The organism is Variovorax sp. EL159, assembly GCF_900100965.1.
Lineage (GTDB): Bacteria > Pseudomonadota > Gammaproteobacteria > Burkholderiales > Burkholderiaceae_C > Variovorax.
In genome coordinates, this window is sequence record NZ_FMUJ01000013.1 from 1 (window position 1) to 49,826 (window position 49,826).

The 49,826-nt window shown below is 68.6% G+C and carries 44 protein-coding genes and 3 tRNA genes; 33 read left to right on the forward strand and 14 right to left on the reverse strand.

Going from position 1 to position 49,826, the window contains the following annotated elements; genetic code table 11:
- Window positions 1-522: 522 nt before the first annotated feature.
- From BLQ28_RS32180 to BLQ28_RS32265, 18 genes are all read left to right on the forward strand, one after another.
- Window positions 523-2,532, forward strand: a complete 2,010-nt coding sequence (locus BLQ28_RS32180; RefSeq protein WP_093247404.1) for a serine/threonine-protein kinase — start codon at window positions 523-525, stop codon at window positions 2,530-2,532.
- 55 nt (window positions 2,533-2,587) lie between these two features.
- On the forward strand, window positions 2,588-4,177 hold the full coding sequence (locus BLQ28_RS32185) for a murein transglycosylase A (protein ID WP_093247405.1): 1,590 nt from the start codon (window positions 2,588-2,590) through the stop codon (window positions 4,175-4,177).
- Window positions 4,178-4,284: 107 nt separating this feature from the next.
- Window positions 4,285-5,034 (forward strand): hypothetical protein, encoded by a 750-nt coding sequence (locus tag BLQ28_RS32190; RefSeq protein ID WP_093247406.1) that lies wholly within the window; start codon window positions 4,285-4,287, stop codon window positions 5,032-5,034.
- Window positions 5,035-5,061: 27 nt separating this feature from the next.
- Window positions 5,062-6,234, forward strand: coding sequence for a hypothetical protein (locus BLQ28_RS32195; protein ID WP_093247407.1), 1,173 nt, complete (start codon window positions 5,062-5,064; stop codon window positions 6,232-6,234).
- A gap of 125 nt (window positions 6,235-6,359) precedes the next feature.
- Window positions 6,360-8,345, forward strand: a complete 1,986-nt coding sequence (locus BLQ28_RS32200; RefSeq protein ID WP_256327539.1) for a caspase family protein — start codon at window positions 6,360-6,362, stop codon at window positions 8,343-8,345.
- A gap of 18 nt (window positions 8,346-8,363) precedes the next feature.
- On the forward strand, window positions 8,364-8,918 hold the full coding sequence (locus BLQ28_RS32205; protein WP_093247409.1) for a type VI secretion system tube protein Hcp: 555 nt from the start codon (window positions 8,364-8,366) through the stop codon (window positions 8,916-8,918).
- A gap of 22 nt (window positions 8,919-8,940) precedes the next feature.
- Window positions 8,941-9,780: a type VI secretion system accessory protein TagJ gene (locus BLQ28_RS32210; protein ID WP_093247410.1), complete on the forward strand. Its 840-nt coding sequence runs from the start codon at window positions 8,941-8,943 to the stop codon at window positions 9,778-9,780.
- Window positions 9,773-10,288 (forward strand): type VI secretion system baseplate subunit TssE, encoded by a 516-nt coding sequence (gene tssE / locus BLQ28_RS32215; protein ID WP_093247411.1) that lies wholly within the window; start codon window positions 9,773-9,775, stop codon window positions 10,286-10,288. Before BLQ28_RS32210 ends, tssE begins: the two co-directional genes overlap by 8 nt.
- 10 nt (window positions 10,289-10,298) lie before the next feature.
- A complete protein-coding gene (gene tssF, locus BLQ28_RS32220) occupies window positions 10,299-12,191 on the forward strand; it encodes a type VI secretion system baseplate subunit TssF (RefSeq protein ID WP_093247412.1) in 1,893 nt (630 codons plus the stop codon).
- Window positions 12,167-13,270 carry a type VI secretion system baseplate subunit TssG gene (gene tssG, locus BLQ28_RS32225; protein ID WP_256327540.1) on the forward strand — a complete coding sequence of 368 codons (1,104 nt, stop codon included), beginning with the start codon at window positions 12,167-12,169 and terminating at the stop codon, window positions 13,268-13,270. Before tssF ends, tssG begins: the two co-directional genes overlap by 25 nt.
- Window positions 13,271-13,340: 70 nt before the next feature.
- Complete coding sequence (gene tssH, locus BLQ28_RS32230) at window positions 13,341-16,121, forward strand: type VI secretion system ATPase TssH (protein ID WP_093247414.1); 2,781 nt, start codon at window positions 13,341-13,343, stop codon at window positions 16,119-16,121.
- A 30-nt stretch (window positions 16,122-16,151) separates the two neighbouring features.
- The gene (locus BLQ28_RS33470) at window positions 16,152-19,037 is read left to right on the forward strand and encodes a type VI secretion system Vgr family protein (RefSeq protein WP_093247415.1); all 2,886 of its coding nucleotides are present in this window, start codon (window positions 16,152-16,154) and stop codon (window positions 19,035-19,037) included.
- A 12-nt stretch (window positions 19,038-19,049) separates the two neighbouring features.
- Entirely contained in the window at window positions 19,050-21,647 is a 2,598-nt protein-coding gene (locus tag BLQ28_RS32240; protein WP_093247416.1) for a DUF2169 family type VI secretion system accessory protein, read from the forward strand.
- Window positions 21,644-22,705, forward strand: coding sequence for a pentapeptide repeat-containing protein (locus BLQ28_RS32245; protein ID WP_256327541.1), 1,062 nt, complete (start codon window positions 21,644-21,646; stop codon window positions 22,703-22,705). The genes BLQ28_RS32240 and BLQ28_RS32245 overlap by 4 nt, the downstream gene beginning before the upstream one ends.
- Window positions 22,702-23,418 carry a DUF3540 domain-containing protein gene (locus tag BLQ28_RS32250; protein WP_093247417.1) on the forward strand — a complete coding sequence of 239 codons (717 nt, stop codon included), beginning with the start codon at window positions 22,702-22,704 and terminating at the stop codon, window positions 23,416-23,418. Before BLQ28_RS32245 ends, BLQ28_RS32250 begins: the two co-directional genes overlap by 4 nt.
- Window positions 23,419-23,427: 9 nt before the next feature.
- A complete protein-coding gene (locus BLQ28_RS32255; RefSeq protein ID WP_093247418.1) occupies window positions 23,428-23,823 on the forward strand; it encodes a DUF4150 domain-containing protein in 396 nt (131 codons plus the stop codon).
- Between the two features lie 144 nt (window positions 23,824-23,967).
- Window positions 23,968-25,668, forward strand: a complete 1,701-nt coding sequence (tagH, locus tag BLQ28_RS32260; protein WP_093247419.1) for a type VI secretion system-associated FHA domain protein TagH — start codon at window positions 23,968-23,970, stop codon at window positions 25,666-25,668.
- A gap of 61 nt (window positions 25,669-25,729) precedes the next feature.
- Window positions 25,730-26,545 (forward strand): PP2C family protein-serine/threonine phosphatase, encoded by an 816-nt coding sequence (locus BLQ28_RS32265; protein WP_093247420.1) that lies wholly within the window; start codon window positions 25,730-25,732, stop codon window positions 26,543-26,545.
- A 75-nt stretch (window positions 26,546-26,620) separates the two neighbouring features.
- Here BLQ28_RS32265 and BLQ28_RS32270 read toward each other — a convergent pair whose 3' ends face one another.
- The 5 genes from BLQ28_RS32270 to tssA form a co-directional block, all read right to left on the reverse strand.
- On the reverse strand, window positions 26,621-26,992 hold the full coding sequence (locus BLQ28_RS32270) for a hypothetical protein (protein ID WP_093247421.1): 372 nt from the start codon (window positions 26,990-26,992) through the stop codon (window positions 26,621-26,623).
- Between the two features lie 73 nt (window positions 26,993-27,065).
- On the reverse strand, window positions 27,066-27,551 hold the full coding sequence (locus BLQ28_RS32275; RefSeq protein ID WP_093247422.1) for an Hcp family type VI secretion system effector: 486 nt from the start codon (window positions 27,549-27,551) through the stop codon (window positions 27,066-27,068).
- 170 nt (window positions 27,552-27,721) lie between these two features.
- A complete protein-coding gene (gene tssC / locus BLQ28_RS32280; RefSeq protein WP_093247423.1) occupies window positions 27,722-29,215 on the reverse strand; it encodes a type VI secretion system contractile sheath large subunit in 1,494 nt (497 codons plus the stop codon).
- Window positions 29,216-29,246: 31 nt separating this feature from the next.
- Window positions 29,247-29,762, reverse strand: a complete 516-nt coding sequence (tssB, locus tag BLQ28_RS32285; protein ID WP_093247424.1) for a type VI secretion system contractile sheath small subunit — start codon at window positions 29,760-29,762, stop codon at window positions 29,247-29,249.
- 59 nt (window positions 29,763-29,821) lie between these two features.
- Complete coding sequence (gene tssA, locus BLQ28_RS32290; protein ID WP_093247425.1) at window positions 29,822-30,859, reverse strand: type VI secretion system protein TssA; 1,038 nt, start codon at window positions 30,857-30,859, stop codon at window positions 29,822-29,824.
- 71 nt (window positions 30,860-30,930) lie between these two features.
- Here tssA and tssJ point away from each other — a divergent pair, with 71 nt between their 5' ends.
- Window positions 30,931-31,443, forward strand: coding sequence for a type VI secretion system lipoprotein TssJ (gene tssJ / locus BLQ28_RS32295; RefSeq protein WP_093247426.1), 513 nt, complete (start codon window positions 30,931-30,933; stop codon window positions 31,441-31,443).
- A 17-nt stretch (window positions 31,444-31,460) separates the two neighbouring features.
- Here tssJ and BLQ28_RS32300 read toward each other — a convergent pair whose 3' ends face one another.
- Both BLQ28_RS32300 and BLQ28_RS32305 read right to left on the reverse strand, forming a co-directional pair.
- Window positions 31,461-32,621 (reverse strand): type VI secretion system protein, encoded by a 1,161-nt coding sequence (locus tag BLQ28_RS32300; RefSeq protein ID WP_093247427.1) that lies wholly within the window; start codon window positions 32,619-32,621, stop codon window positions 31,461-31,463.
- Window positions 32,618-33,943 carry a DotU family type IV/VI secretion system protein gene (locus tag BLQ28_RS32305; protein WP_093247428.1) on the reverse strand — a complete coding sequence of 442 codons (1,326 nt, stop codon included), beginning with the start codon at window positions 33,941-33,943 and terminating at the stop codon, window positions 32,618-32,620. The genes BLQ28_RS32300 and BLQ28_RS32305 overlap by 4 nt, the downstream gene beginning before the upstream one ends.
- A 248-nt stretch (window positions 33,944-34,191) precedes the next feature.
- On the opposite strand from BLQ28_RS32305, the gene BLQ28_RS32310 reads away from it, so the two are divergent.
- Window positions 34,192-34,878: a response regulator transcription factor gene (locus BLQ28_RS32310; RefSeq protein WP_093247429.1), complete on the forward strand. Its 687-nt coding sequence runs from the start codon at window positions 34,192-34,194 to the stop codon at window positions 34,876-34,878.
- A 9-nt stretch (window positions 34,879-34,887) separates the two neighbouring features.
- Here BLQ28_RS32310 and BLQ28_RS32315 read toward each other — a convergent pair whose 3' ends face one another.
- The 6 genes from BLQ28_RS32315 to BLQ28_RS32340 all read right to left on the reverse strand — a co-directional run bounded on the left by BLQ28_RS32315 (window position 34,888) and on the right by BLQ28_RS32340 (window position 40,353).
- Window positions 34,888-37,236: a TonB-dependent siderophore receptor gene (locus BLQ28_RS32315; RefSeq protein WP_093247430.1), complete on the reverse strand. Its 2,349-nt coding sequence runs from the start codon at window positions 37,234-37,236 to the stop codon at window positions 34,888-34,890.
- A gap of 71 nt (window positions 37,237-37,307) precedes the next feature.
- A complete protein-coding gene (locus tag BLQ28_RS32320) occupies window positions 37,308-38,336 on the reverse strand; it encodes a FecR domain-containing protein (protein WP_093247431.1) in 1,029 nt (342 codons plus the stop codon).
- Complete coding sequence (locus tag BLQ28_RS32325; RefSeq protein WP_093247432.1) at window positions 38,333-38,833, reverse strand: sigma-70 family RNA polymerase sigma factor; 501 nt, start codon at window positions 38,831-38,833, stop codon at window positions 38,333-38,335. Before BLQ28_RS32325 ends, BLQ28_RS32320 begins: the two co-directional genes overlap by 4 nt.
- 74 nt (window positions 38,834-38,907) lie before the next feature.
- Window positions 38,908-39,264, reverse strand: coding sequence for a hypothetical protein (locus BLQ28_RS32330; RefSeq protein WP_143012613.1), 357 nt, complete (start codon window positions 39,262-39,264; stop codon window positions 38,908-38,910).
- Between the two features lie 20 nt (window positions 39,265-39,284).
- Entirely contained in the window at window positions 39,285-39,890 is a 606-nt protein-coding gene (locus BLQ28_RS32335; protein WP_093247434.1) for a sensor histidine kinase, read from the reverse strand.
- A gap of 142 nt (window positions 39,891-40,032) precedes the next feature.
- Window positions 40,033-40,353 (reverse strand): hypothetical protein, encoded by a 321-nt coding sequence (locus BLQ28_RS32340; RefSeq protein WP_093247435.1) that lies wholly within the window; start codon window positions 40,351-40,353, stop codon window positions 40,033-40,035.
- Between the two features lie 210 nt (window positions 40,354-40,563).
- Between BLQ28_RS32340 and BLQ28_RS32345 the strand changes: the two genes are divergently transcribed.
- Window positions 40,564-41,229, forward strand: a complete 666-nt coding sequence (locus BLQ28_RS32345) for an HAD-IA family hydrolase (RefSeq protein ID WP_371126731.1) — start codon at window positions 40,564-40,566, stop codon at window positions 41,227-41,229.
- A gap of 24 nt (window positions 41,230-41,253) precedes the next feature.
- On the opposite strand, the gene BLQ28_RS32350 is transcribed toward BLQ28_RS32345, so the two are convergent.
- Window positions 41,254-41,871 carry a chalcone isomerase family protein gene (locus BLQ28_RS32350; protein WP_093247437.1) on the reverse strand — a complete coding sequence of 206 codons (618 nt, stop codon included), beginning with the start codon at window positions 41,869-41,871 and terminating at the stop codon, window positions 41,254-41,256.
- 345 nt (window positions 41,872-42,216) lie between these two features.
- Between BLQ28_RS32350 and trpE the strand changes: the two genes are divergently transcribed.
- The 12 genes from trpE to BLQ28_RS32410 form a co-directional block, all read left to right on the forward strand.
- Window positions 42,217-43,719, forward strand: a complete 1,503-nt coding sequence (gene trpE / locus BLQ28_RS32355; RefSeq protein ID WP_093247438.1) for an anthranilate synthase component I — start codon at window positions 42,217-42,219, stop codon at window positions 43,717-43,719.
- Window positions 43,716-44,108: a GxxExxY protein gene (locus BLQ28_RS32360; protein ID WP_093247439.1), complete on the forward strand. Its 393-nt coding sequence runs from the start codon at window positions 43,716-43,718 to the stop codon at window positions 44,106-44,108. The genes trpE and BLQ28_RS32360 overlap by 4 nt, the downstream gene beginning before the upstream one ends.
- On the forward strand, window positions 44,105-44,689 hold the full coding sequence (locus BLQ28_RS32365; protein ID WP_093247440.1) for an aminodeoxychorismate/anthranilate synthase component II: 585 nt from the start codon (window positions 44,105-44,107) through the stop codon (window positions 44,687-44,689). Before BLQ28_RS32360 ends, BLQ28_RS32365 begins: the two co-directional genes overlap by 4 nt.
- 6 nt (window positions 44,690-44,695) lie before the next feature.
- Window positions 44,696-45,754 carry a low-specificity L-threonine aldolase gene (gene ltaE / locus BLQ28_RS32370; RefSeq protein ID WP_093247441.1) on the forward strand — a complete coding sequence of 353 codons (1,059 nt, stop codon included), beginning with the start codon at window positions 44,696-44,698 and terminating at the stop codon, window positions 45,752-45,754.
- Window positions 45,755-45,770: 16 nt separating this feature from the next.
- Window positions 45,771-46,433, forward strand: coding sequence for a LysE family translocator (locus tag BLQ28_RS32375; protein ID WP_093247442.1), 663 nt, complete (start codon window positions 45,771-45,773; stop codon window positions 46,431-46,433).
- A 21-nt stretch (window positions 46,434-46,454) separates the two neighbouring features.
- Window positions 46,455-47,477, forward strand: coding sequence for an anthranilate phosphoribosyltransferase (gene trpD / locus BLQ28_RS32380; protein WP_093247443.1), 1,023 nt, complete (start codon window positions 46,455-46,457; stop codon window positions 47,475-47,477).
- A 32-nt stretch (window positions 47,478-47,509) separates the two neighbouring features.
- On the forward strand, window positions 47,510-48,310 hold the full coding sequence (gene trpC, locus BLQ28_RS32385; RefSeq protein WP_093247444.1) for an indole-3-glycerol phosphate synthase TrpC: 801 nt from the start codon (window positions 47,510-47,512) through the stop codon (window positions 48,308-48,310).
- On the forward strand, window positions 48,307-49,014 hold the full coding sequence (locus BLQ28_RS32390) for a uracil-DNA glycosylase (RefSeq protein ID WP_093247445.1): 708 nt from the start codon (window positions 48,307-48,309) through the stop codon (window positions 49,012-49,014). Before trpC ends, BLQ28_RS32390 begins: the two co-directional genes overlap by 4 nt.
- 106 nt (window positions 49,015-49,120) lie before the next feature.
- A tRNA-Tyr gene (locus BLQ28_RS32395) sits at window positions 49,121-49,206 on the forward strand.
- Window positions 49,207-49,271: 65 nt separating this feature from the next.
- Window positions 49,272-49,345 (forward strand) — tRNA-Gly (locus BLQ28_RS32400).
- A 41-nt stretch (window positions 49,346-49,386) separates the two neighbouring features.
- Window positions 49,387-49,461, forward strand: a tRNA-Thr gene (locus tag BLQ28_RS32405).
- Between the two features lie 73 nt (window positions 49,462-49,534).
- Window positions 49,535-49,826, forward strand: a 292-nt coding sequence (locus BLQ28_RS32410; protein ID WP_256327542.1) for a GTP-binding protein, incomplete at its 3' end; no start/stop codon positions are given.

Here is a 49,826-nt window from a genome sequence, read left to right on the forward strand (position 1 = left end):
CTTGGGTGTTGCGCCCTCTCTCCTTGGGGAGAGGGCGGGGGGGAGGGTATCGGCTTTCATCCAGGCGAGGCGGTGTTCCTGCGCCGTCGACCCTCACCCCAACCCTCTCCTCAAGGGGAGAGGGAGTCAGAGCCAGAGCCCAAGTCGAGCGAAGCAAAGGCCCGGCCCCAAGCCGAGCGAAGCGATGGCGCGTTCGGTATCCAAGCCCCTCTGGCTGCGCCGAGGAGCGGAGCGTTTCGCGGATCAGGGCTCGCCCTTGTTTGAGCGAAGCGAGTTTGGGCGAGACCCCGCGAAACGTGAGCACCGCAGGTTGCCCCGTAGCGAAGCGCAGGGGTCGCAGACAGTGGGGTCGCCTTTCTTTTGCCTACGTTTCTTTGGCGAAGCAAAGAAAAGTAGGTCGCCCGCCGGGGCGAGACCCGGCCTCTGCCCTTCGCAAGAAGCGCGAACCCCCGGCCTCGCGAAGCAACCCCTCAGCCTCAGCAAAAACAACCCCGAAGGCATTCAACAACCAGGAGCCAGTCAATGACCGACTCCCCCCAAACCCCGCCACCAGAAGACGACCGCACACGCGTCGTCTCAAGACCCGCCCAGCCACCAACAGCCAGCGGCGACTCATCAGCAACCGTCATCACAGCCGGCTCCACCACCAGCCCGTCCGGAACAGGCCCCGCAGTACCAGTCACAAACCCAGCCACAGGCAGCCACGAAGCCGGCCTCCTCCCCGTAGGCAGCCGCCTCGCAGAATTCGAAATCACCAGAGTCATAGGCCAGGGCGGCTTCGGCGTCGTCTACGAAGCCTGGGACCACACCCTCGAACGCGTGGTCGCCATCAAGGAGTACCTGCCAACGTCCCTGTCGACAAGACAGCAGGACGGCACCGTAGTCCCCCTGTCCGAGCGCCACAGGGAAACCTTCGACCTCGGCATGCGCAGCTTCATCAACGAAGCCCGCCTGCTCGCCCAGTTCGACCACCCGTCGCTGCTCAAGGTCTACCGCTTCTGGCAGGAAAAGGGCACCACCTACATGGTCATGCCCTTCTACAAGGGCGACACGCTGAGAGAGGCGCTGGTGGCCATTCCGGCAGGTGTCGACGAGGCCTGGCTCATCCGCATCATGGATGGCGTCACGCAGGCGCTGGCCGTGATGCATCACGCCCATTGCTACCACCGCGACATCGCGCCCGACAACATCATCCTGCTCGAAGGCTCGGGCCGTCCGGTGGTGCTCGACTTCGGCGCGGCGCGGCGCGTGATCACCGACAAGACGCAGGCGATCACCGTCATCCTCAAGCCGGGCTACGCGCCCATCGAGCAGTACGCCGAGATGCCCGACATGTCCCAGGGCGCGTGGACCGACGTGTACGCGCTCGCGGCCGTGATGCACGTGGCGGTGTGCGGCCGCGCGCCGCCGCCGTCGGTGGCGCGGCTGCTGTCCGATAGCTATGTGCCGCTGGCGGGCAACGACATCCTGCGCCAGCGCTACAGCCTGCGGCTGCTGCAGGCGATCGACGCGGGCCTGGGCGTGCGGCCCGAGCAGCGGCCGCAGTCGATGGCCGAGCTGCGTGCGGCGCTCGACCTCGACGTGGGCCACAGCATCGCGCCCACGCCGCGCACGCAGCCGCCTTCGGGGGCGCGCAGCGGCAACGCCGGCAACAACAATGCCGATGCGGCCACGGTCATCGCCAGCGGCGGCACTGGCAACAAGAACAAGACCGGCAGCGGCAAGGCATCGCCACCGGCGCCCATTTCTGAAGACGGCAAGAACAACAACGGCACAGGCAAGAGCAAGACCGTGATCGCACTCGCCTCGGTCGCCATCGCCGCAGTCGTGGCGGGTGGCGGCTGGTGGTGGCTGCAGGGCCGCACACCGGCTGGCGACGTGAGCAGCAACAGTGGTGGTGGCAGCGGCAAGCAGAGCACGACGCCCACGCCACCACCCACCCCCGACGTCAAGGTCGCCGAAGCCCCTCCGGCACCGCCCCCCGCACCGCCTGCGCCACCACCGCCCCCACCCGCACCGCGCACGCCCACCGATTCGCTGCAATCGCTCGCGGCCGGCGCGGCGGCAGGCTTCGACGTTTCGGCCGCGCCGAAGAAGGCCGAGGTCGCCATCGGCAAGGACAGGCTCGCCTTCGAGGTCCGCAGCAAGCGCGAAGGCTTCGTCTATGTGTTCCTGCTGTCCAGCGGCGGCGAGATGTTCCTGCTGTTCCCGAACCTGCTCGACAAGTACAACAAGATCACCGCCGGCGGCACGCTCTCGCTGCCGCGTGCGTCGTGGCCGATGGACGCGGGCGGGCCCGCGGGCACCGACCAGTTCGCGGTGCTCGTGAGCGAGCACGAGCGCGACTTCAGCGCGGCGGGCGTGCAGAACGACGGCGTGTTCCCGGTGTTTCCGCTGCCGGTGCTGGCCGCACTCGAAGCCACGCGCGGCAACGGGCCGTCGCCGTTGCTGGGCAAGCCGGTGTGCCCGACCGGCGGTGCGCCATGCAACGACGTCTATGGCGTCGCGAATTTCAAAATCGTCGAGAAGTAATCGTCTGTAGAGCGTTGGCCCCGCGGGCCGCCGCTTCTCGGACAAGGAGACCTTCATGCACACCACCTCACAGTCGACGCGCTTCACACCCGCACTGCTTCGCTGGGCCGTTGCCGCGGCCGTCGCTTCGCTGGCGGGTTGCGCCGCGCCACCGCCGGCATCGACGACGCCCGACACCGGCGCCACCGCCCCCGACACATCGGCCGCCTCGCGGCCGCCGCCCACGGGGGCCAGCGTGGCGGGGCAGGCGCGCACCTTCTCGACGCAGCTGGCCACCTATACCTCGGTCAGCTTCGACGCGGTGCCGGGCTGGTCGCGCGACGATTTCTCCGAAAGCTGGCCCGCCTTTCTCGGCAGCTGCAAGGTGCTGACCGCGCGCGGCGCCGAATGGAAGGAGGTGTGCGACAGGGCCCAGAAGGTCGACGGCAAGAACAACACCGCGATCCGCGGCTTCTTCGAGAACGGCTTCTCGGCCTACCAGATCCGCGACGACGACCGTCGGCCCGACGGCGTGGTCACCGGCTACTTCGAGCCCGAGATCGCGGGCAGCCGGCAGTACGCCGCGCCGTTCATCTATCCGGTGTACGGCCAGCCCGACGACATGCTGTTCGCTGATGCGCGCAAGCTGCCCGCGGGCAACGGCACGGTGGCGGCCCGGGTCGAAGGGCGCAACGTGGTGGTGCAGACCGGCCTGAGCACGCGCGACATGGGCGCGCCGGGCCTGTATGCGCTCGACCTCTCGGGCATCTCGCGCGACACCATCGACCGCAAGGTGCGCCTGCGGGTCGAGGGCAAGCAGCTGCTGCCGTACTACACGCGCGAAGAGATCGAGACCAAGGGCGCGCCCAACGCCAAGGTGCTGGCCTTCGTGAGCAGCGCCACCGCGCTGTACGAAATGCAGATCCAGGGCTCGGGCCGCATCAAGCTGGCCAGCGGCGAGATCATCCGCGTGGCCTACGCCGAGCAGAACGGCCAGCCCTTCCGCCCCACGCTCGCGCAGGCCGCCAACGGCAAGCCGCGCAGCGCGGTCAAGGTGCGCGGCTCGTCGATTGAGCTGCAGCTGGACGATGGCGATGACGACGACGACACCGGCGCCGTCGCGCCCGGCACCATCCGCACGCGCGGCTTCACGCTGGTGCGGCCGGCGAGCAGTGGCGCGGTCGTGGTGCCGGGGCGGCACGCGGCGGGCGCTGTGTCGGGCTCGGGCATCAAGGACCCGAGCTATGTGTTCTTCAAGGAAGCCGCGTCGCCGGTCGGCGGGCCGGTGGGCGCCTTCGGCGTGCCGCTGTCGGCGGGGCGTTCGATCGCGGTCGATCCGCGCAGCACGCCGCTGGGCTACCCGGTGTTCGTCTCGACCCGCACGCCCGGCAGCGGCGCGCCCATGCAGCGCCTGACCATCGCGCAAGACACCGGCGGTGCCATCCGCGGCGCGGTGCGGGCCGACTACTTCTTCGGCAACGGCCAGCAGGCCGCGACCAATGCGCGCCGTATGAAGGAGCGCGGCCAGCTGTGGATTCTTCTGCCGCGCGGCCTGGCCGTGGCGCAGGCCGCGGCGTCGTCGGCCATCCGCACGCGTGGCGGGCCCGTGGGCGCCAACCTGCCGCAGTGCCTGGTGCCCACCGAAGGCGTGTGCGTGGACGACTGACATCATGTTTGCCCCCCGGCTTTTCACTCGCTGCGCTCGTGTAACTCCACCCCCCGAGGGGGAGGCGCGGCCCGCCTTGGGGCGGCCCGGCGGCGGCCGCTGACGCCATGCAAGAAACCCTGTCGTCCGCGGAAAGCACTGAACTCGTCCGCCTCTGGCGGCGGCGGCAGACGCTGTCCCCGAACGACATGGGCACCATGTACCGCATCGTCGGCAATGCGCTGGTGGCCTGCAATCCGCCCGAGCTGCAGGTGCTGGGCGAAGGGCGGCAGGAGCTGGTGGCGCAGTTCATCTACGTCAAGGTGCTGCGGCTCGACGCCGACCCCGACGAGTCGGAAGAGCGCGCGGGCCACAGCGCGCCGTCGACCGCGTTCGCGTTGTGCGCGTACTTCCGGCGCTACCTGATCGACTGCACGCGCGCCAGCGCGTTTCGCCGCAAGCTCTCGATCGGCGAGCAGATCACCGAGGCCCAGCTCGAAGACGAGATCGGCGCCGGCGAAGACCTCGAAGGCTGCCTGGCCGAACACGGCCTGAGCGCGCAGGCCGTGCAACTGGCCGCGCGCGCCTTCATCGCCGAGCTGCCCGAGCCCGAGCGCCTGCTGCTGTGCGAGGGCTTCGGCAAGGAGGCCGAGGGCGGCCTGTCGGGTATCGCCTCGCGCCATGCCATCGCCTCGTACCACTACCGCGCGGGCCGGCTGGGCCTCGTGCACAAGCGCGAGGGGCTCACGGCGGACTACGCCAAGACCCGGCTCGGCGGCTGGCTCCAGCAGACGCTGGGCATCGCCATCGAGGCCGAGAACATGGCGGCGATCCTGCAGGTTTTCAAAATCCTCGGCGCTGAAGCGTCTTACGCCTGAAGACATAGCCATTCAGGAACAGACGCCATGAACACCGAACTCTGGCCCCCGCTCAGTGTGATCCGCAACGCGTTCGAGACCGCCGCACCCGCGCCCGGCGAGGCGATACCCGCCGTGGCCACGGTGGCCATGCCGGGTTCGACGACGCCCGGAACGGGGTCCGAACCTTCGCCCGCGCCCGCTCCCGCGCTGTCGGACCTGCTCCTGCCGCTCGCCGAACTGGCCCGGCGCCGCGAGGCCGTCGCCCGGCGCGCCTTCACCGCGCGGTGGATGCCGGGCCGCCTCGTCAGCGTCGTGCATGAAGGGCGGCTGCTGGGCGTGCTGCTCGACCGCTGCATCCACGACGACTTGTGGCAAGGCTGGATGGCCGCCGCCGAGGCCGACTGGGCCAGCGCCTTCGACGTGCTGCTGGAGCCCGACGACGAGCCCTTCGAGCCGATGTTCGGCGTGGTCCAGACCTGGAACCTGCTCACGCTCGAAGCCAGTCCGCAGCTGTGCGCGCGCGTGCAGGGCGAAATCTCGGCCACGCGGCTCGCGGCGGTTCGCGCGGTGCACGACGAATGGGCCGCACGGGCCGCACTGGCCATTGCGCCCGAGCCCGGACGCATCGCCTTGCGCAGCGTGGGCGGTGCGTTCTCGGTGCTCACCGGCACGCCGCTCGGCCCGCAGGACCCGCGCGCCGACTACCAGGCGCTGTACCGCGACGTGGGCCTGCGACTGGGCGCGGCGCCGTCGCCGGTGCCATCGTCCGTGCCGTCACCGAACGCGGCGCCCGTGCCGCCCGCGCGCGCCACGCCATTGCCCAAGCCCGAAGACGGCTGGTGGGGCAGCATCCGGCGCTGGTTCGGCGCCGACGGCTGGGTGCGCCCGGCCTTCGCGGTGCTGGCCCTGTGCGTGGTGGTGCAGAACATCGGCCTGCTCGGCGGCGGCGGTGGTGGCACGGAAGACGACGAGGTGCGCTACCGCACCGTGCCGACCGCGCCCGTACCGGTGCGCGCCGATCTGTTCGTGCGATGGAAGGACGGCGTGCGCATGGACGAGGCCGACCGGCTGCTGCAGTCGGTCTCGGCGGAAGTGGTGGGCGGGCCAGGCGCCGGCGGTACGTGGCGCCTGCGCGTGCCGGACCCGGTCGAAGGCCTGTCGGTGCTGGCGGCGTCGCCGCTGGTCGAGTCGGTGGGGCCGGCGTCGGAGCGGCCATGAGAGCGGCTGCGCGTTCGCCTTTCTCCCTCCCCCTCTGGGGGAGGGCGGGGGTGGGGGCACGCGGCGTATCCATCGGGCGCTCTGCCTGCCCCCATCCCAGCCTTCCCCCAAAGGGGGAAGGAGCAATGCGGCTGCTGCTGGTGTGCCTGCTGTTCATTTCAGGCAGCGCCTTCGCCACCCAGCGCGCCTTGCTCGTCGGCGTCTCCGAACTCGTCAACCAGCCGCAGGCCCTCTGGCTGCAGGCCCCGCGCAACGACGTGATGCTCATGCGCGACGCGCTGCTCAAGCAAGGCTTCGCAACCTCCGACATCGTGCTGCTCGCCGACGGCGTGAGCGGCGCCGCGCTGCCCGATGCGCAGGCCATCCACGAGGCGCTGGCGCGGCTGCTCGCGCAGTCGAAAAGCGGCGACTTCGTGCTGCTCTATTTCTCCGGCCACGGCACCCGTTTGCGCGACACCGCCAAGCGCTACCAGGAGCCCGATGGCCTGTCGGAGAACTTCCTTGCGCGCGACGTGCGCGGCACGCTCGGCAGCGACAACGTGCTGACGGGCGACCTGCGCGATGTCGATTTCGACGGCTGGATCCAGGCCTTTCTTGCCCGCAACGTCTTCGTCGCCTCGGTGTTCGACACCTGCTCCGCCAACTCCATGACGCGTGGCACCGTCGATGCGCCGGCCACCGCCGAAGGCCCGGCCGACGACGAAGTGCGCTGGCGCGGCCTGCGTGCGGTGCAACTGGCCAGTGGCGGTGGAGGCAATGCACCGGACCCATCCACGACCGCGCGCGCGGTGACCCCGCCCGTGCCGGCAGAGACCGTGCCGCGTGCCCGCTACGTCGCGCTCTTCGCCTCCGAGAGCCACCAGATCACGCCCGAGCTGCGGTTGCCGCGCAAGAGCCGAAGTGCCCGGCCGCAGGGCCTGCTGACCTGGGCCGTGGTCGAGGCCCTGTCGCGCAAGCCCGCCACCTGGCGCGACCTGTTCGACGGCGTGCTCGCGCTCTACCCGCCAGTCATCGACGAACTCGCGCAGCGCTTTCCCACGCGCGAGCTGCCGTCGCCCGTGGCCGAGGGCAACCTCGACGCGCCGCTGTTCGCCAACCGCGCGCCCGCCGTCTCGACCCGCCCGGTCTGGCGCGCGCAGCGCTCCGGCGACACGCTCACGCTGCAGGCCGGTCAGCTCGACGGCCTGGTGGCGCAGCAGCCGCTGCGCGTGCTGGCCACCATGGACGACGGCACCGTGCGCAGCGCCGAGGGCACGCTCGCGCAGGCCTTCACCGACAAGGCGCGGATGGCGGTGCCGCCCGCGTTGCGCGAGCTCACCGGCGCCGTGCTCTGGAACATCACGCCGCTGGGCGAGCCGGCCGCGGTCGCGCTGCGCGTGCGTGCGGAGCAGGGCCTGCCGACCGGGCTGAGCCTTGAATACCCGGCCTCCGTCGTTACCGTGAACGACGCGGACGGCGCCGACGTCCGCTGGTCCGCCGGCCGGCTCGAAGTGCTCTCGCCGCAGCTCGGCGCGGGCGCGGGTGCGAAGCCGGTGCCCGCCGACGCGGCTGTGGCGCGCCGGCGCCTTGAAGTGCTGGCCCGCCTCAAGTGGCTCAACCAGCTCTACACCATCGCCAAGGACGCGCAGTTCGACGGCTTCGACGCGGTGTTCGAAGTCTGGAACGGCGATCGCCTGGTGCGCAGCGGCTCCGCGCAGCAGATCGACGCGAAGCTCCTGCCGCTGCGCAACGGCGAGCGCGCCGTGCTCAACGTGCGCAACACCAGCGCGCGCTCGGTGGACCTCGTCATCGTCGGCATCGACCCGCAGGGCGGTGCGCGACAGGTCTACCCCGAAGACCCGGGCGAGACCAACCGCTTCAAGCGCGGCACGCGTGAGTCGCCCGCCGCCAAGCGCTTCGAGCTGCCGTGGTTCAACGCCGAAGGCAGCCGGCTGCTCGTGCTGGCCACGCCGGCCGCGCCGTACAGCGCGCCGCGATTGTTCGGCACCGGCGCGGTGGCCATCAACACGGCGCCCGACGTGCGGGTGCGCGGGGCATTGCAGCCCGACAGCGAGCGGCAGGCCTTTGCCGCGGTGGTCCGGTGGGCGGGCGATGCCTCGCCCGCACGGTAGTTTTTTCAGGAGATGGCAATGTCATTCAACAACGGCGGGTACCTGGAGACCGACGACGCGCTGCGCATGCTCGACCTGCTGTCGCAGGCATCGGGCAGCGACTTCTACATGTCGGTCGAGAGCAAGGGCAAGAAGGTCGCGGGCGAGATCCAGACCCTCTTCTCGGACAACATGGAGGTGCTGGAAATTGGCGGCTACTCCTACGTGGCGGAGGTCGCGTCCGCGCCTGGTTCCGGCAAGGGCGTCGCGCGGGGGCTGCCGCTGGCGGTGGTGCGCGATTGCGATGCCGCCACCGCCTCGATCGCCAGCCTGCTGTACAGCCAGGACAGCGACCTGATCGTCAACATCCTGGTCTTCAAGGCCGGCGGCGACAACGCCGACCGGCAGCCCTTCTTCGAGATCGAACTCACCGGCGGCCGCGTCAGCCAGCACGCGATCCTGACGGGCGGCGTGCCCAAGCGGCCTTGCGAGATCGTCGTGTTCAGCTACCGCGCCATCGAGATCAAGAGCGCGCCGCAGCTGGTCAGCGGCATCCGCGGCGCGGTGCGCGCCGCCAAGCTCGTCAACCACTGAGCCCGATCAGGAAAGCCACGCCATGACCGCTGCCGAACTCATCAAGTCCGCCGATCCGGTCGGCGCCCTCAAGGCACTGAGCGACGAGGTGCGCGCCAGGCCCGCCGACAGCAAGTACCGCGTCTTCATGGCGCAGCTGCTGTGCGTGCTGGGGCAGTGGGAGCGCGCGCTCAACCAGCTCACCGTCGCGGCCGAACTCGACGCGCTCGCCGTGCCGATGAAGCAGGTGTACGGCGACGCCGTGCGCTGCGAAGGCCTGCGCGCCGAAGTGTTCGCGGGCACGCGCACGCCCATGATCTTCGGACAGCCCGACGAATGGCTGGCGCTGCTCATCGAATCGCTGCTGCGCCAGGGGCGCGGCGAAGCGGCACTGGCCGAAGACCTGCGCCAGCGTGCCTTCGATGGTGCGCCCGCCATCGGCGGCACCATCGACGGCGCGCCCTTCGAATGGCTGGCCGATGCCGACATGCGGCTGGGCCCGGTGCTCGAAGCTTTCGTCAACGGCAAGTACTACTGGATCCCGTACGCGCGCCTGGCGCACATCAAGATCGAGCCGCCCGAAGACCTGCGCGACTGCGTGTGGATGCCCGCGCACCTGCAGTTCGAGAACGGCGGCGAAACGCTTGCGCTGATTCCCACGCGCTACGAAGGCACCGAGAAGATGGAAGACGGCGAGCTGCGGCTCGCGCGCAAGACCGAGTGGCGCGAGCTGCGGCCCGAGGTCTGGGCCGGCTACGGGCAGCGCGTGCTCGGCAGCGACGCGGGCGAATATGCGCTCATGGACGTGCGCGAGATCCTGTTCACGCACGCGTCTGGCGCTACGGACGGCGCGCACGATGCGAACGAGGCCGGCCATGGTTGACGTTGCCGCGGCCCAGGAGCGCCTGCAGCCTTCGCTGCTCGACCGCCTCGTCGACAACGCCCCCAGCGAGAAGCGCGAGAGCGACGAGAAACGCACGCTGACCCGCCAGGCCTTGCGCGCGGCCGTGCTGCGCGACCTGGGCTGGCTCTTCAACGCCACCGGCTATGGCCTCGCGATGGACGACCGGCAGTTTCCGAACGCGGCGCGCTCGGTCGTCAACTACGGATTGCCTATGCTGTCTGGCCAGTTCACCTCGTCGGTGCAGCGTGTCAGCATGGAACAGGCTTTGAAGAACGCGATCCTGCAGTTCGAGCCGCGCATCCTGTCCCGCACTCTCGAAGTGGAACTCATCATGGAAGGCTCCGCCCTGGACTCCCACAACAGCATCGGCCTGCAGATACGCGGCATGCTCTGGGCGCAGCCCGTGCCGCTGGAGTTCTTGATGCGCAGCCGCGTCGACCTGGAAGAGGGGCGCATCGAGATCCAGGACACGACGCAAAAACCATGAGCCCCATGCCATGGACCCCCGGCTGCTGACCCTGTACGAGCAGGAGCTGCGCTACTTCCGCGAAAGCGCGTCGGAATTCGCGCGCGCCTTTCCGAAGATCGCGCATCGCCTGGGCATCGAAGGCCAGGAGGTCGCCGACCCGTATGTCGAGCGCCTGATCGAGGCCACGGCCTTCCTGTCGGCGCGCGTCAACCTCAAGCTCGATGCCGAGTACCCGCGCTTCACCGGGCACCTGCTCGACGTCGTCTATCCGCACTTCCTAGCGCCCACGCCGTCGATGGCGGTGGTGTCTTTCGCGCCCGACCCGGAAGACGCCAACCTGGCCACCGGCCCGGCGCTGCCGCGCGGCAGCGGCCTGCGCGCGCGGCAGGCCGTGGGCCAGAACACGCATTGCGAATTCCGTACCGCCGCCGCGCTGCGCGTGTGGCCGCTGGAGATCCAGCGCGCCCAGTACTTCACCTATGCGCCCGACCTGCCGCTGAACACGCACCCGCAGGCGCGCAGCATTCGCGGCGGCCTGCGCATCGCGCTGCACACCACCGCCGGCCTCGACTTCAGCCAGATCGCGCTCGACGACCTCGTGCTGCATTTCAGCGGCGGCGAAGACGTGGCCTGGCAACTGCACGAATGCACGCTGGGCCAGCCCATCGGCGTGATGGTGCGGCCGCTGTCGCCCTCGGGCGCCTTGCAGGGCGAGGTGCGCCACCTGCCGCCCGATGCGATCCGCGCCGTGGGCTTCGAGGACGACGAGGCGCTGTTGCCCGTGACCGCCACGGGCTTCTCGGGCTTTCGCCTGCTGCAGGAGTACTTTGCCTTTCCGCAGCGCTTCCAGTTCGCGCGCATTGCCGGCCTGCAGCCGCTGCTGGCGGACATGCCCGTGACCGAGGTCGAGATCGTGCTGCTCTTTTCGCGTGGCGATGCCGCGCTCGAGAAGCTGGTGAGCGCCGACAACGTGCAGCTGCATTGCGTGCCGGCCATCAACCTGTTCAGTCGGCGCCTGGACCGCGTGCCGCTGACCGAAGGCGTGAGCCAGTTCCACCTGCTGCCCGACCGCACGCGGCCGCAGGACTTCGAGGTGCACACCGTCACCGAGGCCATCGGCCATGGCGCGCCGGGCACGGACACGGCCGCCGTCGAGCAGGTCTTCCGGCCGTTCTATTCGGCCTTCCACGGCACGCGACACAGCCACCCGGCCTACTTCACGACCACGCGCGAGCCGCGCATGCTCTCGGTGCGCCAGCGCACCGAAGGCCATCGCAGCAGCCACATCGGCTCCGAGGTCTACATGCAGATCGTCGATCCGCAGCAGGCGCCGTATGCGGCCACGCTGCGGCAGCTGGCCGTGACGGCGCTGTGCACCAACCGCGACCTGCCGCTGCTGCTGCCCGTGGGCCGCGACAACGACTTCGACTGCGTCGACTCCTTCCCCGTGCAGCGCGTGCGCATGGTGCGCGGCCCGTCGCGGCCGGTGTCGCCGGTGGTGAGCCAGGGGCTGGGCTGGCGCGTGCTCGATCACCTCGCGCTCAACTACCTTTCGCTGTCCGACAGCACGCCGCAGCAGGGCGCCGCGGCGCTGCGCGAAACCTTGATGCTCTACGCGGTGCATGCCGACGAAATGCGCCAGGGCCAGGTGCGCGGGCTGCTGTCGGTCAAGAGCAAGCCAGTGGCGCGCCGCCTGCCGATGAAGGGGCCGATCGCATTCGGGCGCGGGCTCGAAGTGACGCTCGAAGTCGACAAGGACGCCTTTCACGGCCACAGCGTGTTCCTGTTCGGTGCCGTGCTGGCGCGCTATCTGGCGCGCCACGTCGAGGTCAATCATTTCGTCGAGACCGTGCTTCGCATCGCGGGCAAGGGCGAGACCATGCGCTGGAGACCGCTGTGCGGGACGCGCCAGATCCTGTAGCCGCCGCACCAGCAACGGCTGCGGCAGCGCCTGCTGGCACTGCGGCGTCGCGCGTTGCCGGCGCGGTGCACGCATGGTCGGCCGAGCCGTGGTCCTTCGACTACTTCGCGGCGCTGCGCCGGCTGGAGTCGGTGGCAAGGACCACGCCGCGCTGGGGCCGCGCGCTGCTGCCGAGCGCCGAGCCGCTGCGCGTGGGGCAGGAGCCTTCGCTGTCGTTCGCGCCGGCCAGCTTCAGCCGCTTCGAGGCGGCGAGCACGTATTCGCCGCCGCGGCTGCGCCAGCATTTCTTCAGCTACATCGGCCCCAACGGTCCGTTGCCGGTGCACCTGAGCGACTTCATCCGCGAGCGCAGCCTGAACCATGGCGACCCGACCTGGCTGGCCTTTCTCGACACCTTCCTGCATCGCTTCTCGCTGCACTTCTACCGGGCCTGGGCGCAGGCGCGTCCGGCGGTGGCGCTCGACCGGCCGGACGAAGACCGGTTTCGGTTGCAGATCGGCGCGCTGGTCGGCATCGGCGCGCCGGGGCGCATCGAGCGCGACGAGGTGCACGACGACGCGCGCCTGCATTTTTCGGGCTGGCTTGCGCGCCGCGTGCACAACGCCGAGAGCGTGGCGTCGGTGCTGTGCTGCTACTTCGGCGTGCCCGTGACGCTGGAGCGTTGGGTCGGCCACTGGATGAGCCTGCCGGCCGGCGAGCTGACGCGGCTGGGGCAGGGCGAGAGTTCGCGTTCGATGGGCATGGGCGCGATGCTCGGCACGCGCGCGTGGGACCGGCAGCACCGCGTGCGCCTGCACCTGGGCCCGCTCACGCTGGACCAGTACCGCATGTTCCTGCCCACGCGCGAGGTCGGCAATGCGCAGCCCGTGCTGCAGCGCTGGATGCTGCAACTGCTGGGCGACGAACTCGAATGGGACGCCGAGCTGGTGCTCGAAAAAGCACAGGTGCCCGTCACGCGCCTGGGCCATGCCAAGGGCAATGCGCCGCGCCTGGGCTGGGTCTCGTGGCTCGGCGAGCGCACGCGCAGCCGCGACGCGGCGGACGTGCGCATCGGCCGTCAACTGGCGGGAGCGCATTGATGCGAGTCCACCTTTCTTCGCCTTTCAATCCTTCCAGCTTCATTCGTCTAGACGAGATACGGAGTCCTTCATGAGTGAAATCAGCCGCACCGCCCTTTTCGGCAAACTCAATTCGCTGGCCTACAAGGCCATCGAAGGCGCGACCGTGTTCTGCAAGATGCGGGGCAATCCGTACGTGGAGCTGGAGCACTGGTTCGCCCAGCTGCTGCAGGTGCAGGACTCCGACCTGCACCGCGTGATCCAGCACTACGGCCTCGATGTGTCGGTGATCGCCAAGGACATGACGGCCGCGCTCGACCGCCTGCCGCGCGGCGCCACCGCCATCAGCGACTTTTCGCCCCACATCGAGAACGCCATCGAACGCGCGTGGACCTACGCCACCCTGCAGTTCGGCGAGGCGCAGGTGCGCACCGGCTACATCCTGGTCGGCATGCTGAAGACGCAGAGCCTGCGCAACCCGCTGTTCGGTTTGTCGAAGCAGTTCGAGAAGGTGAAGGTCGAAGACCTCGCCGACAACTTCGCAAAAATCTGCGACGCCTCGCCCGAATCGCAGATGCGCGCACAGGACGGCACCGGCATGGGCAGCGGCGCGCCGGGCGAAGACTCGGGCGCGATGGCGCCGGCCGCCATGGGCAAGGGCGATGCGCTGAAGAAGTTCGCGGTCGATCTCACCGAGAAGGCCAAGAAGGGCGAGATGGACCCGGTGACCGGGCGCGACGAAGAGATCCGCCAGATCGTCGACATCCTCATGCGCCGCCGGCAGAACAACCCGCTGCTCACCGGCGAGGCCGGTGTCGGCAAGACGGCGGTGGTCGAAGGCTTCGCGCAGCGGCTGGCGCGCGGCGACGTGCCGCCGCAACTGAAAGACGTGAAGCTGCTCACGCTCGACATCGGCCTCTTGCAGGCCGGCGCGAGCATGAAGGGCGAGTTCGAGCAACGCCTGCGCCAGGTGATCGACGAGGTGCAAAGCTCGCCCACGCCCATCATTCTTTTCATCGACGAGATCCACACGCTGGTGGGCGCGGGCGGCGCGGCAGGCACTGGCGATGCAGCCAATCTGCTCAAGCCCGCACTGGCGCGCGGCAACCTGCGCACCATCGGCGCGACCACCTGGGCCGAGTACAAGAAGTACATCGAGAAAGACCCGGCGCTCACGCGGCGCTTCCAGGTCGTGCAGGTGCCCGAGCCCGACGAGACGAAAGCGATCCTGATGCTGCGCGGCGTGGCCAGCGTGCTGGAGAAGCACCACCGCGTGCAGCTGCTCGACGAGGCCATCGAGGCGGCCGTGAAGCTGAGCCACCGCTACATTCCCGCGCGGCAGCTGCCCGACAAGGCAGTGAGCCTGCTCGACACCGCGTGCGCGCGCGTGGCCGTGTCGCAGCATGCGACGCCGCCCGAGGTGGAAGACTGCATGCGCCGCATCGAAGGGCTCACGGTCGAGCAGGAGATCATCGGGCGCGAAGAGGCCATCGGCATCGACGTGACCAAGCGCGCGGCGCAGGTGGCCGCGCTGCTGGCTGAATCGAAGGTGCAGCTCGATGCGTTGAATGCGCGCTGGCAGGAAGAGAAGGGGCTGGTCGATCGGCTGCTTGAGCTGCGCGCGAAGCTGCGGGCGGGGAACAAGCCGGTGGATGCTGCTTCACTCCCTCCTCTTCCGGGGGAGGGCAAGGGTGGGGGCAGCGGCGCATCGAATGCTGATGGTGGTGCGAAGGCCGACGTGCCCCCACCCCAACCCTCCCCCAGCGGGGGAGGGAGCGAAGACCGGGCGGTGCTGCTGGCGGAGCTGCATGAGCTGCAAGCGAAGATTCATGCGGTGCAGGGCGAGTCGCCACTGATCCTGCCCTCCGTCGATGAACAGGCCGTGGCCTCCGTCGTCGCCGACTGGACCGGCATTCCCGTCGGCCGCATGGTCAAGAACGAAGTGGAGGCGGTGCTCAAGCTTGCCGACACGCTGAACATGCGCGTGATCGGCCAGAAGCACGGGCTGGAGATGATCGCGCGGCGCATCCAGACCTCGCGTGCGCGTCTGGACAACCCGCAGAAGCCCATCGGCGTCTTCATGCTCTGCGGCACCTCCGGCGTCGGCAAGACCGAGACCGCGCTCGCACTGGCCGAGGCGCTGTATGGCGGCGAGCAGAACATCATCACCATCAACATGAGCGAGTTCCAGGAGGCACACACCGTCTCCACGCTCAAGGGCGCGCCTCCGGGCTACGTGGGCTATGGCGAAGGCGGCATCCTGACCGAGGCCGTGCGCCGCCGGCCCTACAGCGTGGTGCTGCTCGACGAAGTGGAGAAGGCCCACCCCGACGTGCACGAGATCTTCTTCCAGGTCTTCGACAAGGGCTGGATGGAAGACGGCGAGGGCCGCATGATCGACTTCAAGAACACGATCATCCTGCTGACCACCAACGCCGGCAGCGAGCTGGTGATGAGCATGTGCCGCGACCCCGAGCTGCTGCCCGACTCCAATGCACTGGCCGATGCACTCAAGGCGCCGCTCATGAAGGTGTTCCCGCCCGCGCTGCTGGGCCGCATCGTCACCATTCCCTACTACCCGCTGTCGCCCGACATGATGAAGAAGATCGTGCGGCTGCAGCTGGGCCGCATCAAGAAGCGCGTCGAGACCAACCACGGCGTGCCCTTCGAGTACAGCGAGGCGGTGGTCGAGCAGGTGGTCGCGCGCTGCCAGGACCCGGAGTCGGGCGGCCGCGTGATCGACGCGATCCTGACCAACACCGTGCTGCCCACGATCTCGGTCGAGTACCTGCAGCGTCTGGCGTCGGGCGGCGAGATCCGCCGCGTCGCGCTCGACGTGAAAGACGCCGACTTCACCTACGCCTTCGACTAGGCGCACTCCAATCCCGCAAGAGACACCGACATGGCCGACCACGAGTTCCGCATCGAAAGCGATTCGCCCGCCAACAAGGACCTGATGTTCTGGCGCATCGTGGGCCACGAGGCGTTCTCGCGGCCGTCGAGCTACGAACTCACGGTGCTGTCGACGAACCGCGCCATCGACCCGCGGGCGATTCTCGGGCGTGCGTTCGATGTGGTGATCGAGTTCCTGGATGCCGACGAAGGCAAGCACGAGCGCCATGCCCAGGGCCATGCGGTGCGGTTCGCGCGCGGCGCGCAGATCGGCCGCTTCTTTGAATACCGCATCAGCCTGCGCTCATGGTTCTGGCTGCTCACCAAGCGCACCAACTCGCGCATCCTGCAAGAGAAGCCGGTGCTCGAAGTGCTCGACGCCGTGTTCGAAGACAGCCCGATCAAGGCCGTCAAGAAGATCAAGACCGACGGCGTGACCGGCCCGCACGCGCTGCGCCGCTACTGCGTGCAATACCAGGAGAGCGACTACCGCTTTCTCTCGCGCATCCTCGAAGACGAAGGCATCTACTACTGGTTCGACGCGCATACCGCGCCCGGCACCATGATGCTCGCGGATGTGACCGACATGGCGCACGGCGGCCTGCCGGTGAAGGGCGTGCTCGAGTTCGTGACGGCCGGCGCGAGCGAGGCGCGCTTCAACCAGATCGAGCGCTGGACCACGGCGCGCCAGCTGCAGTCGGGCAAGTACGCCTCGCGCGACGTGGACTACAAGGCCATCAAGCGGCTGCTGAGCACCGGCGCCGACGTGGCCGACAACCACGAGCTGGCCGACTTCGAGGTCTTCGAGTACCCGGGCGGCTACTTCAACTCGGACGACGCCGAAGCCGTGCTGGCGGTGCGCGCCGACGAACTGGACACGCGCCACGAACCGCACTGGGCCGTGACGCACTGGCCCGACGTGGCGGTGGGCCACAGCTTCACCTTCAGCGGCGACCCCGACGGCGCGCGCGACGACGACTACATCATTGCCGGTTGCACCTTCGCGGCCACGCACCCCGGCTACGAAGGCCTGGGCCCCGAGATCGCCGTGCAGCCGATCCGCCGCGTATTGCAGGAAGCGTTGCTCGACGACGCCGTCAACTCCGGCTGCCTCGACGCCTTTCTCGCCATGATCGACACCACGCCCGCGCTCAGCGACAGCACGCGCGGCACCAGCACCTTTTTGATCACCGCGCTGTCGGCCAAGCAGGCCTTCCGCCCGCCGCGCCTCACGCCGCGCGTGACCATGCCCGGCCCGCAGAGCGCGATCGTCGTCGGTGCCAAGGGCAAGGAACTGGACGTGGACGAGATGGGGCGCGTCAAGGTGCACTTTCACTGGGACCGCTACGACGACCGCGAGGAACACGGCGAGAAGTCGACCTGCTGGATCCGCGTGTCGCAGCCCTGGGCCGGCAAGGCGTGGGGCGGCTACTTCATGCCGCGCATCAAGCAGGAGGTGATCGTCGACTTCATGAACGGCGACCCCGACCGGCCGATCATCGTCGGGCGGGTCTACAACGACGACCAGCCGATTCCCTACAAGTCGCCCACCCAGAGCGGCTTCAAGACACGCTCCACGCCGGGCGGCGGGCCCTCGAACTACAACGAGATCATGTTCGAGGACAAGAAGGGGCAGGAGCTGGTCAACGTTCATGCCGAGCGGAACATGTCGACCTCGGTGGAAGTGGACGACTCGCTCTCGGTCGGGCGAGACCAGAGCGAAACGGTGGACCGCGACCGCACCGCGCTGGTCAAGCGCAACGAGAAGAACACGGTGGCGGAGATACAGACCAACGTGGTGGGTATCTCGCAGAGCAACACCATCGGCGCGGGCGGCCAGAAGACGCAGGTGAAGGGCTTCCAGGAAAACATCTTCCATGCGAGCCAGAAGACTTCGGTGGTGGGCTTCCAGGCGCTCACGGTGACGGCCAACCAGAACGTGGCCATCGGCGGCTTCCAGGGCACGGTGGTGGGCGCGAACCAGGACGTGGGCGTGGTCGGCTTCCAGACCACCTCGGTGGGAGCCGACATGGCCTACCTCGTCACCGGCAACACCAAGATGCAAAGCGGCGGCGTGCGCAACGACGTCACGGGCGGCAAGCACGCCATCATGGCCAACCAGATCAAGCTGGTGAGCAACACCTCGGTCGACATCATGGCGGTGGGTGACATCAACTCGACCTCCATTGGCTCCAACACCACCGTGCTGGGCTCCAACTCGAGCGGCTACATCGGATCGAACAGCGAGGCCAACCTGGGCGTCACGCGCTCGACCTTCATGGGGCTGAGCATGAGCAATGCGCTGGCGGTGGACATCGCGAACTTCGCGGGTGTGCAGATCGAGAACACGGCGGCCATCCGGCTCAGCAACGTGGCGACGGTCAACCTGAGCCAGAACGGCATAGACCTCGACCTGCAGACGATGAAGATCATCTCGGGCGGAGGTGGTGGCGGCGCTGCGGCCAGCGGTGGCACGGCGGGCATGGTCGCGGGTTTCGTGATCGGCGGCGCTGCGCTGATCAGGGGGCTCTTCGACGTCAAGGCCACCTTCGACCAGTACCAGAAGGCCAAGACCGACCTCGAAACGGCCGCGCAGGAGGCACGCGACCAGGGCTTGACGAATCTGGCGAGCCGGCTGACGCGGCTGGCCGCCGTCGCAGACCGGCGAGGGACTGAAGGCGGGCTGGCCATGATTCCCATCGTCGGCGGCTTGGCGATGGGGTTCGACGATCAGTTTCTCGGCGGCACCAATGCCAGCAGCACCGCCGATGCCCTGAAAACGGACGAGTCCTCGGCGGGCGCTCGCCCCGCCGCGCCGCCCGCGCCGGTCATCCCGGCCGTGCCGGACATGCCCCCGCTTCCGCCGCCCTACACGCCACCCCATGGCGGCTCCTGAAGCCGTTCGCGCATGCAAGTGACCAAGCCCCAGGCGCTCGGCCTGTCGACCCGGCCGGTGGAGTACCGGAAGCGCTTCGGCCTGTGCGTCACCGCCTGCCTGCACGTGCCCTTTGCGCAGGGCGAGCGCGGCGCGCTGTGGAGCGAGCAGTCGATGTGGGACTTCCTGTCGCAAGAGATGGCGGTGCCGCTGATCGATGAAGGCGTGGCCAAGCTCACGGCCGAGTTCCTGGTGCATGGCCGCGCCTTTCCGCAACCGGGGCAGCCCGCCGCCTGCGCCGTGCGCGCGCGGCTGGGCACGCGAGAAAAAACCTTGCTGGTCTTCGGCGAGCGCCGGTGGGACGGTGCACAGGCCACCGCGCCCGAGCCCTTCGCGCAGATGCCGATCGACTGGGCGCATGCCTACGGCGGCACGGACTTCGCGCTCAACCCCGCGGGCAAGGGCCGCGCGGTGCAGGGCGGGGCGCAGTGGTTGCCCAACATCGAGCGGCCCGACGCCCGCCTGCTGCGGCCCGATCACGCCGTGCCGCCCGCGGGATTCGGCGCGCTCGAGCCCATGCATCCGCAGCGCGCGCAGTACCGGGGCACCTACGACGCCGGCTACCTGCAGGCCCATGCGCCCGGGTTTCCGCCCGACCTGGACTGGCGCCACTTCAACCTCGCGCCGCCGGACCAGTGGTTCGACCAGCCGCTGCGTGGCGACGAGCCCTTTGCCTTCGATCACATGCATGCGGCGCAGGCGCACATCGAAGGCCGCCTGCCGGGCCTTTGCGCGCGCGTGTTCGCGGGCTACCGCACGGGCGAGGGCAGCGAGCCCAAACTGCGCGAGGTGCCGCTGCGGCTGACCACCGCGTGGTTCTTCCCGCATGCGGAACGCGCCATCCTGCTGTTCCAGGGTCTGGCCGAAGTCGCCACCGACGACGGCGCCGATGTCGTGTCGCTGATGGGCGCGGTCGAGCGGCTCGGCGAACGCCGAAGCGACGCGCACTATGCGGACGCGATCGCGCGGCGCGCCGATCCGCGCACGGGCAGCGTCCACATGCTGCACGACGGCGACCTGCTGCCCGATGGGCTCGACATCTTCGATCCCGCTGTCGAAGCCGCGCGCGCGGCCTTCGCCATGGACGGCCTGCAGGGCGAGGCGCAGTTCCTGCGCGCCGAGACCGACGTGGCCCTGGCACGCGAAGAGGTCCGCGGCCAGGGGCGCGACCCCGATGCCCTCGGCATCAAGATGCCGGTGCGCGAGAAGGTGCCCACCGGCGCGGAACTCGCGCCCTACGTGGAACGCCAGATGAAGGAGGCCGAGCGCCAGCAGTGGGCCGCGCTCGAAGACGCCGTGACGCAGGCAGAAAAGGCGCTGGCCTTCGCGGCCGAGCACAAGCTGCCGCTGGCCGCGCTGCAGCATCGCGGGCCGCCGCGCTTCAGCGCCGAGGGGCGGTTCGACGCGATGCGCGCCGACCTCGCGGCGCAGGGCAAGGCGGTGAACGCCGCCGCCGTCTACCCCGCGCTCGTGCAGCAGGAGGCCGCCGAGCGGCTGGCCTACCGGCAATCGGCGCATGCGCAGGCACCGGCCGACCCCATGCCGGCGGCCGAGGCGCAAACGCTGCGCGGCGAGATCGCGCGGGCCGCGGCCAGCGGCATGCGCTACTTCGAGAACATGGACCTCACGGGCGCCGACCTCTCGGGCCTCGATCTGCGCGGCGTGAGCTTCGCGGGCGCGTGGCTGGAGAGCGCCAATCTGTCGAAGTCCAATCTGTCGGGCGCCGACTTCTCGGGTGCGGTGCTCGCGCATGCCGACCTGCGCGGTGCCGTTGGCGTGGGCGCGAAGTTCGCCGAGGCCAACCTCGGCGGCGCGCAACTGGCCGGCGCGGTGTTCGATGAAGCCGACCTGCGCGGCGCGGTGCTGAGCGGCTGCCTGCTCGCCGACACCCAACTGCGTCGCGCACAGCTGGCCGGCGCCCAACTGCTCGACACGAAATGGGGCGCGGCCGACTGGAGCGGCGTGCAGGCGGCACGCCAGGTGTTCTACAAGCTCGACCTCCAGGGCCTGGTGCTGGCCGAGGCCGAACTCAGTGACTGCAGCTTCATCGAGTGCAACCTGAGCGGCTGCGATCTGCGTGCCGCTCGGCTGCAGCGCGGCAACTTCGTCGGCTGCAAGCTCGACGGCGCGCGGCTGGCCGGCGTGCAGGCCGAAGGCGCGGTGTTCGTGCAGGGCTGCAGCCTCGCCGGTGCCGACCTGAGCGGTGCACAACTGATGCGCTGCAATTTCGGCGAGACCCAGCTCGAAGGCGCACGGCTCGTGCAGGCGCGGCTCGATGGCGCGAACCTCACCGGCGCCCGCTTCGCGCGCTGCGACCTGCGACTGGCCAGCGCGGCGGGCGCCATGCTGCGCAAGGCCGTGCTGCGGCAGGCCGTGATGGCGGGCATGAACCTGTCGAACGCCGTGATGCACCACGCCGACCTGCGCGGTGCCGACCTGCGCCGCAGCAATCTCTTCGGTGCCGACCTGTCGCGCGTGCGGCTCGATGGCGACGTGCGTTTTGAAGACGCCATGCTCAAGCGCGCCCGCACCTGGCCGCGCCTGACGCCGGAAGAACAGGCCGCGCCATGATGAGCCCCGAACTGCTGTCGATGGCCGTCGCCATCGGTGAACCGGTCGTCGGCATGGACCTGGGCAAGGGCGCCTATGCGCGCGCCGCGCTCGGCGGTGCCGTGTTCTCGCGCACCCGGCTGGCCGAAGCCGACCTGCGCGGTGCCGACCTGCGCGAAGCCGTGTTCGAGCAGTGCGACCTGCGCGGCGTGCTGCTGGCGGGCGCCAACCTGCGGCGCGCGGTGTTCGACCACTGCACGCTCGACCATGCCGACCTGCGCGGCGCCAACCTGCATGCCGCGCTGTGGACCGAATGCCAGGCGCCGCATGTGCAACTGGCCGACGCGCAACTGAGCATGGCGACGCTGACCCGCTCGCGGCTCGACCACGCCGTGCTGCGCGGCGCGAACCTCGACTCGGCGCTGCTCGACGCCACGGGCCTGCTCGACGTGTGCGCCGACGGTGCCCACTGGCGCCAGACCACCGTGTCGGCCTGCGACCTCACGCTGCTGACCTGGGCCGGCGCCACGCTGCAGCGCGTGGCCTTCATCGGCACCGACCTGCAGGGCAAGTCGTTCGCGCGGTTGCAGGTCGAGGGCTGCCAGTTCCTGAATTCGCAACTCGCGCGCGCCGATTTTTCCGAAGCCGGCATGCGCCAATGCAACTTCCAGGGCGCGACGCTCGACGGCGCCTGCTTCGCCAGGGTGCGGGCCGCGGGCGCGCTGTTCTGCGAAGTGCAGGGCGAGAAGACGGACTTTGCCGGCGCGCAACTGCGCCAGGCGCTCTTTACCGGGGCGCGCCTGCCCGGTGCCAACTTCACCGGCGCCGACCTCTACCAGACGCACTTCGCCGGTGCCCGGTTGCCGCGCGCGCAACTGGCCTCGGCCGAACTCACCTACGCCGACTTCAGCCATGCCGACCTGTCGGGTGCCGACCTGCGCGAAGCCGCGATGTTCCGCACCGTGCTGCACGGCGCGAACACGCAAGAGGCGCGCATGACCGATCGCGCCCGCGCCATCGAAGAAGACCCCGACCTGGCCGCCGCCGAACGCTGGCAACCCATGGAGCAGACCTCATGACCTCACCATCGAACGCCACCCTTTCGTCATCGCCCGCACGCGGCCGCCGCAAGGCCCGAACGGTCACGTCGCCGCAGCCCCAGCCGCAACAGGCGCAGCAGCCTCAACAGCCGCAGGCGATTGCCGCCGGCTGGTGCGTGGGCACCGTCAGCGCCTGCGGGCCCGAGGGCTTCGCCGTGCTGAGCGGCACGCTGCAGCGCAACGGCCGCCGCGCCGCGAGCTGCCTGCTGGAGCCGCGCGTGGGCGACAGCGTCGCCTGCATGGAAGTGGCGCCCAAGGAACTGTGGATTCTTGCGGTGCTGCAGCGCGAAGGCGGCCAGGCCCACGTGCTGCGGCTGTCCGGCGACACGCGCGTGCAGGTCGACGACGGCGCGCTTACCTTCGCGGCGCCGCGGCTCGCGCTGCATGGCGACCAGCTCGAAGTGCGCGCGCGTGAAGGGCGCATGGCGGTGGAGTCGGTCGAACTCGTCGGCCGCCACCTGCGCGTGGTGGGCAGCGTGGTCAAGCTGGTGGGTTCGGTGCTCTCGACGGTGATGGACCGCGTGAGCCACTACAGCAGGCACTACGTGCGCACCACCGACGGCACCGACCGCGTGGCCGCCACGCACGTCGAGTGCGAGGCGCGGCAACTGCTGCGCCTGTCCGGCGAGCACACGCTGGTGAACGGCGAGAAGCTGGTCAAGACGCGCGGCGGCCAGATCCATTTCGGCTAGGAGCGCATCGTGTTCGCCAACTGCCAGCTGATGGGCACCGACATGGGCTTTCCCGATGTGTGCATCACACCGGCCGCGCCCTCGCCGATTCCGGTGCCGTACCCCAACATCGCCATGGGGCCGATGGCCATTCCCAACTGCCCGACCATCCTGGTGATGGGCGCGCCGGCGCACAACCTGGGCACCGTCATCCCGATGACCAACGGCGACAACGCGGGCGTGATGCTGGGCGTGGCGTCGGGCACCGTCATGGGGCCGAGCCGCCACGTCACCGCCGCCTTCACCGTGCTGCTGCAGGGCATGCCGGCCACGCGGCTGACCAGCGTGTCGATACAGAACAGCACCAACTGTCCCGGCGTGCGCGTGGTGCCGAGCCAGGCCCTGCTGCTGCTGCTCTCGCCGTGAGCGGGCGCGGCACGCGGCATGCAATGGCGCAAGGCATACCTCTTACGGCGAGATTGCCAACGTGTCCCCCGGAATGAATACTCCCTGTGAGTCTTTTCGTTCGCGTGTGCGAAGGGTGTATGGGCGTCGCCCGGGGGCCGGTTCATGATCCAAATCGCTGTTATCACCCGGCAAGGCACGCCCGCGGGGCAGCCCATGGTTGCCGAGTTCGGACCGCAGGGCGGCACCATCGGACGCGCCGACACCAACACGCTGGTGCTCGACGACCCCGACCGCACCGTGTCGCGCGTGCATGCGCAGGTGCTGTGCCGCGACGGCCACTACTTCATCATCGACCGGGGCAGCAACCCGATGCAATGCAACGGGCAGTCGCTGGGGGCCGGCAACGAGGCCGCGCTGACGGACGGCGCGCACCTGGTCATCGGCAGCTTCGAACTGGGCGTGCGCGCGGTAGCCGCTGGCGCCGGTGCCGGCGCGGCGCCGGCCGTCGAGGCGATACCGCAGACAGTCGCCGTGCCATCGGGCGACGATCCCTTTGCCGACCTGCTCGCCGGCCTCGGTTCGCCGGCCGTGGCCAAGCCTGTTGCGCCTGCGGCGTCTGCGCCATCGGCCGATGCGATGCTGTTCCCCGACCCGATGGAAAGCGGCTCGCGCAACGCGCATGCGGCGCAGGTCGACCCCTTCGCGAACCTGCTGGGGCCCACGCCCGCATCGGCACCTGCCGCCGGCCTGGGTGCGCTCGATGACTTCTCCGATCTTGGCGCGCCACCCGCGCACGGCAAGGCGGCGGGCATCGATGCGCTGTTCGGCGGCATGGACAGCGGTGGCGGCATCGGCGGTGATCCGCTCGCGCTGTCGCCGTTGGCCGACCCTTTGCTGCAGCCCAACACGGCCTCGTCGGCAGATCCGTTGGCCGCGCTGCAACGCACCGCGCCGCCCACGCCGACACCGCGATCGGACCACCTGCCGATCGACCGCTTCGGCTTCACCCCGCCGAAGGCCGTTGCACCGCCGGTGCCGCCCGCGCCACCTGTGCAGCCCACGCCATTGCCTGCGGAAGAGCTGCCCCGGTTCGACGACATGACGGGGTTGCCGATCCGCATCAGCGGGCCGGAGCCCACGGGCAAGCTTGCCGAGGCGCCGGCGTTGCCGCCGATGCCTGTGCCCGCACCAGCGCTGGCACCGATGCCCGTGCAGCATTCCCCCGCGCCGATTGCATCGCCAGCCGCACCGCGCGCCGAACGCGCCGCGTCCGACGACGAACTGCTCGCCGCCTTCCTGCGTGGCCTGGCCAGCACGCACCAGCCGCCCGAGATGCTCACGCCCGGCCTGATGGAGCGTATCGGGTCGATGCTGCGCAGCGCCACCGAAGGCACGCTGCAGCTGCTGCTCACGCGCCAGGAGTTCAAGCGCGAGGTGCGGGCCGAAGTCACGATGATCGCGGCGCAGGCCAACAACCCGCTCAAGTTCTCGCCCACGGTCGAGGTGGCGCTGGCCCATCTGCTGGGCCCCGGCGTGCGCGGCTTCATGCCGCCCGAGGCCGCGATGCGCGACGCCTTCAACGACCTGCGCGCCCACCAGTTCGGCGTGATGGTGGGTATGCGCGCGGCGCTGGCGCACGTCATCGCGCGCTTCGAGCCGGCCGAGCTGGAAAAGAAGATCAGCGCAAAGTCGGCGCTCGACGCGCTCTTCAGCGCCAACCGCAAGGCCAAGCTGTGGGACCAGTTCGTGGCGCTCTACGGCGGCATCGCGAGCGAGGCGGAAGACGACTTCCACAGCCTCTTCGGCAAAGCTTTTCTCGAAGCCTACGAAGAGCAGATGGCGCGCCTGAAGTCGGACACCTGAGAAGAAGACCACGACGCACGGCCACGACAACGACAACAACAGCACACGCGAGGCACCCCGCTTGGAAATCGAAATCGTCACGCTCTCCCGGCAGGGCGGCCGCAGCTACAACGAAGACGTGTTCGGCCACTGGCACGACGAGCGCTATGTCGCGTGCCTGGTGGCCGATGGCGCGGGCGGCCATGGCGGTGGCGACGTGGCGGCGGCCACGGCGCGCAGCAGCGTGCTGGGCGGCTTCTCGGCCGCGCCCGGCCTCGACGAAGCGGTGCTGCGCGGGCTGGTCGAGCAGGCCAACCGCGACGTGGTGGCGCGCCAGGCCGAGGGCGGCAAGCTCGCGGGCATGCGCTCGACCATCGTCTTCGCGGCCATCGATCTCGAAAGCCAGGCGCTGGCCTGGGTGCACAGCGGCGACAGCCGCGCCTACCTGTTCCGAGGCGGCGCCATCGTGGCGCGCACCACCGACCACAGCCTGGTGCAGCAGATGGTGGCCGGCGGCATGCTCGACGAAGAAGGCGCGCGGCTGCATCCGCAGCGCAACATGCTGCTGTCGGCACTGGGCTCGATCGAGGAGGCGCCCGACATCGCGGTGTCGGACCGCATGCGCCTTTTGCCCGGCGACGTGTTGCTGCTGTGCAGCGACGGCGTGTGGGAGCCGCTGGGCGACGAGCTGCTGGTCGACACGCTGCACGCCGCGCGCACGCCGAGCCAGTGGACCGAGCTGCTCGACGCGCAGATCAAGGCCCATGCCAAGCCGGGCCACGACAACTACACGGCACTGACCCTGTGGGTGATCGAGGACGACGGCGATGACGTCACGCAGCTGCTGCCGGCGAGCGTGGATGAAGAGGGCGAGACGATGCCGGCACCGGCACCATAGCCGCGCAAACGGCGAAGTTGCCTGAAGCGTGCCCCGCAAAGAAGCACGCCGCAGGCAACGCCCTGCACGAAGCAATCAGGGATTGAAGGGGTTCTGGGCGCGATGCCACGCGTCCATCGAGCGAACCGTCTTGATGCCGCAGATCGAATCGATCTTGCCGGCGTAGTTCTTCAGGTCTTCGCCGTTCTTGTCCTGCTGGTACTTGTAGAACCACACGGCGACGGACGTGTCCTGGTTGTACACGTCGCCCGTCAGGGCGTCTCCGTAGGGCAGTTTCTCGCCGCCGAAGGTGCCGCTGAAGTAGTCCTTGAGAAGCTCGTGGATCTTGCGCACGTGCGGGCCCTTGCCGTTGTAGTTCGGCAGGATGTGGGCGGAGTTGTGGTTGGCGGCGGCGTTCAGGCGCTGGTCGCCATAGAACAGCCAACTGGTGCATGAGTAGTTGGACATGGGATCGCTCCTTGCGTCGGGCTGGCAGGCACCCGGGCAGCGGCCAGGCCGGCGCGCTGCCCGATGGGTGGCTTCAGTTTTCCGCCTTGCCCTTTTCGGTGTCCCACTTGAACTCCGGACCTGCGCTGAGCTTGCCCGTGCTGTCCTGAACCTTGTATTCGAACTTGATCTTCTTGTAGGAGCAGGAGACCGATTCCGACACCTCGCCGTTCTGGATGCCGCTGACCTGCACGCTGGTGATGAAGACGTGCTCCAGCGTGATGATGATGTAGTCCTCCTGCTTGCCGCCGGCCTTGCGGCCGGTGAGCTTGAGCTCGTCCAGGTGCGTGCCCGAGGCGCAACGTTGCGCCAGGTTGGGCGACTGCTTGCCGTAGTGGGCGGTGAAGGTCAGGTCGGCCGGTTCGGCCTTGCCGCTGCCGGAGCCGCCGCCGCTCTGGGCGCTGCTGTGGTTGCTCACGGCCCACGTCCAGCTCGTGATCTCGATTTCTTTTTCGTGGTTTTCCTTGCCGGACTCGCCTTCGACGCCTTTGGGCTTGACGTAAAAGTCTGAAGCTGCCATTTCAATGCTCCTTGATGATGCCCATGGGTTGCGGGCGGGTGGTTGATCGACTCTGATGTGACTGCCCCCGGTCCGTTCGCCGAAGCTGCGTTGCGGGAGCTACATGGAGAACGAAAAAGGGGGCGCCGGTTTGAAGCACCGGCCCGTAAAAACAGGCGCTCTTTTCCGGCTTACTTGGCGCCCTTGGCCGAGGGCAGCTTGGACACCAGCCGCAGCGAGACCGTGAGGCCCTCGAGCTGGTAGTGCGGGCGCAGGAAGAACTTGGAGGTGTAGTAGCCGGGGTTGCCCTCGACCTCTTCCACCACCACTTCGGCGGCGGCCAGCGGCTTGCGCGACTTGGTTTCCTCCGACGAGTTGGCGGGGTCGCCGTCGACGTAATTCATGATCCATTTGTTGAGCCAGCGCTGCATGTCCTCGCGCTCCTTGAAGCTGCCGACCTTGTCGCGCACGATGCACTTCAGGTAGTGCGCAAAGCGGTTGCAGGCAAAGAGGTAGGGCAGGCGCGCGGCCAGGTTGGCGTTGGCCGTGGCGTCGGGGTCGTCGTACTCGGCGGGCTTGTTCAGCGACTGAGCGCCGATGAAGGCCGCGAAGTCGGAGTTCTTGCGGTGGATCAGCGAGAGCAGCCCGGCCTTCGACAACTCGGCCTCGCGCCGGTCGCTGATGGCGATCTCGGTGGGGCACTTCTGGTCGACGCCGCCGTCGTCGCTCGGGAAGGTGTGCAGCGGCAGGTTTTCCACCGCGCCGCCCGACTCGATGCCGCGGATGCGCGAGCCCCAGCCGTAGAGCTTGTACGAGCGGTTGATGTTGGTCGCCATGGCATAGGCCGCGTTGGCCCATGCGTACTTGCTGTGGTCGGCGCCGGCCGTGTCTTCCTCGAAGTCGAACTCTTCCACCGGGTTGGTGTTGGCGCCGTAGGGCGTGCGCGCCAGGAAGCGCGGCATGCACATGCCCAGGTACTTGGAGTCGTCCGACTCGCGCAGGCTGCGCCAGCCGGCGTACTCGGGCGTGAGGAAGATCTTGGTCAGGTCGCGCGGGTTGGCCAGCTCCTGCCACGACTCCATCTGCATCAGGTTGGGGCTGGCGCCGGTGATGAAGGGCGCGTGCGCCGAAGCCGCGATCTTGGCCATCTCGCCGAGCAGCTCGACGTCGGGCGGGCTCTGGTCGAAGTGGTAGTCGCCGACGATCGCGCCGAAGGGCTCGCCGCCGAACTGGCCGTACTCCTGCTCGTAGATCTTCTTGAACATCGGGCTCTGGTCCCAGGCCGCGCCCTTGAACTTCTTGAGGTTCTTGGCCAGCTCGGTCTTCGAGATGTCCATCACCCGGATCTTCAGGTGCTCATCGGTCTCGGTGTTGTTCACCATGTAGTGCAGGCCGCGCCACGCACTCTCGAGCTTCTGGTAGTCGGGGTGGTGAATGATCCGGTTCACCTGGTCGGTGAGCTTGGCGTCGATCGCGGCGATCATGGCCTGGATCGACTTGGTCACGTCCTTGCCGATGACGGTGCTGTTCGCCAGCGCCTGCTGCGCGAGCGTGAGCACGGCGGCTTCGACGGCGCTCTTGGCTTCGTCGCTGCGCGGCTTGAATTCCTTTTGCAGCAGCGACGAAAAGTCGCTGCCCGCGTACGCGACATCTTTCAGCGCGCTCTGTTCGAGTGCTTCGGCCATGGTGATCTACTCCTCGTTGCTCAAATGGGATTCAGGCGGCCGGGGTGGTGCCGTCTTCGGGTTTCTTGCTCGCGGCCAGGGTCTGCAGCAGGGCCGGGTCTTCGAGCACCTTGGCCAGCAGGTCTTCGGCGCCGCCCTTGCCGTCCATGTAGGTCACGAGGTTCGACAGCTGCGTGCGCGCCTCCAGCAGCTTGTTGAGCGCACCGACCTTGCGTGCCACGGCGGCGGGCGAGAAGTCGTCCATGTTCTCGAAGGTGAGCTCGACCTTCAGGTCGCCTTCGCCGGTGAGCGAGTTCTCGACAGCGAACGCGGCGCGCGGCTTCATGGCCTTCATGCGCGCGTCGAAGTTGTCGACGTCGATCTCCAGGAACTTGCGGTCGGCCACGGGCGCGAGCGGGTCGGCCGGCTTGCCCGAGAGATCGGCGAGCACGCCCATCACGAAGGGCAGCTGGATCTTCTTCTCGGCGCCGTACAGCTCCACGTCGTATTCGATCTGGACCCGTGGCGCCCGGTTGCGGGCGATGAATTTCTGACTGCTCTTGGCCATGGAGATGCTCCTTGCGGGTGTGAATGGGGTGCGGGTCGGGTGCTGTCGCGGTTACTCGGTTACTCGGAAGGGCGCCTGCCCGTCACGGTTTCGATGGTGTCCATCGCGTTGGGCGCGAGGTTGGCCATGATTTCGAGAAAGCTCACGCCGATGAGCTTCTTGGCGCGCTCGATCAGCAGCGGCGCGGGGTTGCCGGGCTCGGACTGCTCGAGGTAGCGGATCACGCGGTCGAGCATCTGCACCGCGTCCTGCCGGTTCTGGATCTCGCCGCTCGGGGCGGCGGGGCGGGCCGTGGTGCCGGCTGCCTGCGACCCGTCGGCTCCGGCGTTGGCATCGGTGGCTGCATCGCCCGCGGCACCGGCGCCGACACCGCAGGCCTTCTTCAGCACGCGTCCCACGGTGCGAAGCGGTGTCAGGTCGATCGCATCGGAGCGGCCGGTGCGCTCGACCAGCAAGGCCTGCAGCCTGTCGAGCAGCGCGAGCACGTTCGTCGCGGCCTGCAGCAGTTCGGGGCTCGATGCCTGGATGGCCTCGATGCCGCCCTGCACCTGCGAGGCCGAGTAGGTGGCTTCGCCGCCCACCGCGTCCAGGATGTTGTGGGCCACGGCAATGTCGCGCACGCGGATCGGCCCCACGCCGGGCGCCATGCCCACCTGCGCGTCGTACAGCTCGCGCAGCATCGTCTGGCCTTCGTCGCAGAAGGGCGCCAATGCGTTCAGGCGCATCGTCGGGTCGTTGTCGTCGTCGGCATCCAGCTTTGGATGTATGCCTTCCCAGAAGGTGTCGAGCAGGCCGTTCAGCAACTGGAGCCCGGCGACGAAGCCGGCCACGCCCTGCATGTGCGTGGCGGCGCGCAGCAGCAGCACGGCAACGCGCACGTCCTTGCTGCGGCGCAGGATCGCGTCGCACTGTTCGGCCACCGCGCGCCACTCGGGCTCGACCGCGGGGATCACGGTGTCGCCGAACTGCTGCTCGGGCTTGCCTTGCGCGGCGGCCACGAGCGCGATGAAGTCCGGGTCGTACTCCAGGTCGTCGCCGCATGGCGAGGCCTCGCCGATGGGCGCGAGCAGTGCTTCGACAAGTTCGTGAGTCAGCATGTTGCCTGTTGGAGTTCGCTGGTGATAATCAAAGATGCGTCAGGACCGGTCAATGCAACGAAGGGAATAGCATGCGCACGCTCGGTACACACCATTCGTCCTATGGAGGCTTTCTGGCCGCTGCTTCGCGGCGACGCATCGCAGCCTTTGGCCTTGCTGCAGCGGGTCTTTTGATTGCGGGCTGCGCGAGCAAGCCGGTGGTCACGCCGGTGTCGATCACGCTGGCGGCCGGCGCCGATGCCAACCCCGATGCACGCGGACGCGCATCGCCGCTCACGGTGCGCGTGTATGCACTCAAGTCGTCGGGGCCCTTCGAAAGCGCCGACTTCTTCTCGCTGTTCGAGAAGGACCAGGCCACGCTCGGCGCCGAACTCGTGCAACGCGAAGAAGCGCTGCTGCGGCCCGGCGAAAGCAAGAAGCTCGACCTCACGCTGCCGGCGGACGCCAAGGCCATCGGCGTGATGGCGGCGTTTCGCGACCTCGACCGCGCACGCTGGCGCGAGGTGCGCGCGGTGGAGCCGGGCAAGCCGCAAACGCTCAACGTGACCTTCGGCGCGCGCCAGATCCGCATCGACGCGAAGTAGGCGCGGCGCGCCGGTTTTCACGGTGCGCCCGCCGTGGTGTTCGATGCTGGGCGCCCCGGCCGCACCAGTGGCTGGTCGACCGGCAGGAAGCGCTCGAACAGGTCGCCGACGAACGCACCGCCGGTGGCTTGCGATGCCGACGCGGTGAGGTAGAGGCCCCGCCAGCGCGGCGCGCGCCTGCTCTTGCCGTGGCCCTCGAAGAGCACCTGCGCGAACGCGCGCAACGCGGGCTGCAGTGCACGCACCGCTTCCACGAATTCATGGATCGCCAACCGGCCCGAGGGACCGGCCTGCTCGCGCAGCAGCGCCATGCGCAGGCCATGCAGTTGCCGGGCGATGGGATCGAACACGGCATCGAAGCGCTCGGCGGCCGGCGTGTCGATGACGGGGGACGGATCGGTCAGGCGATGGCCCAGCACCTGTGCGAGCACCTCGGGCGGCAGGGCGCCGCGCAGCGTGGCGTAGCCCGCGAGCTGTTCGAGGCCGGTCACGACGAGGTAGGTGGGCAGCTGCAGGCGCAGGGTGTCGCTTGCTTCGTCGAGCGCGCGGCGCATCCGGGCGGCCAGGGGCATCAGTTCGGTGGCGTCCGCGTGCAGCAGCTCGCTGGCGCCGACACAGGCCACGAGGCCGTTCAGCGGCAGGCGCTCGCGCCGCTGCGCCAGCGCGAGCAGCGATTGCAGCCACAGGCTGCGCTGCGTGGGCGTGGCGGCCGCGTCGCCTACTGCGTCGGGATGGACCTCGATGGCCACGGTGGCGCCGGTCAGCCACCAGCGCCACCACCAGCCCTCGCTGGTGGATTCGCTGTCGGGGGCATGTGGATGTTCGGGCGCATGTTCGTGTGGGTGCGCACGTTCGCCATGCGCGGTCGCAAAGAGGCCCAGCAGGTTGGCGGCGGCATCGCCGAAGAAAAGAAACCACGGCACGGGCGCGGCGGTTCGTCGCCATGGCGTGCGGCGCGTGGCTTGCTGCGTCTGCGCCATGTCTTCCTTGAGGGCGTCGAGGGCGGCCTCGCCGGTGTCGTCGGCCGGTGCGCCCAATGCCTCGATGCGGCGGCGCAGCGCACGGCGGCGCGCACCGCGGCCCGCGTCGTGCACCACGGCATACAGCAGCGCGAAGCCGATCGCGCACAGCGCCAGCAGGAGCCAGAAGCGATGGGTGGGCGACAGCAGGGCGTTCATCGCGCGACCGTTTCAAGGAACACGAAGTCGGCGATCAGCCGGTCGCCGTTCTTGCTGGCCGCGAGCACCTCGCGCAGCCGCAGCAGGTAGTCGGAGGCCAGCTCGTAGGGCGGCCGGTCGGAGGTTTCGCTGAACGGCATCGGCGCCGACAGCACCGTGATGAGTACGTTGCCGAAGGGCGGGCTCACGAGCCAGCTCGACGGGATGTCGCGGCCCAGCTCCAGCGTCTGGCCGGCGCGCAGCTGCGTGGGCGCCTGCCCGGTATTGAGGTGCATGACCGAGCCGTCGGCGGTGTAGTAGTCGACCCAGATGTAGCTGTCGTGGCGCGGCGCCACGATCTGCACGCGCACGTTGTCGCCTTCGCGCAGCTTGCCGTCGCGGGCCGACGGCGCGCTCACGTCGAGCCCGTAGGCCTTCTCGTGGTTGCGCGCCTGGTAGGGCTTGAGGATGGAGAACACCTCGCAGTGCGGCCACACGCGCAGGCCGACGTCGAAGCGCGGCGCCTTGACGCCGGGCATCGCGCGCACGTCGCGCTCGACCCGCGGCAGGTCGGCGGGCAGCGAGACGAAGCCGCTCACGTGCGTGCGGCCCTCCTTGTCGGTGGTCGCCGTGAGGTCCGCGCAGGCAAAGCTCTGCAGGTGCTGCTCGATGCGCTGCGTGAGCGCGGTGTCCGCCGCCGGTGGCCCGGTGGACCAGAGCCACAGCAGGTAGAGCAGCGGCAGCAGCAGGGCAAGGGCCGCGCCGCTGCGCAGCAATGCGCGGTCGCGCCGGTGGGTGTCGTAGGGGCCGCGCGGATCGGGCACGCCGTAGGGCTGCGGCGTGATGTGGTCCTGCGCCAGGCTGCCGGTGGCCAGCGGCGGCGTGCGCAGCTGGTGGCCGTGCAGGTCCTTGAGCTTGCCGAGCTCGCCCTGGTCGCCGTCCTCGAAGTAGTACTGGCCCTTGAAGCCGAGCGCCAGCGCGTGCCAGTAGACCTCGCGCACCTCGTCGTCCTGCGCCGTCAGTGCCGAGAGGTGGTGGAAGAACTCGCTGTGCGCGTTGCTGGAGTTGAAGAGCTGCGCCTGCAGCGGCGGTGCGCCGCTGGCCGCGCCGGGATGGCGCGCGAGGATCTCGTCGATCCACGCGACCATCGCGAAGGCGGCCGATTCGATCTGCGTCGCGGGCGTGCCCGATGCCTCGGCCTCGGCGCGCGCGGCGTCGAGCAGACGGCGCGCCTGTTGCTGCGCCGCGTCGTGCGGTGGGGCGGGGCGGCCGCCTGCCAGCGCGGCATCGAGCGCAAGACCGAATGCGATGAATGCCGAGAAGCAGTCGAACAGACGGGCCATGACTGCGCCCGCTCAGTCGTGCGTGGCAAATGCGAAGGATGCCTTGCACCGGCGTCTGCAGCGATGGCACATGCCCATGTCCCCGGTTCCTTCGAGTGGGTGTTCATTCTTTCAAAGGGGTCGCGGCAGGCGCCATACCGCTTGGGGTCTATGCCGTTGGGTGGGGCCCGCGGCCTTGCTGCGCGGGGCAATCGCCGTTATCTTCGGCATCCGCCAGCTGAATGCATGCTGGGACACGGGGAAAAGCCATGAAAATCCTGATCGCCGACGACCACCGGCTCGTCATCGAGGCGGTCAAAGCCAAGTTGTCGGAGCTGGCACCCGGTATCGAATTCGTCCTGGCGATGAGCGTCGACGAATTGCTTGCCGGGGCCACCGATGACCTCGACCTGGCCCTGATCGACCTGAACATGCCTGGCGCCGACGGCCAGGCCCACATCGACGAAATCCGGCATCGCCATCCGGCGGTTCCGGTGATCGTGCTGTCTGGCTACGAAGACCCCGCCATCATGCGCAGTGCCCTCGAACGCGGCGTGCTCGGGTTCATACCCAAGGCCTACTCGCCCGAGGTCATGCTGTCGGCGGTGCGCCTCGTGCTGGCCGGTGGCGTGTACGTGCCGCCGATGATGCTGACGGCGCTGCCGCCCGGCATCGTCGCGGGCGTGGCGCCGCAGCCCGGCGCCGAAGCCATGGCGCGTGGCGGCGGCAGCAACCAGACGTTGGAGCACCTGCGCAGCGTGCTGACCGAGCGCCAGGTCGAGGTGCTGCAACTGCTGTCGCAGGGCAAGCCGAACAAGCTGATCGGGCGCAGCCTGGGCATCAGCGAAGGCACGGTCAAGATCCACCTGGCCGCGATCTTTCGCGCGCTGAACGTGCGCAACCGCACCGAGGCGGTGGTGGCGGCGCAGGCGCTGACCGAGGCGCAGCAGGCCTGAGCCCTTCGGCTACCAGCGGAAGGTGGCCTTGGCCTGCAGCGCGCGGCCCTGGCCGAAATACTGGCCGTTGCCCGCGACATAGGTCCTGTTGAAGAGGTTGGTCGCGTTCAGCGCAAAGGTGTAGGGGCCGCGCTCGTAGCGCAAGGCCGCATCGACCAGCGTGTAGGCCGGGTTGTAGAAGCTGTTGTCCGCGCTGGCCGGCACCTTGCCGACATAGCGCACGCCGCCGCCGACGCTCCAGCCGCGCCACTCGGGGCCGCCGAGCCGGTAGTCGAGCCACAGCGACGCGGTATTGCGCGCGGTCTGCACCGGCTGCTTGCCCACTTCGGCGAGGTTCAGGCTGCGGGTGACCTTGGCATCGAGAAAGGTGTAGCTGGCCACCAGCTTGAGCTGTTTCGTCAGCGCGGTCCGGGCTTCGAACTCGGGCCCGCGCGAGCGCACTTCGCCGATCTGCGCGGAGGGGGTGAACAGGTACGGGTTGATGGTCGCGACGTTGTTCCTGCGCAGGTCGAAGACCGAGACCGTGAACAGCGCGTCCATGCCCGGCGGCCGGTATTTCAGTCCGGCCTCCAGCTGCCGCCCGAGTTCGGGCTTGAAGAGGCTTCCGTTCGCCAGGGCTCCGGGCAGCGGCGTGAAGGAGGTCGAGTAGCTGAAGTAGGGCGCCAGCCCGTTGGGCGCAAGGTACAGCAGGCCCGCGTTGTAGGTGGTCTTGGTGTCCGGCCCCTGCGCCGTCAGCACGCCGCCGGTGTAGGAGTTGCGGGACTGGTCCCGGCGCACGGCCAGCCCCAGCGACCACGGGCCCGAGCGCATCTGGTCCTGCACATAGATGCCGTGCTGCCTCAGCCCGTCGCTTGCGATGGCCGAGCCGAACACGGGCCCGACGGTCGGCACGGCCACCGGCGCTCCGTAGACCGGCACGAAGGCATCGATGGACGACGCGGGGCCCGCACCGATTTTCTTGTCGCTCACATAGCGCTGGTAGTCCATGCCGATGAGCAGCGTGTGTGCGACGCGGCCGGTGCGAAGGCGGCCCTCGACCTGAATGTCGAACGCGGACGTGCGGCTCTTGTCGACCAGGCGCCGGATGCCGCGATCGAGCGTGCGCTGGTCGCTCTGGAAAGCCAGGCCGTAGACCTGCTGGTAGTCGATGTCCAGCTTGGCGTAGCGCGCGTTCTGGCGCAGGGTCCAGTTGTCGCTGAGCTGGTGCTCGAACAGGTAGGTGACCGAGGACGCATTGCGGTTGTAGTGGTCCACGCCCGGCTCCCCGATGAAGCGGCTCCTGGAGATGCGGCCGTAGGGGTTGGGCGTGATGAGCGCACCCACCGGCCATGCGCTCTCGGGCGTCATGCGGTCGCGCGTGACCTCGGCCAGCAGCGTGACCTTGGTGCGCGCCGAAGGCTTCCACGTCAGGGCCGGCGCCAGGAAGTTGCGGTCGTCGCGCGAGAAGTCGGTTTGCCCGCTGCTGCTGCGGAAGAGGCCGTTGAGCCGGAACAGCAGGCTGCCGTCGTCGTTCAGCGCGCCGCCCAGGTCGAAGCTGCCCTGGTAGCGGTTGTTGTTGCCGATCGACAGCCCCACCTCGCGCACCGCTTCCGCCGAAGGGCGCTTGGACACCATGTTGATCACGCCGCCCGGTGCGGCCGGGTCGTACACCGTGCCCGGCCCTTTCAGCAGTTCGACGCGCTCCAGCCCTTGCGGCTCGATCAGCCAGCCGGAGTAGGCGTTCGAGGTGTAGAGCTTGAAGCCGTCGAGAAACTCCGCCGGTGCAAAGCCGCGTACCGTCAGCGACGACAGGCGCGGGTCGTAGCCCTTCACCTCGGTCAGCACGCCGGCCGAGTAGCGCAGCGACTGCTCGACGGTGTGCACGGCCTGGTCGTCCATCTGCTCGCGCGTGACGACGGTGACGGCGCGCGGCGTTTCGATCAACGGGGTGTCGGTGCGCATGGCGGTGGCGCTGCGCTGCGCGACGTAGCCGTGGACGGGGCCGTCCGCATGCTCGGTCTCGGCGGTCACGGTGAGCGTGGGCAATGCGGCGCTGCCCGTGGCTTCGGCTGTGGCGGCCGGCGCAGGTTGCACCGTGTAGGCGCCGCCGTCGCCGCGCACGGCGGCCAGCCGGTGGGCCGACAGCAGCGCGGCCAGGCCCTCGGGCACGGTGCGGTGGCCCGTGAGCGCATCGGCCTGCTTGCCGCGCACCAGCGCGGGGTCGAAGGACAGCGTGATGCCGGCCTGCCGCGCGAACCGGTTGAGTGCGTCTTCGAGCGGGCCCGCGGGCACCTCGAAAGCGGCGCGCGCGGCATCGCCCGCCTGCGCGCAAGCGTGTCGGGCAGGCGCGGCCCATCCCGCCGCGATGCCGAGCAGCATCGCGGGAAGCAGGATGGGCCTTGCCGCAAGGGACCGCCAGAACCCGGGAGGGCGGCCTTGAAGAGGTCGTCTCAACGCCTGGAAACAGTCAACGTGTCCCCCGTGCCGTGTTGGAGCCGGACGGGCAGCGTCCGTACCAGTGCTTCGAGTGCGCGGCCCACCGGATCGGGGCCGTTGAGCTGGAAGACGCCCGACACCCGCAGCGATGCCACGTCGGCATCGCACAGCAGCGGCGCGCCACGGTAGCGGGCCAGTTCGGCCACGAAGGCATCGAGGCGCATCTGCTTGGCCACCAGCGCGCCGTCGGTCCAGGCATCGCTCTCGAAGCTGCGGTCGACGATGCGCTGGGGCTCGGCGGTGTTGGCGCGGATGATGTAGCCGTCGCCGGCCTGCGCGATCACGGCGGGTGCATCGCCGGCGTGGATGGCCACGCGGCCTTCGGTCATGGACAGCCGCGTTTCGCTTTCTTCCTGGCGCACGCCGAAGCGCGTGCCGAGCGCTTCGAAGCGCGCATGCGGCGCCTCGACCCAGAAGGCGCGGTGGCCGATCATCGCGCCGGTGTCGGCGCCGGTGCGCACGAACAGCTCGCCACGGCGCAGCACGATCAGGCGCCGGCGCGGCGAGAACACCACCTGCACCTCGGAGCCGGTGTTGAGGTTCAGCTCGGTGCCGTCGGCCAGCATCACGCGCTTGCGCTCGCCGATGGCGGTGGCGTAGTCGGCGCGCTGCACCCAGGGCGCCTCGCGCCAGACGGCAAGGCCGAGCGCGCCGCCGGTGACGGCAAGGCCCAATACGCTCATCACACCGAGTGCGCGGCGCCGGCCCTGCGCGGCGCGCATGCGGGTGGCGGCCTGCAGCGCGCCGTGGGCCAGCGCGCCATTGGCGGGCGGCACCTGGCGGAAGGCGTCTTCGACGGACTGCACCCGCTGCCAGGCCTGCTCGTGCGTGGGGTGGGCGGCGCGCCAGGCGTTGCAGGCTTCGTGCACCTGGCTGTCGGCGCTGCCCGAGCCGAGGCGCACTGCCCAGGCAATGGCCTGGTCGAGCAGTTCGTGCGGGCTTTCGCCGTTGGGCGCGGAGGAGGAGGGGAATGCGGGTTTCATCGCAGCGAGAGGCAGTGGCGGATCGCGCCTGCCATGTACTTTTCGACCGAGCTCAGGCTCACGCCCAGGCGTTGCGCGATCTCCGGGTAGCTCAGGCCGTCGAGCCGCGACAGCAGGAAGGCACTGCGCGCCTTGGGCGCCAGCCCGTCGAGCATGGCGTCGATGCGCATGAGCGCCTCGACCAGCAGCAGCTGCGTTTCGGGCGATGGCGCCTGCGGCTCGGGCAGGCTGGCGATGGCTTCGAGGCAGGCGCGCTCGAGCGTGCGGCGCCGGATGTGGTCGACCGCGAGGCCGTGCGCGATGGTGGTGAGCCAGGCGCGGGGCTCGCGCGCCTCGGTGGCCTCGCGGGGGCGACCGAGCACGCGCAGGAAGGTGTCTTGTGCGAGGTCGGCGGCATCGCCCGCGTGGCCGAGCTTGCGGCGCAACCAGCCCACCAGCCAGCCATGGTGGTCGCCGTAGAGCGTCTCTACGTCGCGGTCGGTGGGGCGGTCCGGCATGAAGGGGGGATGCAAGTCGTTCGGGAACGCAGCGAGGGTCGCGAGCATGAATCTATCTCACTGGGTTGACATATTTAAACAGCGAACCCGTCCGCCTTGGGCAAGGAGGCCATCCGCACGGCCACGCGTGCGGCCTTGGGTGCGGGGCAGCGCAGGCCCTGGCGCGGCGTGCCTTCGCCGCCCTTGCGTGGACTGGTCTGCATGATCGGCGCGAGCGTGGAAAGACTGGTACTGGCCGGTGGCGCGAAGCGGTTCACGGGGCGCCTGTCGGGCTCGCAGGTGCCGAGGTTGAGAGAGGCGATGAGGCCAATGGCCGCTGCGCCGATGCAGCACCAGTCCCGCAGGCGCGAGAGGCGGGACGCGGTGGGCCGGCCGGCCGCGTCGTCGCCAGTGGCGGTCGATGGAGGCGAAGAGATGCATCGCAGCGTCATGGTCATGCCTCGGGTCGACATCAGAGGTCCGTTGCCGATGCATGCGCCTCGCGCTGGCCGTGCAGCGGAAACCGCACCGTGAGGCAGCCATCGCCCAGTGGCGAGGGCGCGGCGTAGATGCGCGCGCCGTACCGCGCCGCGATCGTCTGGCAGGCCAGCACGCGCGCGGCCGTGGCGTGGTCGGCCGTGGCAAAGGCGTGCGAGAGGCGCGTTGCGCCCGCGCTGGCGTCGCGCCAGTTGATGACCGCGTGCTGCCCTTCGGCGCGGGCCAGCACGTGCAGCGTGGTGCCTTGCTGCAGCGTGCCGGCCGCCACGTCGAGGATGTGGGCGATGAAGCGGGGCAGGTCGCCCGGGACGACGGCGACGGTCAGCGCCTCGTCCGGCAGGAAGAGGTCGAGGTGGATGCCCCGGCGCGCCAGCATCGGTCCGTGGGTCTGCGGCATTGCGCGCAGCGGCTGCCGCAGGTCGATGGGCTCGCGGTCGGCGGCGGGCTCTTGCCGGTGGAAATGCGGGTCGGGTGCGCGCGATGGCGAAAGGGTGCGCAGGCCGAACGCCTTGCCCGTCAGCCAGGCGGCGCCGAGGGCGAGAAGCGACGGCCGGGCAAGGCCGGTGGTGCCGGCGCTCATCGGGCTGCAGCCTTGGTGCGGGCGGTGGCGAGGAAATTTTTCTGAAGCATGGCGAGGTGGCTCCTCTTGGGTTTCAGGTCAATGCATCCGTATGCCGAACGGGCGTGCCGAAACCCGTAATGGCGTGGGCAAAAAAAATGCGTCAGGGGTTCGTGGGCTTCGCGGCGTCCGGCGGCTGCTTCGGCTCTGCAAGCAGCATCACCAGCATCACGACATGCAGCAGCAGAACCAGCGCGGCGGAAGCCCCCATCAGCCAGCGCTCGAGAGCGTCCATCGCCCAGTTGCCGGGGTTGTTGCCGAAGTCGCCGTGCCCGAAGAAGTGCAAGCCGACGAGGCCCGCGATCGGCGTGGCGAGCGTGAGCGCGATCCAGAACACCGGGGGCAGCGCGAACAGGGCGATGTGGCGCGCGGGGCGCCCGTCAGGCGGCACGAGGCGGGCATGCGAGGGGATTTCTGGGCACATGGCGGATGAGGTCCTCTGTCGGTGGCAGGTGAATTCATCCTGTTGCCGAACGAGGTCGCCGAAACCCGCAAAGGGGAGCGCAAAAAACCGGGGAGGCAGAATTCGCCCCTTCCCTTTCTTCTTCTCTCTTCAGCCGGTCAGACTGCCTTGGACGCTTTTTCCCCAGACCTCTCCCGCTTCGACGCCGCCATCGTCGACCTCGATGGCACCATGGTCGACACGCTCGGCGATTTCGCCGCGTCTCTGAATGGCATGCTCGGCGATCTCTCGTTGCCTCACGTGGCCCCGGCTGCCATCGAAGTGATGGTGGGCAAAGGCTCGGAGCACCTGATTCTTTCCGCGTTGGTACACGTGATGACGCCTGCCGGCACCACGCCCTCGGCTGCCGAAGCGGGCGCGCTGAAGGCGAAGGCCGAGGGGCTGTTCGACCGTGCGTGGGCGCGCTACCAACACCACTACCTGGCCATCAACGGCCAGCATTCGGCGGTGTACCCGGGCGTGATCGAAGGGCTGAAGGCGCTGCGTGCGCGCGGCCTTCGGCTGGCTTGCCTGACCAACAAACCGACCTCGTTCGCCAAGCCACTGCTGGCCGCGAAAGGGCTCGACGGCTTCTTCGAGTGGGTGTTCGGTGGCGATGCGTTCGAGCGCAAGAAGCCCGATCCGCTGCCGCTGCTCAAGACCTGCGAGGCGCTGGGCACGGTGCCGGCACGCACGCTGATGGTCGGCGATTCGAGCAACGACGCGCGTGCCGCACGCGCCGCGGGCTGCCCGGTGGTGCTCGTGAGCTATGGCTACAACCACGGCGAGCCGGTGCGCGGCGTGGATGCCGACGGCTTCGTGGATTCGCTGGCCGAGCTTGCGGCCACGGCCGCGTAGAGACAGGGGGATCTGGGCGCAGGGCTACTGCTTGCCCAGCAGTGCGTCCTTCAGCTTCCAGTCGGCCGGGTTCGGGCCCAGCCAGATGCGCAGCAGCGCATTGAAGAAGGCGGGCTCCTTCACCGGATCGGGCTGCGGTACGCCGCGCACGGTGATGACGGTGCCGGTGCCCGGCAGCCAGTCGATGGTGAAGGTGTCGCCGGTTTTCAGCTGCTTCTGGTCCGCGAACATCTGGCCCATGCGCAGCAGGCCCGGGATCAGGTTGACCATTTCGCTCTTGGGCGAGTTCTCTTCCACGCCCTTGGTGAAGAGCTTGCCGAGTTCGTTGGCGTCGATGTCGCGCAGCATCGTGATGGCCACGCGCTTGGGGCCCGGCGCGGCCAGCGCTTCTTCGGGCGTCGACACCTTCTTGCCCACATAGAGGCCAGCTGTGTAGACCTTGAAGATGGCCTTGTAGCGAATGCCCGCACCGTTCAGCTGCAAGGGGCTGCCGCGCAGATCCATGCGGTCTTCGAGCTTGACGCCGGCCACGTCGACCTGCGCGGCCGAGGCGCCGAGTGCCGTGGCAAGACAGGCCAGCACGGCCCAGCGAGCGCACTGGGAAAACAGGGTGAACACGGTCGGGAGCGAAGGTGCGAGCAAGTGAGCCTCCTGGAATTTGCGAACGGTCGTGCGAATGTATCTTTTTGTTTTACGACGCGGCCTTCGGGGGAACCCTGAAGGTGATGCAAGATGGTTCTCTTGCACGCTGGCGCGTTTTCGTGGGCTAAACTCGGCTTTCCATGTTCGTTCATCACATCAATCAAACAGGTGAAGGCAGCCGGGGAGCCTGGCCCTGGCGTCGCCATACATCGCTGACTGTTTGATTGCACGGCGCACGCCGTGCGCCCGCGGTTCCGAGTCGACGCACACCACGACGCCGGACCACCCGTGAATGACCTTGTCACCGGCCAAAGGAGCGCCGGGCGGCAACTGGAGAACGAATCCGTGATCACCGAACTTGAATTCAAGAGCCTCAGCGCCCAGGGCTACAACCGTATTCCGCTGATGGCCGAGGCCTTTGCCGACCTCGAGACCCCCCTTTCCCTTTACCTCAAGCTGGCCCATTCGCAGGGCGGCGGCAAGCACAGCTTTCTGCTCGAATCAGTGGTGGGCGGCGAGCGCTTCGGCCGCTACAGCTTCATCGGCCTGCCCGCCCGCACGCTGCTGCGCGCCACCGGCTTCGGTGCCGACGCCAGGACCGAGGTGGTGACAGATGGCCAGGTGGTCGAGACCGCCTCCGGCAATCCGCTCGACTTCGTCGCGGCCTACCAGAAGCGCTTCAAGGTCGCGCTGCGGCCCGGCCTGCCGCGTTTCTGCGGTGGCCTTGCCGGCTACTTCGGCTACGACACCGTGCGCCACATCGAGCGCAAGCTCGAAAAGAGCTGCCCGCCCGATGCGCTGGGCTGCCCCGACATCCTGCTGCTGCAGTGCGAAGAGCTGGCCGTCATCGACAACCTCTCGGGCAAGCTCTACCTGATCGTCTATGCCGATCCGAAGCAGCCCGAGGCCTATGCCGTGGGCAAGCGTCGCCTGCGCGAGCTGAAGGAAAAGCTCAAGTACTCGGTGAGTGCGCCCGTCGTGAAGCCCACGCAGCCGCATCCGCCCGAGCGCAGCTTTGCCAAGGCCGACTACATCGCGGCCGTCGAGCGTGCCAAGGAAATGATCGCCGCCGGCGACTTCATGCAGGTGCAGGTGGGCCAGCGCATCAGCAAGCGCTACACCGAGTCGCCGCTGTCGCTGTACCGTGCGCTGCGTTCGCTGAACCCCTCGCCCTACATGTACTACTACAACCTGGGCGACTTCCATGTGGTGGGCGCGTCGCCCGAGATCCTGGTGCGCCAGGAGAACACAGGCGAGGGCGAACAGAAGATCACCATTCGCCCGCTGGCCGGCACGCGTCCGCGCGGTGCCTCGCTCGAACTCGACAAGGCCGCCGAGGTGGAGCTCATCAACGACCCGAAGGAGCGCGCCGAGCACGTCATGCTGATCGACCTCGCACGCAACGACATCGGGCGCATCGCCAAGACCGGCACCGTGAAGGTGACCGAGGCCTTCGCGGTCGAGCGCTACAGCCACGTCATGCACATCGTGAGCAACGTCGAAGGCACGCTGAAGGACGGCATGACCGCCATCGACGTGCTCAAGGCCACCTTCCCGGCCGGCACGCTGACCGGCGCGCCCAAGGTGCATGCGATGGAACTCATCGACCAGCTGGAGCCCACCAAGCGCGGCCTGTACGGTGGCGCCTGCGGCTACATCAGCTACGCGGGCGACATGGACGTGGCCATCGCGATCCGCACCGGCATCGTGAAAGACCAGATGCTGCACGTGCAGGCCGCGGCCGGCGTGGTCGCCGATTCGGTGCCCGAGCTGGAGTGGAAAGAAACAGAGGCCAAGGCGCGCGCACTCCTGCGCGCGGCCGAACTGGTCGAGGAAGGCCTGGAATGAGCGCAGCACCCGAAATTCAGAACGACTTTTCGCACGAGATCATCGGCGCCGCCGTCGAAGTGCAGCGTGTGCTCGGCACGGGGCTCGACGAGGGCGCCTATGCCGCCGCGCTGGCCATCGAGCTGGCCGAACGCGAGATCGGCTTCACGCGCGACGTGGCGCTGTCGGCCACCTACAAGGGCCGCTCGCTGGGCGAGGTGTACCGTGCGGGCTTCGTGATCGAGCAGTCGGTCATCGTCGAGCTCAAGGCGGTCGATGTGCTGACCGACCTGCATCGTTCGCAGGTGCTGGCCGCGCTGCGGCTGTCGGGCCTCAAGCTGGGCCTTCTGATCAACTTCAACGTCTTTCCCGTGGTGAAGGGCGTGCACCGGATTGTGAGCAAGCCATGAAACTGCTGATGATCGACAACTACGACAGCTTCACCTACAACATCGTCCAGTACTTCGGCGAACTGGGTGCAGACGTGCAAGTGCACCGCAACGACGAGATCACCGTGGCGCAGATCGGCGAGCTGATCGCCTCGGGCGTCACGCGGCTCGTGGTGTCGCCGGGGCCTTGCTCGCCGGCGGAGGCGGGCGTGTCGGTGGCGGCCATCGAGGCCTTCGCGGGCAAGCTGCCCATTCTTGGCGTGTGCCTGGGCCACCAGGCCATCGGCGCGGCCTTCGGCGGCAAGATCGTTCGCGCACAGCAACTGATGCATGGCAAGACCAGCGAGATCACGACCACGCAAGAAGGCGTGTTCGCGGGGCTGCCCGAGAAGTTCATCGTCAACCGGTACCACTCGCTGTCGATCGAGCGCGAGAGCTGCCCGAAGGCACTGGCTGTCACCGCGTGGACCGACGACGGCGAGATCATGGGGGTGCGGCACACCGGCTTTGCGCATGACGTGCGCATCGAAGGCGTGCAGTTCCACCCTGAATCGATCCTCACGGAACATGGCCACGCCATGCTCAAGAACTTCCTGGACTAAGCCACCATGACAGACCGCACCACCATCGTCGACCTGCGCAGCGACACCGTCACGCAACCCACGCCCGCGATGCGCGAGGCCATGATGGCGGCGCCGCTGGGCGACGACGTCTTCGGCACCGACCCGAGCGTCAACGCGCTGCAGGAAAAGATCGCTGCGCTGCTGGGCTTCGAGGCCGCGCTGTTCGTGCCGACCGGCACGCAGAGCAACCTCTGCGCGATCCTCTCGCATTGCGGCCGTGGCGACGAATACATCGTCGGCCAGCAGGCGCATTGCTACCGCTGGGAAGGCGGCGGCGCGGCGGTGTTCGGCAGCGTGCAGCCGCAGCCGCTCGACCACGCGCCCGACGGCACGTTGCCGCTCGCGCAGATCGAAGCGGCCATCAAGCCCGACGACGCGCACTTCGCGCGCACGAAGCTGCTGGCGCTGGAGAACACGCTGGGCGGCAAGCTGCTGCCGTTCGACTACGTGCAGGCTGCGACTGACCTGGCCAGGAGCAAGGGCCTGCAGCGGCACCTCGACGGCGCGCGTCTTTTCAACGCCGCGACCGCACAGGCCGCGCAGAACAAGCGCAGCGACATCCGCGCGGAAGCCCGCCGCATCGCGCAGTGCTTCGACAGCGTCTCGGTCTGCTTCAGCAAGGGCCTGGGCGCGCCCATCGGCTCGGCGCTGGTCGGCTCGCGCGAGTTCATTGCGCGGGCGCACCGCATCCGCAAGATGGCCGGTGGCGGCATGCGCCAGGCGGGCCTGCTGGCGGCGGCGGCTTCGCATGCGCTCGATCACCACATCGACCGGCTGGCCGACGACCACGCGCTGGCGCAACGCCTGGCGCAGGGGCTCGAAGGCATCGAGGGCCTGACGGTCGAGGCGCCGCACACGAACATCGTGTTCGCCGACCTCACGGGTGCGGCGCAGGCACGCTCGTCGGAGCTGATCGCGAGCCTCAACCAGCAGGGCATTCTTGCAACGGGGCTGTATCGCCTGCGCTTCGTGACGCACCTCGACGTGGATGCGGCCGGCGTCGACCGCGCCGTTGCCGCGATCCGGGGCTTCTTCAACGCCTGAAACCGAAGGAGCCGCGATGCCCGATCTTCCGCATCTGCTCGCTTTCATCGCCGCCGGCTGGCTGCTGAACCTGACGCCGGGGCCTGACGTTCTCTACGTCGTGACGAACTCGCTGCGCTCTGGCGTGCGTGCCGGCATCGTGGCCGGGCTCGGCATTACCGCGGGTTGCTTCGTTCACATCTTTGCCGCAGCCGTGGGTGTCGGTACGTTGATGGCGACTTCCGCGACGGCCTTCACCGTGCTCAAGTACATCGGCGCCGCCTACCTGCTCTATCTTGGCGTGCGCATGGTGCTTTCGCGTGCCAAGCCACCCGCCGATCTCGATGCGGCGGCGGCAGCGGTGAGCGGGGAGCGCAGCCTCAAGGCGATCTTTCTCGGCGGCTTCTGGACCAACGTGCTCAACCCGAAGGTGGCGTTGTTCTTCCTGGCCTTCGTGCCGCAGTTCATTGCCCCCGGTGCCGACAACAAGGCGCTGTACTTCGTGCTGCTGGGCGTGCTGTTCAACCTCAACGCGATCCCGGTCAACGTGGGATGGGCTCTGGCAGCGGGCTGGATGGCGCATCGCGGCGCAGTGCAGAAGGGCATGCACTGGCTCGACCGCGTCGCCGGCGTCCTGTTCATCGGCTTCGGCCTCAAGCTCGCGTTCACCGACGCGCCGGCCGTTCGCATCGGCCACTGACACCTACCGAGGAGACTCATCATGATCACCCCCCAGGAAGCGCTGCAGCGCACCATCGAGCACCGCGAAGTCTTCCACGACGAGATGCTGCACATCGTGCGGCTCATCATGAGCGGCGAGTGCTCGCCCGTGATGATGGCCGCGCTGATCACCGGCCTGCGCGTGAAGAAGGAAACCATCGGCGAGATCACCGCCGCCGCGCAGGTGATGCGCGAGGTGTCGACCAAGGTGCCCGTCACCGACACCACGAACCTCGTGGACATCGTCGGCACCGGCGGCGATGGCTCGCACACCTTCAACATCTCGACCTGCTCGATGTTCGTCGCGGCCGCGGCGGGCGCGAAGGTCAGCAAGCACGGTGGACGCAGCGTGTCGAGCAAGTCGGGCAGTGCCGACGTGCTGGAGTCGCTGGGCGTCAACATCAACCTGAAGCCCGAGCAGATCGCGCGCTCCATCGAGCAGGTGGGCATCGGCTTCATGTTCGCGCCGAACCACCATCCGGCGATGAAGAACGTCGCGCCGGTTCGAAAGGAACTGGGCATCAAGACGATCTTCAACATCCTCGGGCCGCTGACCAATCCGGCTGGCGCACCGAACATCCTGATGGGCGTGTTCCACCCCGACCTCGTCGGTATCCAGGTGCGTGCGCTGCAACGCCTGGGCACCGAGCACGCGATGGTGGTTTACGGGCGCGACGGCATGGACGAAATCTCGCTCGGCGCGGCCACGATGGTGGGTGAACTGAAGGACGGCGAGATCCGCGAATACGAACTGCATCCCGAAGACTTCGGCTTCGCCATGTCGAGCAACCGCGCGCTGCGCGTGGAGACGCCCGAGCAGTCGAAGGCGATGCTGCTGGGGGTGCTCGACAATCAGGCCGGCCCCGCGCTCGACATCGTGCTGCTCAACGCCGGTGCAGCGCTGTATGCGGCGAACGTGGTCGATTCGGTGGCGGCCGGCGTGGATCGCTCGCGTGCAGCCATTGCCTCCGGCGCGGCAAAAGCCAAGCTGGCAGAGCTGGTCCGGGCCTCCGCGACCGTTTGAGCCCCGCAGAGAAACCGAAAGCAGAACAAGCCATGTCAGACATCCTCGACAAGATCGTTGCCGTCAAGCGCCAGGAGATCGCGGCCGCGCAGAAGCGTGCGCCGCTCGAAGCGGTGCGCTTCGACGCCGAAAGCCGCGTGCTCACGCGCGACTTCGAGGCCGCGCTGCGCGCAAAGATCGCCGCCGGGCACGCCGCCGTGATTGCGGAGGTCAAGAAGGCCAGCCCGAGCAAGGGCGTGCTGCGTGAAGACTTCATTCCGGCCGACATCGCGCAAAGCTATGCCGAAGGCGATGGTGAGGTCAGCGCGGCCTGCCTCTCGGTGTTGACCGACAAGCAGTTCTTTCAGGGCGGTGTCGACTATCTCAAGCAGGCGCGCGCATCGTGCGACCTGCCGGTGCTGCGCAAGGACTTCATCGTCGATGCCTACCAAGTGTACGAATCGCGTGCGATGGGCGCCGATGCCATCCTGCTGATTGCCGCGTGCCTCGACGATGCGCAGATGAAAGACTACGAAGCCATCGCGCGCGGGTTGGGCATGGCGGTGCTGGTCGAGGTGCACGACGCCGCCGAGCTCGATCGCGCGCTGAAGCTGAAGACGGCACTGGTCGGCGTCAACAACCGCAACCTGCGCAATTTCGAGGTGTCGATCCAGGCCACCATCGACTTGCTGCCCAGGCTGCCGGCCGATCGCCTGCCGGTGACCGAATCGGGCATCGCCACGCGCCAGGACGTCGCCACGCTGCGCGCGGCCGGCGTCAACGCCTTCCTGGTCGGCGAGGCATTCATGCGCGCCAAGGAACCCGGCGAGGCCCTCGCTGCGTTGTTCAAATGAGCCGGCCCGATCAGCTGTCGAGCAGCGATCCTGCCGACTGGCCGGTGGCGTCGGGCTGGCAGCCGCTGGTCGATGAATTCTTCGCGGGTGCCGTTGGGCAGAAGTTGAAGGGCTTCCTGCGCGAGCGCCTCGATGCCGGCGCGGTGATCTTTCCGCCGCAGCCGCTGCGGGCGCTGGAACTGACACCGCCTGAAGACGTGCGCGTGGTGATCCTGGGCCAGGACCCGTACCACGGACGCGGACAGGCCGAAGGGCTGGCGTTCTCGGTGGCGCCCGGCGTGGCGCTGCCGCCGTCGCTGCGCAACATCTTCAAGGAGCTGCAGCGTGACCTCGGCACGGCCCCGCCGCCATTTCCGAATCCGGGAGGCAGCCTGGTGAAGTGGGCGACGCATGGCGTCCTGCTGCTCAACACCTGCCTGACGGTCGAAGAGGCGCAGCCGGCCAGCCATGCCGGCCGTGGTTGGGAAGTGCTGACAGATGCCGTCATCCGTCATGTTTCAGGCGGCGAGAAGTCTGTTGTTTTTATGCTATGGGGCTCGCACGCGCAGAGTAAGCGGGCGTTGATCGACGTTAAGCGCCATAAGGTGCTGATGTCGAATCATCCGTCGCCACTTTCTGCGTTGCGCCCGCCCGTGCCGTTCATCGGCTGCGGACATTTCGGCGAAGCGCGCGCGTGGCGGGAGGCACAGCGGGCGCAGGGGTGAACTTGGGCGATAATCGTGGGCTCACGCCTCGGGCAGTTCTTCCGCATCTTCTTGATGCTGGGATTTCTGAGTAGTCACAAAATCGTGCTATATTTCGAGGTTCGCCGGAGAGGTGGCCGAGTGGTTAATGGCAGCAGACTGTAAATCTGCCCTCTTACGAGTACGCTGGTTCGAATCCAGCCCTCTCCACCAGCGATGAATTTGGTTTCTAAGAGCGATTGGATCTAGCGCTTTGGGTGCCTTGAAGTGCCCCCGATGCGGGAGTAGTTCAATGGTAGAACCCCAGCCTTCCAAGCTGATGACGCGGGTTCGATTCCCGTCTCCCGCTCCAGAGACCCGGTTCGGCGCCGGAAAGCGATTTGGTTAGATAAAGCCCTTTTGGCTCAGTGGTAGAGCACTCCCTTGGTAAGGGAGAGGTCGCGGGTCCGATTCCCGCAAAGGGCACCAGTTTTTGGGGGTTGCAACGGCAGCTTTGCAACCCATCTGCATACGTTGAAATCGTTTTTTTCGGAGTCGAAAAATGGCAAAAGGTAAATTCACCCGCACCAAGCCGCACGTGAACGTGGGCACGATCGGTCACGTTGACCACGGCAAGACGACGCTGACGGCTGCGATCGCAACCGTTCTGTCGGCCAAGTTCGGCGGCGAAGCCAAGGCTTACGACCAGATCGACGCAGCGCCCGAAGAAAAGGCTCGCGGCATCACGATCAACACCGCGCACGTCGAGTACGAAACGGCCAACCGCCACTACGCTCACGTGGACTGCCCTGGCCACGCCGACTATGTGAAGAACATGATTACCGGCGCTGCCC

Bases quoted from the DNA above. Each gene is read 5' to 3' on its own strand.
- ltaE (WP_093247441.1), top strand. From the start codon at position 44,696: ATGACAGACCGCACCACCATCGTCGACCTGCGCAGCGACACCGTCACG.
- BLQ28_RS32195 (WP_093247407.1), top strand. From the start codon at position 5,062: ATGAACACCGAACTCTGGCCCCCGCTCAGTGTGATCCGCAACGCGTTC.
- BLQ28_RS32320 (WP_093247431.1), bottom strand. From the start codon at position 38,336: ATGAAACCCGCATTCCCCTCCTCCTCCGCGCCCAACGGCGAAAGCCCG.
- BLQ28_RS32330 (WP_143012613.1), bottom strand. From the start codon at position 39,264: ATGACGCTGCGATGCATCTCTTCGCCTCCATCGACCGCCACTGGCGAC.
- BLQ28_RS32210 (WP_093247410.1), top strand. From the start codon at position 8,941: ATGACCGCTGCCGAACTCATCAAGTCCGCCGATCCGGTCGGCGCCCTC.
- BLQ28_RS32245 (WP_256327541.1), top strand. From the start codon at position 21,644: ATGATGAGCCCCGAACTGCTGTCGATGGCCGTCGCCATCGGTGAACCG.
- tssH (WP_093247414.1), top strand. From the start codon at position 13,341: ATGAGTGAAATCAGCCGCACCGCCCTTTTCGGCAAACTCAATTCGCTG.
- BLQ28_RS32180 (WP_093247404.1), top strand. From the start codon at position 523: ATGACCGACTCCCCCCAAACCCCGCCACCAGAAGACGACCGCACACGC.
- BLQ28_RS32365 (WP_093247440.1), top strand. From the start codon at position 44,105: ATGAAACTGCTGATGATCGACAACTACGACAGCTTCACCTACAACATC.
- BLQ28_RS32190 (WP_093247406.1), top strand. From the start codon at position 4,285: ATGCAAGAAACCCTGTCGTCCGCGGAAAGCACTGAACTCGTCCGCCTC.
- BLQ28_RS32200 (WP_256327539.1), top strand. From the start codon at position 6,360: ATGCGGCTGCTGCTGGTGTGCCTGCTGTTCATTTCAGGCAGCGCCTTC.
- trpC (WP_093247444.1), top strand. From the start codon at position 47,510: ATGTCAGACATCCTCGACAAGATCGTTGCCGTCAAGCGCCAGGAGATC.
- BLQ28_RS32185 (WP_093247405.1), top strand. From the start codon at position 2,588: ATGCACACCACCTCACAGTCGACGCGCTTCACACCCGCACTGCTTCGC.
- BLQ28_RS32250 (WP_093247417.1), top strand. From the start codon at position 22,702: ATGACCTCACCATCGAACGCCACCCTTTCGTCATCGCCCGCACGCGGC.
- BLQ28_RS32335 (WP_093247434.1), bottom strand. From the start codon at position 39,890: ATGAGCGCCGGCACCACCGGCCTTGCCCGGCCGTCGCTTCTCGCCCTC.
- tssJ (WP_093247426.1), top strand. From the start codon at position 30,931: ATGCGCACGCTCGGTACACACCATTCGTCCTATGGAGGCTTTCTGGCC.
- BLQ28_RS32360 (WP_093247439.1), top strand. From the start codon at position 43,716: ATGAGCGCAGCACCCGAAATTCAGAACGACTTTTCGCACGAGATCATC.
- BLQ28_RS32270 (WP_093247421.1), bottom strand. From the start codon at position 26,992: ATGTCCAACTACTCATGCACCAGTTGGCTGTTCTATGGCGACCAGCGC.
- BLQ28_RS32345 (WP_371126731.1), top strand. From the start codon at position 40,564: ATGGTCGACACGCTCGGCGATTTCGCCGCGTCTCTGAATGGCATGCTC.
- tssE (WP_093247411.1), top strand. From the start codon at position 9,773: ATGGTTGACGTTGCCGCGGCCCAGGAGCGCCTGCAGCCTTCGCTGCTC.
- tssF (WP_093247412.1), top strand. From the start codon at position 10,299: ATGGACCCCCGGCTGCTGACCCTGTACGAGCAGGAGCTGCGCTACTTC.
- BLQ28_RS32305 (WP_093247428.1), bottom strand. From the start codon at position 33,943: ATGGCCCGTCTGTTCGACTGCTTCTCGGCATTCATCGCATTCGGTCTT.
- BLQ28_RS32375 (WP_093247442.1), top strand. From the start codon at position 45,771: ATGCCCGATCTTCCGCATCTGCTCGCTTTCATCGCCGCCGGCTGGCTG.
- BLQ28_RS32240 (WP_093247416.1), top strand. From the start codon at position 19,050: ATGCAAGTGACCAAGCCCCAGGCGCTCGGCCTGTCGACCCGGCCGGTG.
- BLQ28_RS32205 (WP_093247409.1), top strand. From the start codon at position 8,364: ATGTCATTCAACAACGGCGGGTACCTGGAGACCGACGACGCGCTGCGC.
- BLQ28_RS32310 (WP_093247429.1), top strand. From the start codon at position 34,192: ATGAAAATCCTGATCGCCGACGACCACCGGCTCGTCATCGAGGCGGTC.
- BLQ28_RS32325 (WP_093247432.1), bottom strand. From the start codon at position 38,833: ATGCCGGACCGCCCCACCGACCGCGACGTAGAGACGCTCTACGGCGAC.
- BLQ28_RS32390 (WP_093247445.1), top strand. From the start codon at position 48,307: ATGAGCCGGCCCGATCAGCTGTCGAGCAGCGATCCTGCCGACTGGCCG.
- tssC (WP_093247423.1), bottom strand. From the start codon at position 29,215: ATGGCCGAAGCACTCGAACAGAGCGCGCTGAAAGATGTCGCGTACGCG.
- BLQ28_RS32340 (WP_093247435.1), bottom strand. From the start codon at position 40,353: ATGTGCCCAGAAATCCCCTCGCATGCCCGCCTCGTGCCGCCTGACGGG.
- BLQ28_RS32275 (WP_093247422.1), bottom strand. From the start codon at position 27,551: ATGGCAGCTTCAGACTTTTACGTCAAGCCCAAAGGCGTCGAAGGCGAG.
- BLQ28_RS32315 (WP_093247430.1), bottom strand. From the start codon at position 37,236: ATGCTGCTCGGCATCGCGGCGGGATGGGCCGCGCCTGCCCGACACGCT.
- BLQ28_RS33470 (WP_093247415.1), top strand. From the start codon at position 16,152: ATGGCCGACCACGAGTTCCGCATCGAAAGCGATTCGCCCGCCAACAAG.
- tssB (WP_093247424.1), bottom strand. From the start codon at position 29,762: ATGGCCAAGAGCAGTCAGAAATTCATCGCCCGCAACCGGGCGCCACGG.
- trpD (WP_093247443.1), top strand. From the start codon at position 46,455: ATGATCACCCCCCAGGAAGCGCTGCAGCGCACCATCGAGCACCGCGAA.
- tagH (WP_093247419.1), top strand. From the start codon at position 23,968: ATGATCCAAATCGCTGTTATCACCCGGCAAGGCACGCCCGCGGGGCAG.
- BLQ28_RS32300 (WP_093247427.1), bottom strand. From the start codon at position 32,621: ATGAACGCCCTGCTGTCGCCCACCCATCGCTTCTGGCTCCTGCTGGCG.
- tssA (WP_093247425.1), bottom strand. From the start codon at position 30,859: ATGCTGACTCACGAACTTGTCGAAGCACTGCTCGCGCCCATCGGCGAG.